Origin of the sequence: Corynebacterium minutissimum, from assembly GCF_016889765.1 — a bacterium.
GTDB lineage: Bacteria > Actinomycetota > Actinomycetes > Mycobacteriales > Mycobacteriaceae > Corynebacterium > Corynebacterium minutissimum_B.
Window position 1 is genome coordinate 576318 of the sequence record NZ_CP069533.1, and the last position, 57671, is coordinate 633988.

Here is a 57671-nt window from a genome sequence, read left to right on the forward strand (position 1 = left end):
TGAGCACCCCGTGCTTGCCCCGTTGGCCCGCGCGCTGGTGCATGATGTGGCGTACCTGCCGCATGCGCATTCCGCGGCCAACAATGCCGCGCGATTTACCGCCCTTATTCGTGAGGGCAAGCTGCGCCTGCACGAGGCTGCCCCACTGCTGCGCGCGGCCGATGCCGGCATTCATTCCGTGCGGCTCAACCAGGACCAGATTCCACGGCATGTCTTCTGCCAGATGCGCCCGGTCATTAATGCGTTGAGCAGTACCGACGGCGCTATCCTGCGCCCCGATGCTTTCCACAGCTACTCCGACGCCGAAATCGAATCCCTGCTCCATGCGATCATCGTCGAGCACAAAGGCGAGGCCGCACACTATTCGCTGAGCCTTACCGATGAATCCGGCGGCACGCAGACGTGGATGGCCACCGTGCCACTTGTTCTCGACGTCTTGCGCCGCGGCGGCATCCTGGTTGCTGACGAACTCGATTCCTACCTACGCCCAGCCCTGCTGGACTTCATCATCCAGGCCTTCCGCGAGCCCAGCATCAACGTCAACGGCGCCCAGCTCATCTTCGCTTCCCACACCTTCAGCGTGCTCGAGCGCGCCGCCGAGCTCGGACTTAATCCGGAAAGCTTCTGGTCCGTGGAGAAGACCGCCGCCGGCGAATCCGAGCTGCACAACCTTGCCGATGTCTCCCTCGACAACCCCGACACTACCCATCGCTTCCTCACGGAGCGCTACGGCACCGCCCCGCGTGAGGCCCTCGACGCTCTCAAGGAGCTCGTCACGGCTAGCGCGTGAGCAAGCTTAGGTTCCCGCGTACAATCGGCGGCCACACAGCCCGCAACATTCAAAGGAGTTACACATGACCGCTGCCTACACCACCGAAGCACTCTCCACTGGCGCTGGCCGCGATGGCCGCACCGTAGTCCAGGAATCTGACCTCGACTTCACCATGACCGCCCCGAAGGAAATGGGCGGCAGCGGCGAGGGCGTTAACCCCGAGCAGCTCTTCGCCGCCGGCTACGCCGCCTGCTTCCACTCCGCGCTCAAGGCCGTGGCCAAGGACAAGGACGTCGACGTCACCGACTCCGCCGTCGGCGCGCGCGTGACCCTCAACAATGGTTCCGAGGGCTTCTTCCTCAGCGCCGAGCTTGAGGTCACCATCCCCGGTGTGGAGCAGGAAGAAGCACAGGCGCTTGCCGACGCCGCCCACGAGATGTGCCCCTACTCCAAGGCCACCCGCGGCAACATCGATGTCACCGTCACCGTGGCCCAGGACTAAACACCTGAAGTTCGCTTGGGTCTGCCAATAATCGAGCTGCTGCTTCGTACACGTCAGGACAAGCTGAGGCGCGGAGCCGAATGATGTCGGCATGCGAAGCAGCCGCGGCCGCAAGGCCCGCGTAGTCTCCGCGAGCACGTCCTGCGACCCTGCCTAGGACTCCGAGAAAAAGCCCTGATTCTCTTCTTCGAACGCGCGCCACTCGTTGAAAGCACGCATACGCTCTTCCGCCCGCTTCCGCTTCAGGTCCAGCACGTTATCGCGCTTAAAACGGGTGTGCGTTCCACACTTGTGAGCCAATATCTTTCCCTCTTTAACCCATTTCATAAGGGTGGGACGAGAGACGCCCAACTCGGCTCCGGCGACGGCGCCGTCACCCACCTGAATATCGAGGTGCAGCACGCCCACCACCTGCTCTTCACCAAAGGTCGACTGCGCATTGTGCAGGAGCGAATTCCGTTTACGTACGCAAGTGTGGCGATCAATAGGGCACTAGAACCAACGTACCGGCAGCAGCTTCCCAACCGCGCAAGAAAAATGACCCTCACCTGCCAGTAGCCCCGGTGAGGGTCGAGCAGCTGTACGTGATGCAGGGCTGCTCCTGCCAAGAATTCTGCCCAACGAGCGCAGAGATAGTCAACACCTGCGTTGCATTTAAGATACGGCAAGCCGGGAAGGCCGCTGAAGACATATCAGTCTGGGATTGCCCATTCCTCGCTTCTCGACGCCAACTGAACACTGTCCTCTCAAAGTCTAGTGTTCAAGGGTGCTGTCAGAGCCGTGCTTGCCGACGCTCTCCTTTCTCAACCAATCCTTCCACGCAAACCCAGGACACAGCACTTTTCTAGGACTACAGTTTCGGCTATGCACAAACTCTCTTCTCTCACTCTCGCCGTCGCAACGGCACTCGCTCTCTCCGCCTGCAGCGACAATGACCCGATGACGTCCGAGACCCTAGCCCCCGTCGCCGAGGAAACATCAACGGCTAAAGAATCAACGACGCCGGAAAGGCCAAACAGCTCTTCAAACACCACCGAGGAAGACGAAGGCCCCTCCCCAACCCGAGCTGATAAGCAACAGGAGAAAGAATCCAACGAGCAGACCATCAGTGCCAGCCAAGTCGGCGGCGACTGCGGCGTGACGCCTGAGGGTGACACAATCTTGGCCGGCAGCGCAACCTCCTGTGAGTTCGCCGCAGCCATGTTTGAACCTGCCAAGAGGGCCTCCTACGCTCTCTACCAGGCCGATCCCACGGTTAATCCCCTCTACACTGCTAGCATCACTGCTAAGAGCCCCGTTACCGGCGAAAGCTACCAGCTCACCTGTCAGATTGGCAGTGATTTAGCCGGTCTGAGTTGCCGTAAGCCCGACGACAACAATGTATTCGCTATCTTCACCTCAGCCGCCCACGACTGGCCGCAGCGCCTAAACACTGTCGACTAGCCACCAAGCTATTCCAGAATCAACGATGCCGTCTTCTCCGGCGGTACGTCCCGCAACTGGCGGCGCTTAACGGACCACGATGCCAACCCCAACACTATCCAGACCACCAGCGCAATGAGCGGAGCTGTTCCCAGCATGCCAGGCGAGCCCGGGACAAAGAGCAGCGCCAAGAATCCGACGGAGAGAATGCACCCAGCAAGCGCGAAGTACTCGTAGAACTTATTGGGTGCAGTGGGCTTGGGCATCCCGGGGACGTGCCCGGTGCGCGCAATCTTCCATGCACAGAAGCACGTATAGAAATACGCCACCGTGATGCCAGCACTGGACATGTCGACGACCCACGTCAACGCCGCGCGCCCAAACCACGGGGTCACCAGGCACACCGCGCACACCAAGAGAATCGCATTGCGCGGTGCGCGCTCCTTGCCCTTCAGCTCACCCAAACGGCGCGGGACCAGGTTCGCCCGCCCCAATGTAAACAGCACACGGCTTGCCGCAGTGTAGAAACCATTGAGGCCTGTCAACACACCTGCGCTCACCGCAACGACCATGAGGACCAAGCCAGCTGGTCCCATCACCTCACTAATAGCTGCTGCTGGTGGCCATGCCTCCCCTTCGAAAGCATCGTGACGGGTTCCCACAGCGATGGAGGTTGACAGCATCATCGCCATATAGATAACCGTCGCGACAGTAATCCCCCACAACAGAAGCCCCAGCGCCTTCCGCGGAGAGAAATTAAACTCGCCCGCCAGCTGAGGAATGGAATCAAAGCCCACATAAGCCCACGGGGCAAAAGCGATGATGGTCGCCACCGCCGCAGCCGGCGGCACATCTACAGGAAAGGCGGGAGCAAGCTCCGGGCGCTCAGCGACGTAGTAGATCACCATCGACGCCACAATAACCACCACCGCCAAGATCATGAGCACAACAGCAAAGAACTGAAACCGGCCCGAGAGCGCAGCACCCTTGGAGTTCAGCCACGCGAACCCAATGATAAACAATGAGCAGATCGCTACTTCGGGGAGATAGATGGTCCACCCGGCGACGTCGTAAAGCGCGCCCCGCATGACCAATTCAGGGAAGGTGACTCGGAAGACAAGCGTGACTGCGGAGGCATTCAGCGCCACCACGCACGAATACCCCAGCGTCAGCGCCCATCCCGCGATAAACGCATGAGTCCGGCCGAGCGCGGCCATGGCAAACGCCACGCCACCACCGGTCAGCGGCAGCGCGCGAATGGTAAAGCCGTAGCTCAAACCGATAACCGCAATCATCAGACCACCGATGACAAAACCGATGAGCGTTCCAGCAAGCCCCGCCTTCTGCATCCAATCAAACGGCAAAATGTAGGCACCCCAGCCAATCGCCGCACCCAACGCCATGGCAAAGACCCACGAGGGCTTCATCGTTTTCCGCAGTGTCGTATTCTCCGACATCTAGTTTCACTCCAGACAATTCACCTTGAGCGCCAGGACCTTGCGGACGATCCCAGCGCGCGTTTCTGGCAAGTCTAGAGATTATTGATTAGGTGTGCTGCAGATCTAATGATTCGGGGATGCGATACCAATCTCTACCCCAAATGCGGCCGATACTTCTCCATAATCGCCTCGATATCTCGAAAGAGCGCCGGACCATACTTCGGGTGGCGCAAACCAAATTCAACGCTGGCCGGAATAAAGCCGGCCGGGTTACCCAAGTCATGGCGGATACCGTCGTGGACCACGACGTGAACAGGATGGCCTTCCGAGATAAGCAAATCAATTGCGTCAGTCAGTTGCAGCTCCCCGCCCTTGCCTGGTTCGATGCGGCGAAGAGCATCAAAAATCGCACGATCCAGCAGGTAGCGCCCTGTAGCCACCAAGTTTGACGGTGCGTCCTCAGCCGCGGGCTTTTCAACCATGCCCACGACTTTCTTCACGCCGTCCTCGTCGGTGTCCTCAATATCAAACACGCCATAGTTCGACACGTGCGCTGGGTCTACCTCCACAGCCAACAGCACCGAGCCACCATGCTCTTGGCGCACACGAATCATCTCGCTCATAGCTGCAGTGGGCTCGATGACGTCATCAGGAAGCATCACAGCAAAGTAGTCCTCGTCCTCGTCCAAGACGGACTCCGCCAAACCAACAGCGTGCCCTAGGCCCAAAGGCTTGTCCTGGACAACAGCAACGGGATCAATAATCTGCGCGGCACGCTCAACCTTCGATGCCTGCTCATCTTTTCCACGAGCACGCAGGATCTCCACCAGATCAGGAAACTCATCGAAATGGCGCATGACCTCGTCTTTGCTGGGCGAGGTCACAATAGCTAGCCGCGTTGCACCGGCACCCGCAGCTTCCTCGGCAATCATTTCAATGCCTGGAGTGTCCACGACAGGCAGAAGCTCCTTCGGGACAGTCTTAGTCGCAGGCAGGAAACGCGTACCCATACCCGCTGCGGGGACAACAACAGTGCGGACGGAAGTGGAATTAGCCATGGGCCAATCCTAATGCACTGGGAACCCCGCATAGGACCTCGGCCTACTAAAGACCGGAAGTTGTGGCGCACGCGCTTGTCGATGTCCACCCGTTCCCCTGCCTCACACGTCACCACAAACTAGACTTCGATTTGTCTCGTCCTCATGCACAAAGGAGTCTCACATGCGTCGACCGCCACGCACCGGTAAAGCACTCGTTGCTTTAGCCCTCACCGCCTCTCTGGTTACCGGACAGGAAACCACCCCAGCACCTGCAGAGGCACAACAATTCCCATCCTTCCAGATGCCTGCCCTTCCCCAGTTCAATGAGGAACAGGTCCGGCAGGCCGTTGCCACACTCGTAGCGCTTGCAGCAAGTGTCGGAGGTTTAGCGCTCGTCGCCGGCATACTGCCCGGAGTCGGTTCTTCCAACGGCTCCTCGTCGGCCCCAGCACCGAGCACCACCCCTGCAACAACTCCAAGCACTCCCACTTCCACGCCTGAGTCCACTCACCCTTCAACCTCCCCGGCACCTACTGAGGAACCCAGCTCCTCGCCGGAACCGACCACAAGCACAGCTCCTGCCCCCGTCACCTCCGTGGAGCCCTCCCCTGGTTTTGCGCAGCACGTTGCCGGCATCAAAGACCGGCTCGCCACCAGTGAAGATAAAGATCCATTGTGGGCGTGGACTGCCCCTCGTGGTCCACAGCTGAACCTCCCCACCCATGAAGGCAGCGGCCAAGCGACTCACCCCTCTGTTCTCTACTTTGAGAACGGATGGAATGGCTGGAAGTACTGGATGGCAATGACCCCGTACCCAGCCAGCGATGAAGGCGCTGAGGATCCCAATGTGCTCGTCTCCAACGACGGCTGGACCTGGCAGGTTCCAGAGGGACTATCTAACCCCATCGATGACCAGCTGGGCAAACCTAACCCGCACAATTCCGACACCCAGCTCGTCATGGCTCCTAGCGGCGAAATGTACCTGACTTGGCGCATGGTTGATCGCCCGAACGGGAAAACCAACCGTATCTACCTAGTGAAATCCGACGACGGAGTGCACTGGTCTGAGAAAGAAGAGATCTGGACCGGTGAACCTCAGTTCATGTCTCAAGCCCTCATCTGGACAGGAGAGAAGTGGCGCCTCTACGGTGTAGCCAACGGCGGTGGTGTGCCTAACCGCGTGGTCTTTTACGAAAGCTCGGATCTCAAAACCTGGTCTGAACCAACCACCGTCTCGTTTGACCCTGGCCTCACGTCTGGGCAGCGCCTGTGGCACATCGACGTCCAACTCTACGACGGTGAATACATCGGCCTCGTCCACATCATCCCAGGCACGGTCAAGCAAGGTAACCTCTATCTTCTGCGCTCTCAGGACGGTGTCACTTGGAAGCGCTCGGACACCCCGATCATCTCCCACGAGGAGTCCGGCTACCCCAACCTCTACAAGTCGGCCCTAGTCCCCCACGGCAGCGGGGACGACCTCACCTTCGAGCTGTACTACTCCGGCTTTAGCGAAGGCCGCGCTGACTGGCGCATCAACCGTACGGTGGCGGAACGCGTCAGCGCGGAGTAAGCCCACCGTCCGCGTACCCTCGTTCAACGGGTGCGGACAAAGCCCGCACCCGTTTGGACTTGACGTCGTAATCAAAGAGGAAGGTCTGGCTCCCACGAACGATGCGCAGTACGCGTTTGCCGGGCCCGTTCTCTTTGAAGGTGTACTCCACCTTGTCTTCCGGCTTGGCGACCACTACCGCGGTGAGCAACCCGAAGTCTCGGCTCGCACGTCCAAAGCCCACAGTCCACGTGTCCGTGGGTTGCTCGTTACGGAAGACAAGTCCACGCTGGCCCTCACGATCGCCTCGGGCGAGGTTCGCATCCGTAGGCTCGAAGTAGCGCGAGCCGTCGATACCGTAGCGGATGAACACCAACTGGGTTCCATCGACAACGGAGCGGAATCGAACTGTCTCGTACTGCGAGCCCACGTATTCGAACTCGGGGGCTACATTCCAACGTTGCTCCGCGTACTCCACAGTGCGCGTCGGTTCAAGGCTGTCTGAGACCACAAAGGGGCCGCAGTCAACAAAACACGCACTGCGATTCCAGTGAAGGCCTTCCCAAGCGGTGTCCTCAAGATCGAACGCCGACCACGGTTCCTCGATCTGGTGGTCGACCAGTCGTGAGGCTGCTTCAGCGTCATGTTCCTTTCCACGAACAGTAAGCACATTATGAGCTAGGCGGCTTTGAGCATAGGAACGCAACGAGCCCCTCACATAACCAGGGTGACCTGCATCAACGATGATGTTCCTTCCACGGTCCCAGTAAGTCAGTGACAGGTGGTCGAAATGCCCATGAATCTGACGCGGCGGGCCGAAGCGCAAGGTGTAATAGCTCTCCAAATCCTTAGGCCTGCGCTGACCAAACCCGGAGCGTCCAAATACATAACCCGAGTCATATATCTTCACGCGCGGTATCTCAGTCCCAGTTGCACCATTCGATAGCGCGAATTCCAGCGCCCCTCCGCGCGTCAACTCAGGACGCCGCGGCATTGAGTCACCAATTTCAACGAATGTGCCGCCTGGGGTCAGTGAATGCGCAATGAATTCTTCGAGCGGCTCCTTCTTCGCGCGCAGTACATCTGCACCCGGTGCCTCAAACAACTCAAATGCTTCAACAGTGGTTTGGCGCAGCCTTTCGATATAATTCGCGTACTCAGGTGCCTGCTCGTTGATGGCCCCTTCCCCATCAATCATGACCTCGAGGCAGGCTTTGGCACGATCAGCGCCGGCATCGAGCATTGACTCATCGCTCAGCCTGTCCCCCACCACCATCAACGCCAGTGCTTGGGAAAGCCCGTGGTTCCAGTAGCCATCAAAATGCTCCAGCAGCCACTTCCCGTGATACTCGATGGCCTCATGCAGCCATTCGTCTTCAGGGAGGATTTCACTAAGCGCGCTTAGCGATGCCGCTCTAATCGCCACCGCATGACCGCCCCAAACGTACTCATCGTCTTTCCACTCAGGCGTTACGTGGTTCATCTCCCACCAATTACACGCCACCGCCCAGACAAACTCTGCGCCGGCTGAAACTTCCTCAGTCCATTCCGTCTCAGGAAGCCCCGCTGCACGGTCCACAATGAAGTCTATCCAGTTCAGCGAGTGCAAGTAGAAACGCACTGTCGGGTGCAACCGCTGTGCCTCGATCTGGGGCCAGAACGCTTCTTCTGGATCAAAGAAAACTTCGGGATAAGAGTGGATCACAATCATCCCGCTTAACACGCGCGAAACCTTGTTGATACGCCCTAAGCCGCCAGAAATCACGATGGGGCGGCCGCGGTTGGGAGCGGAATAGAGGGACACAAGGATTCCTTTCGTACTTGCTCACAAAGTTTCTAAAGCTCATCCCACCAGCTCTATGTGCATCACGCCAACTCTATCAGCAACCACCACCCACAAGATTGAATAGGAAAGTTGGAAATGCTGTCATTTCTCGGCAGCAAGAATTATGGTGAAACCTATTAGCCACGACAACTTGACCCCTTGCTTCAACTTTACGGCCTAAGTGCCACAATTCCTCGGTTTTCTCAGAGTCAGGCTCCTAGTTTGGATGGAGAAACCCGGCATCGCGAATAGCAACCACTGGCGACGCTGACAAATTAGACAATCGACGGACGATGTCAACTAGCTTACTTTTTGGAATTGGCAGATGTCCGATTCCATCAAAGTCGAGGCGCTGGGAAATACGCAAATCGCTGGATCGAGCTTTTACAAATGGCTTATGGTTAGCCTCGTAGTATTGAGCGTCGCCAAGATTGTGGTACATCGCTGGGTAAAACTGCGAATATGCTGGTATGGAATCGACAAGGTCAACGCCATACTCACTGCTGACTCTGCTGTACGGAGTTCTTCCCTTGACCCGGTGACACTCTGACATGTACGTCGACCAATCGGTATCGTGACGGTTTGGAAACCCCAGCCGGGGATTAACTGTGAGGGCGATGGAGTTAGGGAACTCAGCGGCGTAATTCATGGCTGCATATCCTCCGCCTGAGTTTCCAAAAAAAATGAGTCGTTGAGAACCAAGAGCTACGATGGCTTCCTCAAGTATTGGGGTGAGGATCGGCTTCAGATGCCCTATTGCTCTATTCCCGAGGTACCAGCCGAGGCTGACTTTGTTGGACAAGCTAACGCTAGGATCAGCAATTGCAATGAGATTCACACCTACTTGACCTGTAAAACCTTCTCCTACGAGCGTCGGGTAAGCTGTCCGAACCGAGACACGGTGTTGAAATGCAACCACAGTAATGTCAGAGCCACGATCGCGAATTAAAATATCGAGGAACTGGTTTCCGAGCTGAATGGTGTGAAGGCCATCCGTCGCTTCAATACGTGACCAGAAGGAGGGTGATGGGTACGTTTTCCCAACACCCCATCTAGCGGTGTCTCTTCTTCTCATGGAACCAACACTACAATACACCCCACTTCATTAGGAGCCCGCTCCGAGACTGACTCCAGAGTGTAGACACGCCAGTGGCTAGGCACCTGTGGGCTGACCCAGACGGCAGTGCGCCACGGGGCGTCCGCCCTGACACACGGCAATGCCGAGGGCGCAGCCAAATGCATGTCTTCCCTGGTCCTGTCGGTGCCAGGATGTGAATGGTGGTCGGGGTATCCCGCCAGTTGGCTTCTGCGCTTCGTTTCAGCTAGCTAAAGTTTATGCCGCGTCACCGTAGAAGCACTATCCTGTGTAGTAACCGCCACTACTTTGCCAAGATAATTCAACGCCTTGACGTGGCATCCAACCCACGCCCGCATCTTCTCATTCGCCGCGACTGTGACATTCATCAGCCCGAGCACGGGATGACCACAGCAGACGCCGACATCGCGATAATCTGTCTGAAATTAGCCACAACGGCCGACCGCTTCCAAGGAGAAGTTGAGACAATACCCCATCGATTTACGGTGCCTCCAACATTAACTATGAAAGAAAACCCCAGCAGTACCGGATCCCCAGAGCCCCAGTACTAACTGCTCTAAATCGACGTGAAATACCTTTCACCATAAACATCGTTTATTTTTAATGCGATAACTAGACTTGTTCAGCTACGAAGCCACGGGATTCCCTATTTTGTGGCCGTGACACACCGAAAACTGTCGTTTGCCCGAAAGCTCGTCGTTCATCTTAGTTTCTACTAGCCTCCAGTGCTGAACAGGCGTCCTCAGCACGAAGATCGATCAAGAGGGCCTCGATATTCACACACCGATTCAACCCCGCACCGAAAACCAGTGGAGACGCCGACTATCCCAGCAAAATAGAGACCGGAGATGGGCCCGATCACAAGATCCGCTGTGCCATGTCCATTCTCCGACCAAAATTTCTTGCGCTGCGACCCCGCAATGATAACTCTCTCTTATGGATACGAAATCAAGCAAATTGGACTTTCAAGAAAGGAATGTAACCGCACAACTCAGACCTACGTTCACGTCGTTCATGCATCACGAAAGATAAATTTCTTTGCCTCGAACCCACGAGCTAAATCGCAATCCAGTAGACGAATCTTCGAGTACCAGTCGGGTACGCTCGGTCCAACCCGTAGGATCTACTTCGATCTCTGCGTTAACCGGCACATCGAGCTCATAACGGCCATCGGTATCTCCCCAATTTACCGTAGCTGTTAAGTGCGTAAGCGTTAAGTCGTATGCCTCAACCATCTCAGTGAGATTAAGTCGGATTCTCAGTCTCTTTTCGCCAAGGAGCTCAGCTCGAACCTCAAGAGTGGGGGGATCAATTCCGAAGTCAATCGGACGGCGTTCAAATTGTTGGTCGATCAACTCTGCAGTGCGAATTATCGAGTGGTCATCTCCAATATGCGTCATAGTCGAAGGCGAGTCTCGATAGTGCTCAAATTTCGTTGTAGCTGAAAGCCGTCCTGCACGCCGCACATACACCCAAAGAGGCCTATTATTGACTGCGAGGCATAAATCCACTCCAATGTGTCTAAAGCGCCTTTGCATATTACTGCTGAAAGACTCTGGCAAGCTCCAAGGATGACGGTCAACAATATGTTCCCAACCGTTACCAATGTGCACCTTAGAACCTGTCATGACCATCGCCATCCTCACGCAGTCAACGCGACCTAGCTCGCTGGGGTAATAAAGAAATTGATTTGGAAACCCCAGACTCTTTTTTGGACGACCACCTTTTGAAACAAGCGCACGCGCATTCAACGACATTTCTTGCATAGCCCAAGGAAGCCAAACATCATCGTCATCTAGCGCACACCTCATAAAGATACTCTTGTCAAAGAGAGTCTCGTCGCCCAAATTGCGGACCGCTTTTTCAAAGAGCAGTCTCGGCATTTTACCGAACCGAGAAGGAGTGAATTGGTAATCAATATGCCCATTCGGTGGTAAATCCCGCTTTTCAGGATGTTGGAACAGAACCAGACGCATTTCAGAAAATGCAGAGCTAGCATTCAGCCGATTTATTAGGCTGGACAAGACCAAAATTTCCCTAGTCTTCTCAACCGAAACGTAAGTGAAATGGATGTGACGTCCTGCGTAAACCTCACGTTGTTCTGCAATAGATCGAAGACTAAGACGGTAAAAATCTAGAAAATCTCTTAATTTTTGCCATCGTGTTTCAACATCCGCAAAAATTGTCTCTGAAAATATCACAAGGTCGTAGTCCTTACGCATAGATGATTGGTTACGAGAACCTTCAACCATGTGTCCGCAAGCTTTAATGATCTCAACCGCAGCTTGCTTTAGTTCATCTTCGATATTCGCAAGATCTACAGACAGTCGACAGGGCCGCTCCAAAGCAGTCTCTTTCGACCACCAGCGTAAGAACTCTTGCATTTCTCCAACTGCAGGTGCCACAACGACCTGCCATTCATTGAACATCAGTTAGACCTTTCGCCTTTCTTGAAGAGTTCATCTGCATTGAAGGTGCCCACTTCCGTACAACAAAGCATTCACACTCACGAGAGTCGAATGTCTTCTTGTCCCTAACTCTATGCATGAACTCTACCTTGTTTTCGGACCTTGGGAAAGACAAATCCTTCACCGAGAATCTTGTAGTCAAACGCTGACTTAATCTTTAGATTCCTTCTGAATACCGACGCCCACGCGGAAACGAGGATTCCCCGTTTCAGAAAACCACCTAATTCGCATAGCGATGGCGGTACTTGCTTACCATCGCCTCAATGCCTCGAAATAATGCCGGTCCATACTTCGGGTGGCGTCGGCCGAACTCCACGCTCGCAGGTACAAATCTTGCTGGGTTACCCAGGTCATGGCGGATCCCTTCATGCACAACAACGTGGAAGAGATGACCTTCGGAAATAAGCAAATCAATTGTGTCAGTCAACTGCAGTTCCCCGCCCTTGCCCGGGGTGATACGACAAAGCGCATCAAAAATCGCCCGGTCCAGTAGGTAACGTCCCCAAACGTTAGCGATAAGTGGTCAAAGCGACCATGAATGTCACGAGCCGGTCCAAAGCGCAGAGAATAAAAGGGCTCCAGTTCATTTGCTCGGCGATGACCAAACCTGAGCACCCGAACACGTATCCAGCGTTGTACATTTTGATGCGAGGAATTTCTGTACCAGTCACACCATTAGACAATGCAAACTCTAAGGAACCTCCGCGCACAAACTGCGGACGCCGTGGCATGGAATCCCCCAGCTCCACGAAGGCACCGCCCGGCGTCAAGGAACGCGAAGTAAATTCTTCCAATGGCTTCTGCTTCGCCCGGACCTCCTCAGCGCCCGCTCCACCGAGCATCTCAAGCGCGTCTGCGGTGGTCTGCCGCAATCGGCCAATATAGCCCGCATACTCCGGCGCCCGCTCATTAATAGCGCCTTCTTCATCGATCAGGGCCTGACCCCCGGAAAGTAGACACGTCGGGGGTTAGCTATGCTGCTTGGGTCAGTGTAGCTGATGTGAGTGCTTCGAAGTCATCGGGGGCTAGAAGGTTGCACCAGGAGTGTCGTCTGCGCGTGTTGTAGCGCATGCACCATCGGAAGACTTCTTGGCGGCAGGTAATGGATTGTCAAAGACTTTCCGATCACGTAGGACTTCACGCTTTAAGCGTGGCGTTAAACGATTCTGCTAGGGCATTATCGGCACTCGTTCCCACTGCTCCCTTGGATTGGCGCACACCAAGCTGGGCGCAGTGGTCCCTAAATGCTTGTGAGGTGTACACACTGCCATGATCAGAATGGAAAATTGCCCCGTTAAGGCTTCCACGGACTTTCCTGGCATGAGGTAAAGCTTCGATAACCAGCGATACCCGCATGTGATCGGCTAGCGCATGGCCAACGAGTTTGCGCGAGTAGACGTCGATGACCGTGGCCAGGTACATGTTCTTGCCTCCCATACACGGCAGGTAGGTGATATCGCCTACATAGACCTGGTTCGGCCTGTCAGCTGTGAATCTGCGGCCTACTAAATCTGGCATGACTCGGCGGCCAGGCTTGCGCCTGGTGGTGATGCATCGACGCCGTTTAGTAAAGCCTTTTAGCCCCATGGATTTCATGATGCGTGCGACCTTCTTGTGATTGATCGGAGGAAAGTCCGTATCGTCGTTGAGGCTTGCAGCGATGCGTTTAGCACCATAAAGCCCGTGCTCATCATCGAAGATGGTTTTGATTCGTACACCAATAAGAGCATCGGAACACGTCTTTAACCTGCGTTTTTCGCGGGTGTTGAGCCATTTGTAGAACGAGGAGCGATTGAGCTTTAACACGTGGCACATCCGTGTGAGCCGAGTATTCGGTTCGGTGGTCATAGACAAACTGGAAGCGGATTACCAGCGTGTCTCTTTAAGCAAAATTTTTCGCGGCCTTGCGCAAGATATCGCGTTCTTCGCGCAGCTTTGCGTTCTCTTTTTCTAGCTGACGGATTCGTTCAGAATCAGTCGTCGCCTGGGCCTTGTCGCGCATGGTCTTCGTGCGAGCACGCTTGCCGGTGCCGTACTGCTTAAGCCAGGAGAAAAGTGAGGAGCGATTGATTCCTAGCTCTGCTGAGGCCGCGTGAAGTGAAAGGTCCTCATTGTTTTCGTAGAGGGCCACAGCATCACGTTTGAACTGTTCGGAGTACCTAGGCATGGTGGTAGATTACCTTTCTTCCCAACCCAACCGGGCTGGATATCAGGTGTCTACCAAACAGGGGTCAGGTCCCAATACTTCAAGACAAGCTTTTGCGCGCTTTGCACCTGTGGCTAGCATGGACTCATCGTTCAGCCTATCGCCCACCACAAGCAACGCCAACGCTTGAGAAAGTCCATGGTTCCAGTAGCCATCAAAGTGCTTCAACAGCCACTGGCCGTGATATTCGATGGCTTCATATAGCCATTAGTCTTCAGGGAAGATTTCACTGAGCATGCAGAGCGACGCCGCCCTAATCGCGACTGCATTTCCGCCCCAGACGTGTTCATCGTGTTTCCACTCTGGGGAAACACTGTTCATCTCCCACCAGTTCCCCGCGACTGCCCACGCAAACTCTGCGCCAGTAGAAATCTCCTCTGTCCAATCCAACTCAGGAAGCTCTGCTGCACGGTCGACGATAAAGTCAATCCAGTTCAACGAATGCTTATAAAAGCGCACGGTGGATGCAAGTTTTGAGACTCAACCTGAGGTCAAAACGGTTCCTCTGGCTCAAACGCATTGCTGGGTAAGAGTGAATCTGTATTTCCCGCTCAAGATCCGAGCACTCGAGTTGGGGCGCCCAAACCTCCAGAAATTACGACAGACCGACCTCGCCTCGAAGAATAGAAGAGACAAAAGTTTCCTTTCGATACCGCCGCTTCCCATTACAGGAAACAGAAAGTGTCTTTGGTGAAAATAGTTGCGTCCAAATCCCTATTCACGCAAACAGACCGACCCTTGGAAAGCTTTCCACTTCAATGCACAAACAAGACTGAGGAATATTCAGGTAAACGCTCTTTTCGGGCGCACACCTCCCCGCGATAGAATCGTATCTAACACGCAGTGTCTACACCATTCTAAGAACTCGTAGGCGCACGATTGCTTCATCCCAAACAACGAATAAATCCCGAATCGACCAACCGCACGGTGCACGTTCGCCAGACAGATCGACACAGGTGATAGAAATGATATGAATCTTCGGCCCTCAGCGCCCCAAGTGTCTCCGCAAAGCCATTCGCGTCCAGAAAACCAACTACATCTCGGGAGCACACCTCGAGCCAGAACCTATTTCAATAGAATCGGATGTAAACCGAAAGCCAAGACTCAGATGAGGTTACCCTCGTTTTGCGGCAATTGGATAGATTAAGCGAGGCTGAACTTCATGCTGAGAACGCTCGCCTGCGCCGGGAGCGATCTTAACCATCTCCTTCGGGACGACCAGCGCTCTCATATGACTTTGTTCACGAGCCAAAGGCCTCTTAGACCTATACCCCGCGCATTATGCAAGCTGAGGGGTAGGTCGGCCTAAGTTTATAGGAATCGAGTGTTCAAGTGCTTTGGCAACACAGAATTCCAGGACGCTAATATCGATCACTATGGTAAAATCCTGCTGACTAGGACTCCTCAACAAAAGGAAAAGTAATGCAGTTTAGGCGGAAGCTACCATCTGGAAAAACTTTAAGTACAGTAGCAATCCTATCCGGTTTATGCTTCTGCATTGCTATTTATGGTGCCAAAGTCCCAGTTTTGAGATATTTTTTCATCGCCGGAGTAGCTGGAGCAATTCTATGCTCTATTGGCACTCTCTGGTGGATGAAAGTCTCATATAGCTCACTAAAAGAGCTTATTAAACAAGCACACTTTGACTCACAACAAGCCATCAAAGCATCTAACGATTATTTGCTACAGCTAGAAGCTAAACAGAATGAGCAGAACAACCTCACTAACTCACTGCGCCACTTTAGAAAACAAGTCAATTCAAGCCTGTCAACCCTCACCGACGACTTAAAGGCAACCGATTCAAATATTTCCGCTGTACAAGACAGCCTAAGGTCCAAACTAGATCAGATCCAAGACTTACAACGGCAGCAGCATTTACGGGATTTAGAGCGGGACCGCGAACAAGCCCTAGCTAAGCCGACCAATTTCTTCGCCCCCAATCAGATACCACCGGTCGAAATTATAGCTAAACCAGATGCATTCACCGCCGGCCGACAGGCCGCTAATCAAACAATGGCGGGTGGAGCCGAGACATCACTACAGTCCATTCTCAACGGCACAAGCGAAGAATATGAACGTCATCTAACCGGTATCATTACCCCTGCGTTATTAACTGCTTTGCAGGACGTAGGGCGGTTTTCCCCTATTTACCCCGGTCAAGGCCAAGGCGAGATCAGTGCTGACACTTGCTACTTCATCATCGAAGAAAAGGCACTGAAAACGCTCCCTTGGCGAGGTGTGCTCGATACATCAAACACGAACTTGTTCCTGCGATTGGTTGAGTTGATCAAGCAAGCACAACGACAGCATGCTGTCGTTGCATTCATTAAAGATGAAACCCCAACTGCTTTTACCGGCACTATCCAGCACAATTCAGATCTTGTAATTTCGAAGGACTCTTCCGATTTCAAATGGGAGCGTGACTGCGACCTTCCGGTTGTCGGATTACTGCGTGACTACGCTGAAGGGAAATAAACTTCATGAGCAAAGCCATACTCTACGGCGATATCAGCCCCAATGTGATCGATGGGTCATCAATCTGGCTCGTCTCAATGGCCGAACTACTCGCGGGGATTTTCGACGAGGTTCACTTCCAGCTAAAGCAGCCTGTTAAAGACGACAAGCTGATGTCCTCACTGGCTGAGTTGGTGAATGTAACGATCTATGAACCTCAAGTTGACGAATTAGATCCGGAGTCAGCTGCATTGGCTTGCGAAGCTCTCGTCAAACAGCTACAGCCCACCGCCGTTGTATGCCGGGGGATTAACGCATGCAATGCGTTCTGCCTGCGCAATGCCATTGCACCACTTTTGTGGTCGTATGTTACCGAGCTCCCATTCCCACCGGAGAGAATCTCGCCCAATAATCGAAACCGCCTATCAAGGATCGCACAACGGAGTAGGAGACTGTTCGCGCAGACCGAATCTGCTCGCAGCTACCTAGAGGCAATTGCACCACCAGCAGCCGGGAAAGTAGTTTTACTGAACCCGATGATCCCGGACTCTTACTTCTCGAAGTCAAAAGAGATGCCTTGGCCACCCAACGGTGAGTTAAGGATTGTTTATTCTGGAAAGTTCGCTCGGGATTGGAAGACCTTAGAGATGCTAGAACTTCCGCGAGCCTTGCGGAAACTAGGCGTACCTGCATCGTTGACGGTGGTTGGGGACAAATTCAACAGAGACCTAAATGACCCTACCTGGCTAGCGCGCATGCAAGAAGCTTTGTCTAGCGCACATAATGACCCTGAGAGCGGAGTTAGATGGCTAGGCGGTCTCCCCCGCTCCGAATCAATGAACGAAATAGCAGCCGCAGACCTAGGGTTAGGCTGGCGTACCCCTCAACTAGACGGTGGCCTCGAGATTTCTACGAAAGCTCTAGAATACGGTGCCTGCCGCACTATTCCCATCATCAACCAAACTCATTCAAACGAGGAGCACTTCGGTTCCGACTACCCGTTTTTCGTGACATCTGATGCCACCGTCGACGACTTAGCCGAGACTATCGTGAATGCTCTGCCCAGCGGCCTGTCCGCATCAGCACGAGCATTTGCTGCTTCCGCTGCTTACAGCATGGAGCAAACCCGGATCCGGATCGCTCGTGCCTTTGAACGCTCAGGAGCACTAGCAAGCTTTAATTCAAATGATTCTTCTGTTACAAAAGTGGTAATCGCTTCGCATGATCTCAAGTTCATGGGCGAGCTTATGGACCATTTGCAAAGATCGCCGAAATTTGAAGTCCAGGTCGATCGCTGGTCCACCCTTCATGAACATGACGAACAAGAGAGCCTTCGACTGCTTGCGTGGGCCGACACGATCTTTTGTGAATGGGCTGGCCCATCCTTGGCTTGGTACTCGAAGCAAAACCTTGGCAATACCAGGCTAGTTTCTCGGCTGCATCGGTTTGAACTTGACGGTCCATGGATGAGCGATGTGAATTGGGATACAGTAAGCGGCATGATCTTTGTCTCTGAGCTATACCGAAGAATGGCCTTGGAGAAACTGCCGATACAATATGAGCAAACTTCTGTTATTCCTAATGCTGTGGATCTTGATGACTTCGATAGGCCAAAGAATGCAGATGCGCGTTTCACGCTTGGATTTGTCGGGATGGTCCCGATTCACAAGAGACCAGATCGAGCCTTAACGCTTCTTGAGAGGCTGTTGGCAGTCGACGATCGTTACATTCTGCGATTCAAAGGCCGAATGCCTTGGGAGTATCCATACGAATGGAAAAACCCTATCCAGAAGCAAATGTATCTGGAGTTTTTCAACCGAATTGGCTCAGACCCCATTTTACGTCGCCATATTATTTTTGATGATTTTAGCGCGGACGTCGCTTCTTGGCAGCGGAATATTGGTTTCATTCTCTCACCAAGCGAGGTAGAGAGTTTTCACATGGCCCCTGCGGAAGGAATGGCGGCTCGAAGTGTTCCAATTTTTTGGAAACGCCCAGGGGTCGATGAAATTTTTGGCAAAGAATTTTTGCTTAACAGCTTAGAGGAAGCCGTTACGCTAATCCTCGACTGCCGAGATGAAGCCACCTTCGTTAGCAAAGGGGAATATGCGCGCTCAACCGTGGCTCGCTGGGATCCATCTGTTCTGCTACCGCTGTGGGAAGACATGCTTGGTAGTCGACGCTAAGCTAACCTTGCTAACCGCTCCAGAACGATGGAGGTGCTTGAAGCTCTCCTGTCGTGTTCTTTCCCGCGCCTATGAATGCTCAATCATCACCAATTTGGTTCTTCATCAAAAGAACGGATCGCTGCTTTCGCCCTCGTCTCGGTAACGATTGATTAAAGCGTGAAGTCCTGCGTAATCGGAAAGTCTTTGACAATCCATTACCTGCCGCCAAGAAGTCTTTCGATGATGCATGCGCTACAACACGCGCAGACGACACTCCTGGTGCAACCTTCTAGCCCCCGATACCTTCGAAGCACTCACATCCGCTACACTGACCCAAGCAGCATAGCTAACGCCCGACGTGTCTACTTTCCGGGGGGTCAGGCACGAAAGAAAACCCCATGCAGTACCGGGTACGCGGAACTCCGGTACCAACTACGCAGACTCGCGGTACCAACTACCCCAAATCGACAGTGCGTTTGATGCTGTAGTTTGCCTTGCTCTGGCTGCATTAGTTCGAACTTCTCTGCTCGTGTTGCCTCAAAGCGAAGAAGACTGTCAGTATTGACAAAACTCGTTATCCATCTTGGCTTCAGCCAACTCACGGCGCAGACGAGTATTCTCAGCACGAAGAGCAGCCTCACCCATCCCATCCGAGGCTCCTCGGCGCTCACGCTCGAGTTTGACCCGCCGGCCTAAAAGCCCGGCGGAAACACCAGTCTCCTTAGCCACATGAGCAATAGGTCGCTCCGACTCGATTACCAGGTTCACGGCTTCACACCGGTACTCCGGCGTGTACTTCTTGCACTGTTGACTCACAATGAACATCCTCTCCCACGGACACAAGATCCGTGTCCGCTAAAGGAGTGGTAACCCATAGAGCGCTTCGTTCATTGACCAGTCAAGACTGTCTATCTACGTTTTCTTTTCGTTTTATCACTACTTTTAGCCAGTCCTAAGAAGAGCTCACGCCACGCAGGCAATACCGTTGACACATCCCACTGACTAGCGAATGTCTTGGACCGAATCATCGCTTGATTAAAGCTCTGGGCCCCTCTAAGCTCTAGCACCTTGGAAAGTCTCTCATTATGGCCCGTATGCACAGCGTAGCTTCCAAATACTTCCCGAGCCCCGTCTCGTTTCCACAACAGTGGTATCGCGCCTGCCGCCATCCCCTCAGCTGGCGCAAGGTGGAAACTCTCCAACTCACTACACGACAGAATGAAACCAATGCTTCGGAACCAAGACGCAACATCTGCACTAAAGCCGTCAAAAACCACATGTTCTTGCAACACACTGTTAGTGGAAACCCGCTCGAAGAAGTCGAGGTAAAGTTGCTTTTCAACACTGTCGGACCATACGTGAGGGTATTCCCAAGGCATGCGCCCTTTAATTCTTAGTATATAGCGATCATCAACTTCGAGTAGTTGTTCTAAAAAGTCTAGTGCGCGATCGGGACGCTTTAGAAACGGGACCATACCAACTAGGCCTAAGGTGAATTGTGCATTCCCGACCTTTGGGCGATTGAAGTCATAGGTGTCAACAGAATTGGGGATAACTGCAGTCCCAACGTCAGAGAGAGGAAATCTCTGAATAGCTTGCCTTCTTATCCAATCAGAGACAAAAACAACTCGGTCGACGTTTTCCCATTTGACTTGGCGCATCCAAGGGCCATTAAGTTCAAACCTGTGTAAGCGCGCAACCAAGGCCACCCCGTGAGGTAAATTTTGGGAGTACCAAGAAAGAGACGGACCGGCCCATTCACAAAAGACAACATCCGCCCACCCAGCTAAAGCTTCGCTTGCGGATACATCATGCTCGTGGAGGGTAGCCCATCTGTCAATGCGAACCTCAAACTCAGGACTAGTTTCCAAATAATCCATAAGTTCTCCCATAAACTTTAAATCATGAGAGGCAACGACGAGCCGAACGGGCTTCGAAGATCTCGCACGGGGTTTTTGCCCCAATAGCCCCGCGCGCTTGAAAGATTCGCTCAATCGCTTTTGCGCATTCTCCATAGAAAAATACTCTGCCACTGAACGCACTCCCGCTTGAGATTCTTTCAACTTTGGTAATCCCGCGATGATCGTGTCTGCAATCTCCTCCACTGTGGCCTCTGCACTCACAAAGAAAGGGTAGGTGGCACCAAAAAGGGATTTATGGTCCTCAGTGAGATTAACAACAGGAGCTGTTCCCGTCGAAGCGTACTCAAGTGCTTTTGTCGATAGTTCTAAACTAGAATCGAGCTCTCTAGAACGCCATCCTAGACCGATGTCTGCCCTTTTGATCCTAGAAACTGATTCATGGCGAGGTAGTCCTCCAAGCCAAGAGACGCCGCTTGAAGAATCCCGGTCAGCTTCTTCTAGCGCTGCTCTCATCCTGCTCACCCATGTAGGGTCGTTACGAGCTCTATTAAACTTCGTTCCCACCACTTCAAGCGTTGCGTTCACTCCACGTTTACGGAGCACACGAGGGAGCTCTAGCATCTCTAAGGTTCGCCACTCCTTGGCTAGTTTTCCTGCATAAATGAGCCGTAAATCGTGTTGCCTACGTTCGTCTTCTTCGACCTTCCCATACGCATACCAAGGAATCATCGGTGGAATGAGAATTACTTTCCCAGCTGCTTGCGGGACGAGCCCTTCCCAGTAGGAGCGGGCCGCTTCGGTTTGCGCGAATACCCTCTTAGAGTGCGCAGCAATGTGATGTAGTCGATTCAGATTTGTGTCAGAAAGTTTAGAAGGAGGAAAGGGAAGATCTGTGACGTAAGCCCAAACAATTGGACTAAGCTTTTCCTTTGACGTGAATTCAAATGCGGCCTCCAATCCTCGTACGACAACAGCTTCAGCGCCAGTTTTCGCCACTAGTTCTTGGGCGAGTTCTGCTGCGGATTCTGCGTCCAGTACCCCATCCTCGGCCACGACTGAAGGGGCATGCACCTCAATATTCGCGATGGGACGGATGGCTTGAAGGAGTGTATCGTTTTCAGGAACCGCTTTTAGCAGCAAATGGACCTCGTCGAAAACACCTGAAAGTACTTCACTTACCGACATCAGCCATACTGATGAACCATCGATAATGTTGGCGTTAGTATCCCCATAAACCACTACGGCACTCATCTTAGTTTTCTCCCTTTGCAAAGCTGTGGCGTGCTGGGGCCGCATCCATAGTCTTCAATGCCTCAAGTACTGGTGATTTTAAATCTTCCGACCACGCCCAGTTAGGCGATAAAGTATTAAGAACGATATTGGCTCGCTCCCGCAAGTCATTTGTAAAATGGCTCGTCAAATTACTTGCGCGAACTATTACGACTATCCCTTGGTTCTGAGCATCAGCAATGTGCTCGACAAGTCTTAAATAGAGTCCAGTTTTTTGTGCTGATAACAAACCTTCCCAAGGCCCCTTCCAGAATTCTTGCTCATCAATGATGAGGTAGCTTGTCCCCTGCTTTGTGCTTCCCAATAGGTAAGGCCCCGCAAGCCGGTGAACTCGTCCAACCTCACTGAGAGCAGCTTCCAAATCAACAGGTCCAATAAGACTGATTTCCCGAGTCCACAACTCGGCCTCAGCGGTCATCATCGCGCTGAGCGCTACAAAGCCATCTCGTTCCATTACTTGCTCAGCAGCAAGCCGTCCTGCAGAGTGTGCGGTGGGGCGTGCGAGTATTCGCGTGGCGGGGATAGTGTTTGGCGCAAAGATATTAGGCCTATTAAAAGCGCCTTCACCAGCTCCAGCGTTCGTAGTGTCACCGAGCTCCTGGAGAGAAGCTGTCTTCTTTTCTCGCGTTTGATTCTCAAAATGAGCTTCCAGTATGGAGAGCTTTTCTTCAATCTTTACAGCACGGCGCCGTGCATCTTTTGAAATGCCCTCGGCTTTCTTTTGTGAAGAGATAAAAGCTGCTGAAAATACAATCCCTATTGTGACAGCCCCAATCAAAAGAGCTCGCCCGACAAGACTGCTGCCAACAGCAATGCTCGCTATTAAGAACAACGCACCAATCGCAGCGATAGTAGCCAGGGATCTGCCCCGCTGAAAGGAATCGAGTTTCATCGATACTGTTCCCCTTGAATAGAGTTCTTTCTTGCTACAGTTTCAACTTCAAATACTGCGGACACCGCCCCGCTACTCATCTACGGGTAGATCCAAAATAACCATCGGTTCGCTGTATTCTTTCTTAATTTCGGCAAGATATTGGTCCGCAGGCCCTTTGTCCTCCTTTCCCATAAGCCGCGCCCATTCATGATAATGCGGTGCTACAACATCAGTCGGACCATCAGCGATAATTCGACCCTTAGAGATCCAAATAGTCCGAACGCAATTTTTTTCTATTTCTCTAATCGAATGTGAAACAAGAAACAGATTACCGGCACGCTCAAGTAACTCCCGCATTCGTCCGCTGGCTTTGGATCCAAATGCGGCGTCACCAGTAGAAAGCGCCTCATCAATCATGAGAATATCCGGCCGCACTGCGGTAGAAATAGCAAAAGATAGGCGGGCTGACATACCTGAAGAGTACGTTTTCATCGGGCGCTTTATAGCATCACCGAGTTCCGTCCACTGAGCTATCTCATTGATCTGCGCCTTTGCATCCGTTCGGCTCATACCCAACGCAAGGCATCCGAGGTAGATGTTGTGTTCACCCGACAGATCTGGCTGAAGGGCTGGCGAGACTCCCATAAGTGTAGGTTGTGAGCGGGTTAAAATGCGCCCCGCAGTCGGAGCTATACCACCGGCAATCATGCTAAGAAGTGTCGATTTACCAGATCCGTTAAGCCCAATAATTCCGATCGACTCACCTGGCAAAGCGATCAGGGAGGCGCCGACTACCGCGTCAACCACTGTTTTCCCACGCCCTACCCGCGTCATACTGGCATCAGAGGAACGCCCCTGGCTTATCACGTATCGCTTAGACACGTTGTCAACAATGACATTTGCCCGTTCGACATAGTTGATATCAGATTCATTTTCCGTTGCTTCAAACGGTCTGGATACTTCCTGCGTTGGTGCTTCTTCTAACATCTTCTTCGATGCGGGATGCCCTCCGGATTTGGCCAGTTTTTTAGACGAGTCGAACATACTTGTCCTCCGCTCTCCAGAAGAAGATAAAGCCAACCACGAAAGCGCCTATGCTCCACGCTACGAGCTCACCCCAAGTCGCAAGGCTGGGTACAGTGCGGTATATGGAGCAATCTCGGACAGCAGTAAGAAAAATGTAGCACGGGTTAGCCGACATGATCTGGTGAATAACCGAGTGCTCGGCAAACCTATCGATTGAAAACATCACACCTGACAAGAAAAACAGAGCACGAGTCAACAATCCTAGAATAACCTTAGCTTCGGGAACCTGTGCGGTGAGCCTCGCGGTAATCATCATTAGTCCGCAGCCAAAAACATGGATTAGAAGGAATAACGGTATTACAAATATGAGCGTCCACGATGGCCACGTTCCCCACTGAAAAAGAAAAGCCGCTACGAGTGCCACACACGCTGGCAATACGTTATCTATTAGTGAACGCAACGTGGTTGAGAAAGGAATTGACGCCCTCGGGAATTGGAACGCGCGAATCATTGAGCGCGAGGACTGCATTAGGCTAATTCCTGAATTCATGAGGCCCATGATCATCCCGATAAAAATGATTCCGATAAAAAGAAACCCGATAAAGTTCTCAATACCACGAGAGGTCCTGAGGAGAAGGCCAAAAAGAAAACCATAGAGCGCAACATCAAACAGTGGGTTTAGCACCAGCCAAAGTTGCCATAGACGATAGTCCCGTGTTGTGCGCAGTGCCTTGGCGCGTGCATCTGCGGCGATAAAATGCCGACGGGCCACCAATTGCGAAATGTACTCTCCAAGGGTGGGGCGGGTAGCCAGCGGATGGAGACCTTCAGGATTGACTATCTGTACGCGACCTTCATGCCGCGCTACCTGGGCATTGAGCTCTTCGACTCCTCGCTGTGAAGTCTTGGAACCGCGCCATTTGTGGCGTGCCAATATGAATCAGCCCTTCCAGATCTATTGTGTTCGAACGTCCATATAAGTCACAAGCTTCGATGAGAACGTCGAGAATTGCTACAGGGAATTGTACTCAGTCTGTCTAAGAAGTTCGCCGAGAACACCACGGGCTTGTTCAACGTCACCCGCCTGCGAAGTGAAGTCAAGTGGAAGCCTTGACAGAGGCGAGCCCTCTACGATGACTCCCCACACAGCTGCCCCACTACCAACGTAGTCAGCATACTTCGAGGGAAGGAATGGGTTAAGGCTCAACGCTGTCCCCGCTGTGTTGGTGTCATTGACAACGAGAGCGTCGAACCGAGTGGAAACGTTAAGGAATTCGAGGTACGGCATATACCCGTTGATGCAGAGGCATTCCGCTGCGGGATGATTCCACAGTTGACGACGAAGCTGTTCGGGCGCCGCGGTGAAGATATGAAGGCGGAACTGGTTACGCACCGGATGGTCTTGGAGCGCGGTGAGAACGTCACCGATTCCGCGGTTGGCATAGAAGTTGCCAAAGTAACCGATATTGATGCGATCTGCATCGAGGGCATAGTTTTCCTCCACGAGCTGATACATCTCTTTTGTCGGCTCTGCATGGTGCCGAATCGTCGACTTAGCGCGCACGAACTCTTGGAGGTTGGTGGGATAACGCTCCAGCATGACTTGTCGCTGGTTGGAATTAGTGAAGATGACTTCGTCAGCGTACAGCAGTGTTACTAATTCAGTCAGCTCAAAGTGAGTGGTATACGAGATGTTTGACCATTCAGATCGCGTGACCATCGTCTTAAGCTTGTGAGTGGTCACTCCCCTAGTGAGCTTTCCTGGCCGAGGCTGTCCGTCTACGCCAATGCAGAGTGGGTCAGAGAATTCCGCCTCCCATCGTGTCTCAGGGTGGTTATCTTTAAAAAGAGCCGCAGCCACATGAGAACCAGACCAAAGAGCGCGCGAATACATCGTTTTATAGGGACCGTTGGCCTTCGCGCGCTTGGCGGCTTTCTTCGCGGCTTGTCGTGCATAAGAACAGATAGCACCCCAGTGTGCAAAAGAAGCGACGACATCGAGCTCTTCAGCGTGAACAAGATAGGGATCTACGATGAGCTGTGTCGAATCATCGCGACCGCGCACGCGCCCCATATTGGCATAGAAGACGTCAACAAGCTCAGCATCATTCCGAATCACTTTTGCTGTCACGTTGGCCGAAGTGTCCGCGAAAGGAGGGAAACAGTAGGAGAACACAAGTCGACTCGCTTTTTCGGTACGCAAACCGCCCCAGCTCAACCCAGGAACACCAGTATCTACGGCAGTGTCGATGGCCTGCTGAACATCTGTGGGATGGGCGCGTAGGTAAGCCTCGATGAATCCGAATTGGGCATCCTCAAGCTTCTGAAGGGCCTGCTGCTTTGAGTCGACCTCACGAATCTCTCGGAGCTGCGCAATACATTCGAGGCGCTGCGTTACGTTGAAATCAAAGCTCTCGGCTTGGCGCGACACAGAATCCTGTCGGATGGTTCTTAAATAAGACGAGTCACCTGGCGTTGCTGGAACGTTGAACACGAGTCCTGATTCTTCAAGGAAGTGTGCAAAGTAGGCGACGTCCTCACCCGAACGCAGCGATTCCTCATAGCGATAGTGTTGGGCCAGCTCCGTGGGGAATACCTTGCAGGCGTTAAAGCCGAGTGCCCACGGCGCTCTCGCTACTGGAACGGTGGTTCCGCGAAGTGTTGATATACGCGCGTTGAGCGAATTCTCTTGAAGGGACCCATCTTGCCCCTTATCGAAGATCGGCAGAAGCACACAAACGCCATTGCGAGCATGCTTTAACCCCGTCTCAAGGAATCGAGGTTGAAGTGCGTCATCATCATCGAGAAAAGTAACGAAATGGCGACCAGCACTTGCAATACCAAGGTTGCGGGCGCGGCCGACGCCGGGTGATGCGGTCCGAAGTACTCGTAGATCGAGCTGCGAGAATTGATCTTCCAGATCTAGTTCTATGTCTAGTGCCGCTGGCCCGTTGAAGACGACTAAGACCTCGAAGAGATCGGTGCTTAAGGTTTGATTCGAAAGCGAAGCGAGCGCCGCAGTGAGGCCAGAGCTTGCATCGTTGGTTGAATCATGCGCATAAGAGGGAATGATGACACTGATTCCTGGAAGATTGGCGCTCATCTTATCTTCTCCAACATCTTGTACAGCGACACCACCGCAGAGCTTGGTAGATATTGCTTAACTGGCTTAGCCAAGGTCGCAACGCGTGAAATCACTAGTGTTCGGAGCGTCGGGGCATCGGGGGCTGGACCCTGGTCGCGCGGACCGACATTGGACGCCGAAAGAGGCGCGGAAAGTCCCCGAAGAAAATCATCGGGGGGCCGAGACGTACCGGCTGATTCCTCTACTCTGAGATGAATCCACCTTTCGGAAATGTGCAATCCTGCGACGCCTAGATCTTCGCTCACTATGTCATCGCTATCAACTAGGTCATAGAGGTTGTCCGCCGCTGAGCGCGGCGCCCAGTATTCGACTACTTCCCTATCCCGGATGAGCCGAGCGAGAATAGGAGTTGCTTGGGCAGCGGGAACGTCGGCAAGCACCGCCGGCATATTAACCGCGTGATCGAGTTCCTCCTCGCTGAAACAAAACACCACTGTCCCATGGCTAGCGGGTAAGGGCTGGAGCTGCTCTGAAGAGCACAGGAGCACTGCATAGTCGGTCTCGGCGGGCTTGTAATCATCAAGCGATCCAATTCTCATCGGCACGTTGTCCTTGCCTAGCTAGTTCTTTTCCGAAACAACGCTCGTTACGATCTCCCGAATGACGTGCGGAACGGCTTCATCACGTTGTTTGGCAACCCATTCACGTCCACGCGCGGATACGTGAAGCCTCGAGCGGTCCTCTATGAGGCTTATCCACATATTTGCCAGAGCTTCTGGATTATCAGGTTCCACAACATGCCCAGCCTCAAGTTTCTCAACCAATGCGGCTGCTTCTCCTTGCACTACACCACTAATGTGGAGGCCAACCGACATCAACTCATAGGTCTTTGAAGGCACCGTGCGCGTTAGAGGCTCCCATGAAGTGAGATGGACTAAGGCCGTGTCTGCCCAGTCATAAAACTCTTCCAATCCCTCCGCAGGATAGCGGTGCTCGATCGTGGCGTCAGCCCCTGTTTTGTGAATCAAGTCCCTAACAGCAAGCCACGCAGCGCCGTCGCCGACGATGCGTAACCGCACCTTATAGCCCCGATCCTGAGCAATTTTTGCCGCTCTGACTGCATTATCGATTCGCTGAGCACGCCCCACTGTGCCGGCGTAGAGGACATGAAGCTCATCTCGCTGTATCCGGCTCATATCCGCGGCCAGATACTTAGTCTTTGGCGGAAACACATTACGGACGGTGCGAATAACACGTTTACGGCCGTCCCGCTTCGCAGGCAATGTGGCACCCAAATCCGTTGCTAGGTCCTTGGAGGTCGTGATGATTCCATTGGCATGGGTTAACGCGCGCATCATGGCCGTCTCAGTAAGAGCCGTCAAAACTTGGAAAGGGCCTTTGCTCAAGACCACCTCGCGGATCGAGCGTCTGCCCGTTCCGGAGTTCCAGTCATCTTTCACACGTAGAAGCTCCGGCCATGCGTCGCGAAGATCCACGATGTAGGGAGCTCCAAGATGCTGTGCGACCAGCATGGTGACCACCGAAGTTGGGAGAGCAGGGACGGTGCCGATAATTAGATCGGGAGAAATCTCCTGAATTTGCTTCCGATGCGTCACTTGCATTGCCAGCATCGAAGTTGCGACTGAGGCTTGGTTTAATATTCGGCGAGTTAACGTAGAACCAGCAGGGAAAAACCCTGAGCGGAAGATCCTCTCACCCGAGTTTCCTAGCTCAGCTCGGCGGCAGCCAAGGATGGCGTCTTTAGACAGCCACTGCTTCAAACGGATTTGACGTTGGTAGTGAGGTGGAGGCGCAATCACAACCACCTCATGCCCAGCCTCGACAAGGATCTTTGTCAGCCACGACCACCGTCGCTGCGGCACGCCGTTCTCTGGGGCCCAGTACTGGGAGAGGACTAGAATCCGCATTCTACGCCGTTCTTCCTAAGTGTCGACATCCTGCGCGGCCCTACAATTAGACCGCGCGGATGTTTCTTTAGCGCCAAATACCCTTGGTATCAATAACAGTCTTGCCTTCTAGCACAGACTGATCGAGGTTAACGAACTCCTTGTGGTTAACAAGGAGGAGAACTACGTCAGCAGCCGCAATAGCTTCCTTCGTGTCCTGCTTTGTAAGGTTGGAAATGTTCGAAAGCACAGCGGGAAGCTCATCGACATTCGGCTCAACGACCCGGATATCGAGCTCTGGGTTATCCACACCGAGACGCTTCACGATTTCCAAGGAAGGCGATTCACGCAGATCATCAATGTCGTTCTTAAAAGCAATACCAAGAGCCGCCACGACTGGCTTCTCCTTACCTTCAAGAGCCTTAACTACTTGTTCGATAACCCATTCCGGCTTGCCATCGTTGACATCACGTGCCAGCTTAATGAGCTTGGCCTCTTCTGGTGCTGCCGACACAATGAACCACGGGTCAACCGCGATGCAGTGGCCGCCAACGCCTGGCCCCGGCTGCAGGATGTTAACGCGTGGGTGATGGTTCGCCAGCTCGATGAGCTCCCAGACATCTATTCCCAGGCGGTCGCAAATTAGGGAAAGCTCATTAGCGAACGCAATGTTGACGTCACGGAAGGAGTTTTCCGTAAGCTTTGCCATTTCTGCGGTCGTGGCGTTGGTCATAAGAAGTTCTGCCGTACAGAAGGTTGCGTACAGCTCTCGGGCAAGCTCGGTGCCCTTGGGGGTCAGACCACCGATAACGCGATCATTATTCTCCATTTCTTCCATGATCTGGCCCGGAAGAACCCGCTCTGGGCAGTGAGCTACGAAAATGGCGTTGTCATCTTCATCGTTAAGGGACAGATCCGGTCGAAGCTCAATGAGGTGATTCGCCATGTCCTCAGTAGTGCCCGGAGGGGAGGTCGACTCCAGAACGACCAGCGCGCCAGGGCGAAGGTGCGGGGCAAGCGCCTCAGAAGCAGCACGAATGTACTTGGTATCTGCCTTGTGATCGTCCTGGAAAGGTGTCGGCACGCATACAATGTAAGCGTCAGCTTCGACCTGCTCAGCCTGCGCGACAAGGTTTCCTTCTCCCACCACCTTGGCCAGAAGGTCTTCAAAACCCGGCTCAAAGAAGGGCACTTTTCCTTCATTAATAAGCTTGACGAAACGTTCATTTACGTCAACGCCGACGACTTTGACGCCCTTTGAGGCGATAAAAGCCGCCGTAGGTAGACCGATGTATCCGAGGCCTACAACGCAAACTTTGTCAAAGCTATTGGCAGCATTTTCCTGAGGCGTCATTTTCTACCTTTCTCGCTACTGTGCTCAGTCAACGGTAGCACGCGAAGCCATTCCACAAACGCGACAGTCTCACTAATAGAAAAATCTATTGCCGGTTTAGCGTTCCCCGCTTTTAGTTTCCTTCGGATCCTATATCCACTGCCCACAGAAATCCCGTTTTACCGCCTCTTCACGATAAGCTGACGGACTATGTCACTGAGGAGAAACTACGCGCGCTATGGCGCTTCAACTACTTTTTTCGATTCTGTAGAGGAATTTCTCAACTCAGCCGTGCCAGGTAACTCTTCCGAGGAGGCTGAGGCAATTTCAATTCGCTATGGTGCTGCCTTCATGGATGTGCTCGTTGAAGATCGCGGCGCCGATACGACTATCGTGTTGTTTCACGCGGCCATTGACCCAGACAAGACCACTCTCCCAGTCTTCATTGGACGGCACATGGTCGAAGGTGTTGATGCCAACCTGGTGTATGTTTCCGATCCCTCGCTTGATCGGGGCGCAAGTATTGGGTGGTTCACGGGAGATGAGTCGCGCCCATTTCAGGAAGACTTCACTTCGTGCCTGACTCATATTTTCGCTAACTTTTACCCTGATGTGCCTGTCGAGGACTTGGGGAAGAAGGCTATCTTCTTTGGGGCATCAGCTGGTGGATTTGCCACGCTGTATTTCTCGCGCCGCTTCCCCGGTTCATTAGCCGTAGTGTCGAACCCTCAAACCCATATCGGACGCTACCTTGAGCCGCAGGTAAAGGCGTACCGCAAGAAGTGTTGGAGTAGCCGGAAGCTCTCCGAGACGACCATGACCTTCGACTTGGTCACTGAGTACGGTAAAGGTTTCGATAACTACGTGGCCTACCTTCAAAACCGGGAAGATGAGCTGCATTACACCCAGCATTATCTTCCATGGTCCCAAGCAGTGGCTAAGCATCCACAACAGTGGAAGCTTCTCCTCGGGGATTGGGGCGAAGGCCATGCCCCTGCTCCACAGATACTCCTCACCGGAATTCTCGGCTACGCAGCATCACTAGCTGGCGATTGGGAGCGACTCTTCGAAGACGAGATGTTTGCCAGTTCAGACTAGGGCCGCCCTTAGTTGCGTAGCTTCTTGTTCAGCTGGTCCAAGCGTGCGATGACCTTGTTAGCGCGATCCTCCCCAAGAACGCTGCGCACGTTAGCCACGATGCTCGTCCGATTCTGATAAACGCTGTCGATCGCTTGGTCAACTAGCCCACGCACGCCTCGGCTTCGCGCTAAATTCCAGTTCTCCTGACTGACGAAGCGCGCCTTCCCGCCTCGCTGCTGCATGACGATCTTTGCGACCCGAACTCCCTCGGCTCGCTCGCTTTGTGCCAGAATACGGAAGCCACGAAGGATGTGGCCATGCTCCAAATGAAGGCTCACCAATGTTCGAAAGGTTCCGTCCTCCGTAGGAACGTACGCAAAGTGCCCGATACTCGGGTTATTGGAGGCAGCAAACCCCTCGACTGTCTTGTAGGAAGGAACGCATCGCCCACGGGAATCCTCAATCCACAGGCTCACGAGGAGCTCATTATCGAGTTCGCACTCTGACTCTCCGTAGATGGCGAAGCTGACATCTCCGCTAGCAGGCTGAAGAATGTAGTGCTGACCGCCGCCAACGGTGTCATCAATATTTAGCGAGGTGCTCGTGCTCTGCATCTGCTTGAACACCGTGGGAAAGGCAGCCTCAAGGGCAGCGACATCCGTAAAAGGTGGGAAGGCCGCCATGTTCTCCATGAGGCGTCCCATCACTACGCTTGGATCATGGCGCATGGCGTTGTCTTGCCCCGCGTGGATAGCACGCAAGTAGCCCACCTGAGAGGCATCCAAAATCACTGGCGCATACCGATCTGATTTATCGTGCGGCCCGCTTTGAGGCTCCACGACGGTGCCGTCTCCCTGCACGGAGCAGATGGATATCAAGCCCATCGAGTTCATCGGCGTGTGGGCTTCACGCAGGTGGAAGAACTGGCCATCTGCATAGACCGCCTCAATGCCAAGCGGCATGCTGACGAGCATGCCTTCAAACTCCGGTTTGATATAGGGCGCGGTGACTCGGAAGTAGTGAGCGGACAAAACGTCGTCGTCGTCTAGGCGGTAGCGCCCAAACGTTCCCTTAAACCCAATTTCTTGAACGTAGCGACGCACCGCTGTCCACCCGCTATCACCATCAGGAAGCTCGTCGAGGCGCAAAACTTCGAATTTGTCTGCCGCCTCTTGCAGCTGCGCCCTGAACTTCTGCGGCAAGGACTCAGAGAAAGAGACAACGTGCTTCACATCGAAACCATCGGCGGCCTTCGCAAGTGTTGGCACCGTGTGGTTGAGAAAAATGTCCGTGCGTAGCGACAGGCGTGCATCATCGTAGAGGTAGTCGCGGTATTCGTCTTCCGAGAACCCGGTCTGCTCTTTGCTCGCACGCCACGCCGCCGAATCGGGGACGAAGAGACTAAAGCGAGTATGTCCGACGAACATGAAGAAACCTCTACCTCTTCCCTGCGAGTGATATCTGACGGACAGTCTAGCCTTGTTTAGGGGTGGGCTTAAAAGATGCCACACTGGGCCGTTTGAAAAAGCGTGCTGTGCTGGCGATTTGTAATCATCATCGCAAACCTTATATAGTTACATCTCGTTGCACCGAGCGAGGTTACTTGCTCAGCAGCATACGCATAATCCTCCATAGCTCAGTTGGCAGAGCATTCGACTGTTAATCGAAGGGTCACTGGTTCGAGCCCAGTTGGAGGAGCAGATAACGCGCTCGTTGACTATAACAGTAGTCAGCGAGTTTTTCTGCTTTTAGGTTCAAGGGCGCTTTCGCGCTCAATGCTGGCCTAGCTCAAAACCAAAGCATATTTAACCTCTCAGAAACTCTGACGAAAGGTTCCTGTTCTACGGTGTCTATGTCTCATCACCGACTACCTCTCGAAGGAGCTTTTTCTCATGCGTATTCGTGCTATCGCACTTGCGACTGCTGTTGCTTGTGCTGTTTCCTCAGCTCCAGCTTTAGCTGCTAATGCTTCGACCTACTACTCCACTAAGCAGCACTATGAGCCGCAAGGTTCTGTCTACGCTGAGGCACCCGCAGGCTTTCACCAGATCTACACGTCAACCGTAAACCGCCACGGTTCCCGTGGCTTGTCCAGCTTCAAGTACGACGACCTAGCACAGCAGATGCTGGAGTACGCCAAGGAACACGACCAGCTCACTGAGTTGGGCGAAAAGCTCATCCCACAGGTTGAAGCCATGATCAGCGTGAACAAAGAACTTGCAGGAGGTACCGGTCAGGAGGCCGGCTATGGCAACCTCACTGTCGTGGGACGTGAGGAGCTGGAGGGCATCGGTCAGCGCAATGCTCAGCGCAACTCCGCATTGATGGACCGCATCGAGAATGATGACCTCAAGGTCAAGTACATTTCTTCCGGCGAAGACCGTGCCAACGACTCCGGTTGGAACTTCGGTAACGCTTGGCTTTCGGAAAATCCTAAACTGTCAGACAATCTTGTCGATGGTATGGAGGACGGCCACGTGACCATTGAGGCTCGGACCGATCTCATGTACGCGCACAAGGATAAGAACGCTCCCTCCTACGAAAAGTACTCGCAGTGGAAAGACTCCGAAACGCTCGACAGTAAGGTTAAAGAGGCTTATGCCAAGCCAGCATCACAGACTGCTGCGCGTAACCTACTGAACAAGATCTTTGCCGACGACTTCATTACAGCCCTAGAAGACGGCTCCATCAGTTTTGTGGGCCGAGAAAAGGACGACAAGACAGTCGAGGGCATTGTGGACGCCGCCCTGCAGTTTTACAACCTGTACATCATTGCCCCCGCTCTTGCCCATGAGGAGAAGACTCCCGCAGAGGGTTGGATCTTTGACCAGTATATGGATGAGGCGAGCGGCCCCACCTTTGCCTACCTCCTCGACGTTGAGGATTACTACCAAAAGGGCCCAGCTATCGAAGGCCAGACGGTGGCCTACGACAACTACGAGCCACTTCTCAAGGAAATGATCCAAGGCGTCAAGGACCGCGCCGAGGGCGGCGACATCGCGGCTGAGTATCGCTTTGGTCATGCGGAAACCATTATCCCTCTGGCAGCTTTGCTGAAGCTCCCTGGTTCGGAGAAGGGCATCCCAGCCGATGAGCTCTACTCGTGGGAAAACTCTGACTGGCGCGGCGACAAGGTTGCGCCGATGGGTGCCAATATTCAGTGGGATGCTTTCCAAACGAGCACGGAGAGACGCTCGTGCGCATGCTGTACAACGAGAAGGAAATCGCCTTCCACGACGGTTGTGAGCCCATTGCTGAGGGGTCGACGTTCTACACCATCGATGAGCTTTCCGAGTGTCTGCCACTTGGCTCAACGTCGGATCACTCCAAGGCCCGTCTCAAGGATGATAAGAATCATGACAACCCGCAGCCGTCACCGTCTGGTGCCGTGTCCTCCAAGGCCGAGGTGTGGGGTGTTGTCGCTGCGGTCATTGGCGCACTGGCAATCGCTGTCGGTACCGCTGCTGCTAACACAGAGCAGATTAAGAGCATCCTCAATAAATATGGAATCCACTTGCCCTTTTAAACTGCGAACCTAGGAGCAACAGAACAAGCTAGGCCCATTAATCCTTTCGGATTTAAGGGCTCGGCTTGTGTCTTGTGGCTAGCGCTTCACCACGTGCACATCCACCCCACCAAAGAGACTGAAGCAGTTCACCACCACTTCTGGGGCGCTGGCGGGTAGGTCGGCGGGGTCGGTGGCTCCTCGCTCAACCTTGATGTCGTGGCCACCGAAAAGGCCTACGCCGCTGACGCGAACACGGAAGCCTTCAGGAACCCGGACATCGACGCCGCCGAATACTCCGACTGCGTTGATTGTGGTGAGGTTTTCCTGAAGTTCTGCTCCGCGTAGGTCCACCTCAGTGCCGCCGAAGATGCCCATGGTGGTGTGATGGGAAGCAATGGGTGTGTTACGGACTGTGGAGCCACCAAAGATGCCTAGGGACATGTTCTTCGCGCCGTGAACAGCCGGCTTAACTTGGGCTAGGGCCCGCTTCACAACTGGGGATCGCTCATGATCGGCGCTAGCAGTGTGGAGTTCGTGGGCGCTGCGCTGCGCGACCTCGTGGCCGCCAAACAGTACGTGTCCGGGGTCTTCGAGGAGGTCTGACACAAGGTCGAGCAATTCGCCACGAGTTGTTGCTTCCGCACAGGCGTCGGAGCGTTCCTCAAATTCGGTGACGCTGAGTTGGCCCACTGCCATCGCATCGGCCAAGATTTGAGAAGTTGTGGTGCGCTGGGGGTTTGTGCACTTAATGTCGCGTGATTCCATACCTTCATGTTACGTGGCGTCACGCATGACTGTGCGGGAAAGAACGGTGGTCTCCCCCGCGCAGTCTCAGGTTAGGCCTCGATATCGGGTGCGAAATCAGGAAGGCGCTCGCCCACGCCGAGAAGTTCCGCAATGGCTGCCACGGCACGCTCAGCGCCCTTGCCATCGCCGTACGGGTTGACGGCGTTGGCCATAGCGTCGTAGGCAGCGGAGTCATCAAGAAGCAGCTTGGCTTCCGCCACGATAAGGCTACGGTTAGTGCCCACCAGCTTCACAGTGCCGGCGACAACGGCTTCGGGGCGCTCAGTGTTCTGGCGCATGACCAGAACGGGCTTGCCCAACGCCGGGGCTTCCTCCTGGACTCCGCCGGAGTCTGTCAAAATGATGGTGGCGCGGTCAAGCAGCTTGGTGAACTGGTCATACGGCAGCGGGTCCGTGATGATGACGTTAGGTAGGGACTCAACCTCCGGAAGCACGGCCTCACGGACTTTGGGGTTGAGGTGCAGTGGCAGAACGAAGTTGATGTCCGGGTAAGTCTCTGCCAAGTCCTTGACAGCGCCGCCGATTTCCTTCATAGCCTCGAGGTTCTCGCGACGGTGGGTGGTAACAACGACGAGGCGCTTGTCGGATGCTGCGGCTTCCTGGAGTGCTGCATCTTCAAACTCAGTGTTCCAGCTAGCGGCCTCTAGCAGAGCATCAATGACGGTGTTACCGGTGACCGCAATGTCCTTAGAGCGAACATTCTCGCGACGTAGGTTTTCCATCGACCCTGCCGTGGGTGCGAGGTGCAGCTCAGCTACCTGGCCAATGAGTTTGCGGTTAGCCTCCTCCGGGAAGGGCGAGTGAATGTCACCGGTACGCAGACCAGCTTCCAGGTGCACGATCTTTACACCACGGTGGAAACCCGCAAGCGCAGCGGTCATTGCCGTGGAAGTATCACCTTGAGAGATAATGACGTCCGGCTGTTCGGCATCGATAACCTCATCCAGCCCCATAAGAGCGCGGGAGACAATCTCATTCAGGCTCTGCCCGGGCTTCATCAGCTGCAGGTCCAGCTTTGGCTCAATACCAAACATGGTGTTGACCTGCTCCAGCATCTCACGGTGCTGGCCCGTAGAAACAGCTACCGATTCGAAACGCTCGTCCTTCTCCAGAGCCTTAATGACCGGCGCCACCTTGATTGCCTCCGGGCGGGTTCCATACACGGTCATGATCTTCGGCTTAGACATAAACTTCCTTCATTCTTACCGGGAGAGACTTTCTTTAAAAGTCTACAGTGCTTCTGCTACGTGGACATTTCCATCTTCGTCCACAGCCACCTGCGCGCCCAACGCCTTCACCAGGTTGATGCGCTGCCACGAACCGCTTGCGCCCTGCCAATCCAGTGGGGTTCCGGGCGCGGTGGCGGTTTGACGGAGGACGTCGGCGCGCTGTTCGTAGTTGAGGTTGGGGTGGGCTGCCTCAAGGAGAACGGGCGCAGCTTTCGGGACAATCATGGGCGCGTCCGGGTGGTAGATGGTGCTCAGGCCGTAGTCAGCCATGGGCGCATAGCGCTCGGCGGCCTGGGTGGCGGTGGCGTAGGTGGTGCCAGCGGCGTTCTGCTCGTTCACGAGGGTGGCAATGTCCTTGCCGGTGCGCCACTGGATCTCAGCACGGATTTCGGCCTCGGCTTGGTGCAGGGCATCGCGCATGCGGGGATCGTTGAGGCGGTCGGCGGCAGCAGCCAGGCCGGTCATGCGGCCACCGATGACGTCGAGCGGCGAATGCACACCCATGACCACGCGGTGATTACCTGCCTCAGCGCCACGCAGGGCCAGCTGGGGACCAACCTCCGGGAGCATGGTGGCCAATAGCGTGGTGACCCACACCGCTTGGTTGGTATGGCCGGAGGGGAAGGCTGGGGAATCCAGGTAGTAGTTCTTGGTGCCGTCGTTGTAGCGCTTGATGCGGTCCGGAGCCTGCTGGAAAGGTCGCGCTGCTTTGAAGTAGTGCTTTTCGGCAAAGGTAGAGCTGGCCAACCCACCCGCGCGGGCAAGGTAGCCATTGCCCAGAAGGTACTCAGTTTTAGGCAGACGGTGCTCCGCCAAAGCATCACGGAAGGCTTGGCCCAGTTCCGGCCCCATAGCATCGGAGACCGCGGCCATGACGCCATCGGTGTCCGCGGCGGCGTCGCGTTGGGCGCGGGCGATGAGGGTGGCGTCACCAGCCGCGGCGTTGTTGATGGCCACGGCTTTATCGAGGTCCTCAGCCATGGTGGTGGGGTTGGTCTTGATGTCGTCGTAAAGCCGCACCACTTCCCAGTACACGCCGTACTGATAGGACGAGACATCGGAGGGAAAACCCACGAGGTAGTCCGGGGTAAAGGGCTGGGGTGTGGGTGCGCCGGGGTGCTGTACTGGTGCTTCACCGGTGCTTGAGCCCGTCATGGGATCTGCGAGCGCGGGGATGGTGAAGGGAAGGTCGGCCGCCAAGGCTGCGGGCGGGGCGGAGGTGACCACCAGCACGGCGGCAATCGGGGCCGCCAGCGCGCGGGAAAATGTAGGCATAAGGGATTTCTTACACCCTGCAGGTGTCCGCGACGTGACGGGAAGGTAAACGGCGATGGTGCGCCACTAGTCTTCCGCGGCGCTGACCTCGCGAATTTCCTCCGGGCAGGCAGCGCGGGTTTCTGCAGGGTTCAGGCTGGCGGTAAGAAGTGCCGCCATCGCCACGGCTGCCGACGCCGCATGCGTTCTCTTCGAATTCTCCACACATTTAACCTAACGTGAGGTGGGCCGCAGGGGAAGTCCTCAGCGGAAAACTATTCTCCACTCCCCACATAGCCTTACTTTGCGGGCTCGCAGCAGGTAGGCTGTGCCTCAGACGTGTACGTGCCAGCACAGCCGCCTGCGCGCGTACTGTGAACGCTGATGTGAACGCCACCGCTGGTACTCGTTGCCGGCTGAAGAAGGGGATGACTAGTTTCCAATGATCCAATTTGTTGTGGGCGCTGCCGCCGGATATGTCTTTGGAACCAAGGCTGGGCGCAAGCGCTACCACCAAATTAAGGGCGCTTATGAAAAGGCCGTGAACTCCCCTGTCACCAAATCCGCGGTGCGTTCGGCACGCAAGGCTGTGGCCAACCGCTTGGATCCGGACCCGCGCATGCGCGAGCTGAAGGACTACAACAAAGGGAAGCGCGGTAAGCGTGGCGCCAGCGGCACCGCGGATGGAATGACGGCGGACCGGATTTACGAGCCGGACGAGGATTAACGCGCTGATTAGCGCACGCCGCGGAAGGCGCGGTCATTGAGCTCGCGGCGAGCTTGCTCGAGGGCGACGAGGTCCGCGAAGAGTGAGTTATAGGACTCTTCGTCGTCCGAGGGGCGCATGCGGCCTAGTTGTGCCTTGAGCTGGGCCACTTGGTCGCCCACCCGGGCTTCCTGAAGTCGCGAGAGCACGGAATCGGCGTAGGCCTCCAGATCGGTATCGGGGTTGCCGGTCTCGCCCAGCTTGATGGGTTCCACGGCGAGCTCAGAGACGAAGTTGCGGGCCATAAGATCCGGCATCTCCCCGGCCACGGCGGCGAGCCACTCCACGCCGGGCTGTTCAGCACCGGCGGTCACGCCACCGAGGGTGGAGATGGCTTGGCGCACGGTGCGGTAAGCCTCGTTGGAATAGGCATCCTCCGTGATGCCATCGAAGTAGCTGCCGGCAATCTGCGGGTACTGCAGGGCCAGCTTGAGGGCCTCGCGCTGTGGCCACAGGTGGGGCTCACGGGGGCCGGGGATGTGCATGACGGGGGCAGCGGACTGCGCGGGTGCTGAGGACGTTTCCTCCAGACTGGCAAAACGCGGGCGCTCCTGTTTTTTAGGTTTGCGGGCCTCCTGGCGTACTTGGTGGAGGACTTCCTCCGGGTCCGGCCAGCCTACCCACCCGGCGAGGCGGCGGGCGTACTCGCGCTGCAGAGGTTGGTCCCGGATCTGGGCCACGACTGGCACGGCGCGGCGCAGGGCTTGGAGGCGGCCTTCGGCCGAGTCGATGCTGAAGTCTGAAATGACCGAACGGATGACGAACTCAAACATTGGGATGCGGTCCGCCACGAGGTCGCGCACGGCGGCATCGCCGCGCTCAAGGCGAAGGTCGCACGGGTCCATGCCGTCGGGAGCAACGGAGACAAAGGACTGGCCGGTGAACTTCTGCTCACCCTCGAAGGCGCGCATGGCGGCCTTCTGGCCGGCCTCATCACCATCGAAGGTGTAAATGAGCTCGCCGTGGAAGTAGGAATCATCGAGCATGAGCCGGCGCAGCACCTGGAGGTGATCGCCGCCGAAGGCGGTGCCGCAGGAGGCCACGGCCGTCTTCACGCCGGCGGCATACATGGCCATGACATCCGTGTAGCCCTCCACCACCACGGCTTGGTGCTGCTCCGCGATGTTGCGCTTGGCCAAATCCAGGCCGAAGAGCACCTTGGACTTGCGGTAAAGCATGGTTTCGGGCGTGTTCATGTACTTGCCCAGCTTGTCATCGTCGAAAAGCTTGCGGGCGCCAAAGCCGATGACATTGCCGGAGAGATCCTTAATGGGCCACAGCAGGCGGCGGTGGAAGCGGTCAATCGGGCCGCGCTTGCCCATTTTCGAGATTCCGGCGGCCTCCAGCTCTTCGAAGGAAAATCCCATGCGCAGCAAGTGCTTGGTGGCGGTATCCCAGCCCTCAGGCGCATATCCACATTCAAAGTCATAGATGATGTCCTTGGAAAAGCCTCGGTCCAGCAGGAACTCACGGCCGGTTGCCGCCTGCGGGGTTTCTAACTGTTGGCGGTAGAACTCATGCGCGGCCTTGTTGGCGGCGATAAGCCTCTGGCGGGTTCCGGGCTTTTCATCACGAGCACCGGTGGAGCCGCCTTGATAGTTGATGTGGTAGCCGATTTTTTGGGCTACCGCCTCCACGGCTTCCGGGAAGGTGACCTGTTCCATCTCCATGAGGAAGCTAAAAACATCGCCGCCTTTGCCCGTGGAAAAGCAGTGATAATAGCCGCGCTGCGGGCGCACGTGGAAGGACGGAGTCTTCTCATCTTTGAAGGGGCTCAGCCCCTTCAAAGAGTCGTAGCCAGCGGGTTTGAGCTGGACGTATTCGCCCACGATTTCTTCAATAGGCGCGCGTTCACGGATAGCTTGGATGTCGCTGTCCGGAATTCTGCCTCGTGCCATGCGTACAGAGTACCCCGCGCGGTGGCGGCGGAGCCATCGATGGCCATGAAGCCGTCCGCGCGGCTTACAGTACGCGCGGACGGGATTTCAGTTTCGGCCCTATAGCTGCAATGATGGGAGGCATGTCCCAGTCCTCCCCCTCCAGGAAATCACTGCCTGCTCTCATCGGTGGTGCAGTGCTCGTGCTCGTTGCGGGTTATTTTGGCATCGACCTCGGGAGCAGCAACGGCGGCCAGACGGAGCAGGCCTCGGAGAAGGGGGATAAGGGGGACGTCGCCAAGCATGGCTCCGAGGAGGATGACCTGCCCACCTGCGCTATGGACTCCCTGCCCGAGCAGGCGGAGGAGACCGCACAGGACATTCTGGCCGGCGGGCCCTATGACTATCCGGACAATGACAACGTGCGCTTTGGCAATTATGAGGGCGTGCTGCCGCAGCAGGATAAGAATTATTATCGCGAATACACGGTGGATACCCCGGGCATCGGGCACCGCGGCGCTAAGCGCATCGTCACTGGTGGTGGCAGCGAGACGGACCCGGACGTGTGGTACTACACCGATGACCACTACGAGAGCTTCTGCACGATTCCGGACGCCGAATAGTGCGTAAGAACTGAAGGATTTTTAACAAGCATGGACCGCATTCTCATTACGGAGGCTATCCGCAGCCGCGAGGATTTCTATGGTGCGCTGGGCCGTCTGCGCAGCAATGCGGCGGGGGCGCCGCACAACCTCGATGACCTCGCGGATTTCTTGCGGGAGCAGCACATTCAGGCGATTATCGCCGCCGACTTTGACCTAGAGCAGGATGACTTGTCGCGGATTTCCTCGGTGTTGGAGGATCAGGGCGTAGCGCTCGTGCGTTAGCTAAGGAATCCGAAGAGCTCGGCGCTGCGCTGGGCTAGTCGCTCGAGGCGGGATTCTGTCATGGAGGCGATCTGGTCGATGATGGCGCGGTCGCGCCCCAGATCGGTCTCGGCCTGGTTCCACCACAGGGCAAAGGTGGCGTCCAGCGAGCCGGGGGCGCCGGCGACGAGGTAGTCGTAGACGCGGTAGATGCGCTCGCGCTGGCGGTCTTGGCGGGCAAGGTGGGCAGGTTCGTCCATGACGTAGAGGACGGCGATGGTCTTGAGCAAGGTGACCTCCGCGACCGCTCCTGGCGGGACGTGGAGGTCACCATTCATGCGGCCGAGCGGACCGTCATTGGCTTCTAGTGTGGCGGAGACGGTAGCGCCTACGTAGCGGCCGACGAGCTCGGAGGTCATCTTCTTTAAGTTGGTATAGGAGCGCAGGGAATAGTCGAAGTTGCCGATGGCATTGATGATGTCCAGTTGGCGCAGGCGGTCAGCGGCCTCGAGGAGCTCGTCGGCGGTGCCGCCGAAGGCCTTGGCGCCCTTGTCCGCCAGCTGTGCGAGTTCCACAAGGTCCCACAAAACGCCCAGTGAGATGCGGCGGGAGATGATGCCGTCTTCGACGTCGTGGACGGAATAAGCGATGTCATCTGACCAATCCATCACCTGGGCTTCCATGGACTTGCGCTGGTCAGTGTGGCCCTGGCGGAGCCACTGCAGTACGTCCGCGTCCTCGTCATAAGCGCCGTATTTGCGGTTGAGTGTGCCGTCGGGGTTGGTCTTGGTCCAGGGGTATTTGCAGGCGGCATCGAGCGAGGCGCGGGTGAGGTTGAGGCCATAGCTGCTCAGGCCTTGAGGTGTCTCGAGGACGACTTTGGGTTCCAGCTTGGTGAGGATGCGCAGGGTTTGGGCGTTGCCTTCGAAGCCGCCGAGAGCTACCTCGTTGAGGGCGTTCTCACCGTTGTGGCCGTAGGGCGGGTGGCCGATGTCATGGGTCAGACCGGCCATATCGCACAGATCGGGGTCTAGGCCCAAGCCAGCGCCGATGCTGCGCGCAATCTGACTGACCTCTAAGGAGTGGGTCAGGCGGGTACGCGGGGTATCGCCGTCGCGGGGGCCAACGACTTGCGTCTTATCCGCCAGGCGGCGCAGGGCCGCCGAGTGCAGGACGCGGGCGCGGTCCCGGGAGAAGGCGCCGCGGTGCTCCTCGGTGGAACTTAGGGCTGAGCCTTTGGGGCTCTCGGCGGCCAAGCGGGCGACGTCATCGGCGGAATAGTTGTAGCTCACGGGGCTTTAGTTTAGGCGCTGTCCCTATCTTGCTGGGGCTGCCTCGCGCCAATGACGCGGTGGCGCAGAGCCTGGTTGGGGCGGATGATGCGCTCGATGCGGTAGAAGGCCGTGCGCAATCCGGCGGAGCGCTCCTCCCCTACGACGGTGCGCAGGCCCAAATAGATAAGCCCGCCGACCTCGTGGGCTAGATAGCGCCACCACGGGATGGAAAAACGCGGCGAGGGGTAATAAGGCGTGCCGAGGACGGTGGCCGTGATTCCTTCCTGGCGGGCGATGAGGAAGGTGCGCAGGCGATGGAGCGGATCGGTGACGATGACGGCCTCGCGCACGTTGAGCTTCTCACGCGCGGCAACCAGCGAGCTGCGGGTGTCGAGGCCTTCGGTGAGGGCGGTGACGTTAAGGGGGACGTCGGCAAGCATGGCTCGTGCTACCCCCGCCTCCGTGAACCTATCTCCGGGCAAGTTCCCTCCCACGGTGATGATGGGGAGATTGTGCGCGGTGGCATACTCGGCGGCGTAGCGCACGCGACCGGCCAGGATGCGGGAGGGGCGGCCGTCGTACTGCGCGGCGCCTAAGACAATGACGTATTTCACTGTCTTACTACCTTAGCGCCGGGAAGGTATCGTGGTGCGCATGACTACTGCTGCTCGTATTGGCCGCGCTGCCCTCGCCGCCCTCGTGTTGGGGTGCGCGACGGCTGGGCCTGCTCTGGCCACAGAATTCGTTATTGCCGCACCTGAGGCCGCCTCGCTCAAGGACAAGGTGACGGATGAGGCTGGGGTGCTCTCGAGCTCGGAGAAGTCCGAGTTGGAGGACAAGATTGTCAAGCTGCAGCAGGAACACCACGTGGTGGTTTTCGTTGTCTTCGCCTCCTCCTTGCCGGAAGGTGCGGAGGCCTACGCGGGTGAGATTGTGAAGGCCAAGGGCCCGAATTCTGCTGCCTATGTGGTGGGCGTGGAGGATTCCACGATGGGCGTGCAGACCGGTAAAGAGTGGCCGCGCGGGCGTCTGGATGCGATGTATGACGCGGCGTACGGCAAGCTTGCGGGTGGCCGCGAGTATGGGGCGTCGGCGCTGGCGCTTGTCGACGCTGCCTCGTCCGGCTCTTCCGGCTCCTCTGGTTCTGCTGGCTCCTCCGACGGCTCCGGTGGCAATGGTGGGCTGTGGCTGGCTGGTGGCGCCGGTGCCTTGGTGGTGGCTGGTGGCGGCATTGCGGCGGCTAGCCGGCGCAAAACCAAAAAGGACTCGGCAGCCGCGTTGGAATCCGCGCGCCAGATTGAGCCGGGGAATACCTCGCAGCTCGACCGCCTGGATCTGGCCACTCTGTCTCAGCTGGCACAAGAGGAGTTGGTCTCTACCGACGAGTCCATCCGCCGTGGCAAGGAAGAGCTCGATATCGCGGTATCCGAATTCGGCCCGGAGCGAACCCGCCCGTTCACGCGCGCGATGAACCACTCCACGCTGACTTTGCAAAAGGCCTTCCAGTTGCAGCAGCAGCTCAATGACAACCTGCCGAAAACTGAGGGTGAGCGCCGCCAGATGCTGGTGGAGATTATTTCCTCTTGTGGCCAGGCTGACGATGCCCTCGACGCGCAGGCAGCGGACTTCGCCCAGATGCGTGACCTGCTGATTAACGCCGGCTCGAAACTCGATGAACTCACGCGCCGCACGGTGGATCTGCGTGGCCGCTTGCCTCAGGCTCGTACCACCTTGTCCACCCTTGGCGGTTCCTATTCCGAGGAGGCATTGTCCTCCATCGCGGATAATCCGGAGATGGCGGAGGTCTCGCTCTCCGAGGCCGAGAAGTTACTCGAGCGCGGCCGTTCGCTCCAGTCCCAGCCTGCCGGCCAGCAGGGGCCGCTCGTGGGTATTATTCGCGATGCCGAACATGCCCTTGAGGTCTCTGACCGGTTGCTCACCGGTGTGGAGAACGCCGAGAACTCCATCGCTTCTGCCAAGGACAACCTGCCGGCGCTCATCGATGAAGTCGAGGGCGAAATCGCCGAAGCCCAGCAGCTGGAACAGCAGGGCAAGGCCCAGGGCTCGCCTGCCGATTGGTCCGCGCTGGAGGACTTGCTCTCCACGGCGCGGGCCGCCGTGGACCAGGCGCACAACAACGGCCAGGCTGACCCGTTGGGCCAGTACACCGCGCTGACGGCTATCGATACCAAGCTCGACGAGCAACTCGACACCGTCCGCGAAACCAATTCCACTCGTGAGCGCCAGATCGCGCTCTACCGTCAACAAATCGCCGCGGCGGAATCCGCCATCCAGGCAGCCGAGGACCTGCTCTCCTCCCGTGGCCGCGTGGTGGGTCCCGATGCGCGTGTGGCTCTTGCCGATGCCACCCGCCTCTACGCTCAAGCCCAGAATTCCGCATCCAAGGACCTGCGTGCGGCGCTCAACTTCTCCCGCGATGCGGCTGCGGCTGCCCAGACCTCGCTGAGGCGCGCCAAGGCGGACCTGGAGGCGTATCGCCGCCAGGAGCAGCGCCGCCAAGCCACCGATGCTGCGGGCAATATCCTCACCGGCATGGTGCTGGGCCAGGTCCTCGGCGGCGGCAGCTCTCGCGGCCACAGCGGTGGTTTCGGCGGCGGCTTCGGCGGTGGTGGCTTCGGCGGTGGTTTCTCCGGTGGTGGCGGTGGCGGTTTCCGCGGCGGCTCCTTCTAGCCGCGCCTTGCGATTTCTACTCAGCTCCTTCCAGCCGCCCCGCATTCACCCGGCGGCTCGGACTTGGTATGGGTCCCAGCCCCGCCTCTGGGTCTGGATCTGGGGGTTGGGGGACACAGTGCACGGGCGGCATGCCGCACAAGGCATCTGCTAGAAGGCGTTTTCACAGCTGAAAACGCCTTTTACTGCCTCTACATGGCATTTTCACGCCCAAAGATGCCTTTTGGCGGATGCCCTTTGCCACTTGCCTTCTACCAAGTGCCTTGAGCCAGGTGCCTTGCGCCAGCGAAGCTGCGAGTGGGGATTTAGGTGCGTAAGGGGCGGGTGGAGCCGTCGAGAAGCAGGCAGCAGTAGCTGGTGAAGGCGGCGTCCGTGAGAGGTAGTGTGCCCACCGCAACCTCGAGGTCTCGGCCCCGCGGGGTGGTGCGGGCAACCTCGGTGGCGGTGCCAGACACAGCGAGGATGCGGCGTTCGCGGCGGAAAGGGTTCGTGCGCTCGAGCAGGTACTCGCGCCCCTGACAGACCGCGCGTAGCTTTTTCACCGTGAAGGAAACTTGCTCCGCCGAAAAGTCGGGTCCGCGCACGCTAAAGCTGCGCGCGTCCGGGACGTGCTCAAAGGTGATGGTGGTGCCCGATCCGGGCAGCAGCAGGCCCGTCGGATTCACGCGGCCGATGACCTCGCCAGCGCCATCGACCAACGCCCCGTCGCACCACACCCAGCGCTGCATTAGATCAGCACCGTGATGATGGCGACGATGGACAACAGCACCAGCGTTGCGATGATGGGAATCGCGGTGCGCTGCGTGCGCGCTTCCAAGATGATGCGCGTAAACCAGCTCAAACCTGCGATTTCCCCGTCATCGAGGTCACCGGAGTCGGAGCTGTTCTCGCCCTCGAATTCGAGGATGGCCTTGCGCACACCGGAGTTCTTGGAGGAGAACTGGGCCACCTTGACTCCTGAGCTGTCCTCGACAATCCAGTCGCCGCCGGCCTCGTTGATGAAGGCGAAGGTACGCCCATCGAGCGAGGCCTCTAGGCGCTTGTCACGCTTAACGTTGCCGGCGAGGCGGTAGACGCGGTCATCCTCCAAGGTAATGGAAGCACCCAAATCATCGAGGGCCAAGCGCCAGTGGTCACCGTCCACGTCGGCCGAGCGTTCCTGGAATACACCCAGCGATGCTGGCCCCTCCTCCACGAGGAGGACGGGGTTCTGGCGATCACTGCGGTCCCAGCTGGTGTAGTGCATTAGCAGCCAATCAGGCGGGCTGCCAGGTAAGCCTCAAGCTCATCGAGCTTGACGCGCTCCTGCTCCATGGAGTCACGTTCGCGCACGGTGACCGCGTTGTCCTCGAGAGTGTCGAAGTCAAAGGTCACGCAGAAGGGTGTGCCGATTTCGTCCTGGCGGCGGTAGCGGCGGCCAATAGCACCAGAAACATCGAACTCAACGTTCCAATGTGCGCGCAGCTTGTTGGCCAGCTCGCGAGCCGGGGTGGACAGCTCTTCCTTCTTCGACAGCGGAAGCACGGCCACCTTAACCGGAGCCAGACGGCGGTCCAGGCGCAGAACCACGCGCTTATCGGTGCCGCCCTTGGCGTTCGGGGCTTCCTCTTCATCGTAGGCATCGATGAGGAAGGCCATCATGGCGCGGCCCAGGCCAGCGGCCGGCTCGATGACGTACGGGGTCCAGCGCTCGCCGGCCTCCTGGTCAAAGTAGGACAGGTCCTCACCGGAGCCCTTCGCATGCACGGACAGGTCGTAGTCCGTACGGTTGGCCACGCCTTCCAGCTCGCCCCACTTGGACCCCTTGAAGTTGTAGGCGTACTCCACGTCCACAGTGCGCTTGGAGTAGTGGGAGAGCTTCTCCTGCGGGTGCTCGTAGAGGCGCAGGTTCTCCTTCTTAATACCGAGGTCGATGTACCAGTTGAAGCGGTCATCAATCCAGTACTGGTGCCATTCTTCGTCCTCGCCCGGCTTGACGAAGAACTCCATCTCCATCTGCTCGAACTCGCGAGTACGGAAGATGAAGTTACCCGGAGTGATCTCGTTGCGGAAGGACTTACCGATGTTCGCGATGCCAAACGGCGGCTTCATACGCGACGACGTCATGACGTTCTTGAAGTTGACGAAGATACCCTGCGCGGTCTCCGGGCGCAGATAGTGCAGGCCCTGCTCATCGTCGACCGGGCCCAGGAAGGTCTTGAGCAGGCCAGAGAAGGCCTTCGGCTCCGTCCAGTCACCCGGCTGGCCGGTCTCCGGGTCATTGATGTCCGCCAAGCCGTTTGCCGGCTCGTGGCCGTGCTTTTCCTCGTAGGCCTCAATGAGGTGGTCAGCGCGGTAGCGCTTACCGGTGTGCTTGGACTCCACCAGTGGGTCGGTGAAGACCTCGACGTGGCCGGAGGACACCCAGACTTGGCGCGGCTGGATGACGGAGGTGTCTACACCCACGACGTCATCGCGGGACTGCACCATGTGGCGCCACCACTGACGCTTGATGTTTTCCTTCAGCTCGACACCCAGCGGGCCATAGTCCCACGCAGAGCGGGAACCGCCATAAATTTCACCTGCCTGGTAGACCAAGCCGCGGCGCTTACACAGGCTGACAACAGTATCAATGACGGATGCCATGGTTAGTGGGACTCCTCTGGTAGGGGACAGTCTTTTACAATGCGAACTAGTCTAGCGTGCGCCAACCTGCTCCGCGCCCTCACCCCACAAGTGTGGTGTATTCTATACACGTTTTCGCATTCTTCGGCTATAGTATATATATCTCTACCTCTATAGAAACGATCGAAAGTGAACGGCGTGAATACCACTCCTGAAGCCCCTCTCTCCTTTGATATCGATGCCGCCACGACGGTCATCAGTGCTTTAGATTCACCTTTGCGTATCGATATCATTCAGCGCCTAGCTGAGCGCGATCACTATGTGCACGAGCTCGTTGCCGCAACGGGTAAGTCGCAGCCACTTATAAGCCAACACCTGCGCGTTCTCAAACGCGCGAACATTGTGGATAGCGAACGTTTGGGTCGCGAGGTGCGCTACAGCTTGGCGGCTCCTAAGGTGTTGCCGCTGCTTGCCGACGCTGCCCTGGCCACCACCTAATACCCTTATTGAAAGTGTATTGATAGGCTAAGCAGCATGGCCATCCACGACAGCATCCCGAAGCTCGGCGCGCGCAATACCCGTCAGCGCACCGCTGTGGTCGAGGTCCTTCGGAAGCTCGACAAGTTCGCGTCCGCCAAGGACATTCACCAGGCGCTTATCGACGACCACCAGAAGGTCGGCCTCACCACCGTCTACCGCACGCTGCAATCACTCTCTGAGATCGATGCGGTTGATGCGCTCCATATGCCTTCCGGCGAGACGCTGTACCGACATTGCGACACCGATGCCCATCACCACCATTTGGTGTGTACCAGGTGTGGCCGCACCGAAGAAATCGACGGCGGCCCCATCGAGCAGTGGGCCTCCTCGGTAGCCAAGGAACACGGCTTTGAGCTCACCGGGCACGATGCCGAGATCTTCGGCACGTGTGCCGAGTGCTCCGCAGCATCCTAAGCACACCTTCTTAACAGAGAACCTTCCACCTCAGCCCGCCCTATCGTTGTGGCGGAGCTGAGGTTTTTCTTTGCCCTTTACCTGCGGCAACTCCATTTCCTCCATCAAATAAAGTAAAGCACCCTTTACAGTAAAGCGTGCTTGACATATGATGTGCGTAAAGCACGCTTTACAGCCGTCACTGATAGGAGGAACTTTATGCCCACTTCTCGCTTTGGCCGCCCCAAGTGGGGCGGTACCCAAACCACACTCATCGCCCTATCCCTGGCCGCGGGCCTCGTTCTCGCCACGGTTGCCGGAGCTGCCATTGCGGCCTTCGTGCACCAGGAAGCACCGTGGCTAGCTTTTATGGTCTACGCTTTGTGCCTTCTCCCCGTAACCACTGTAGCTAGCTGGGCTTTCATGGTGGATCGTTCCACTATTCGGGGTGCTACCCCAGACCCGGAGAATTCTATCGAGTCTCACTGGTATTCACAGGCTTCCGAAAACACCCTGCATGCCATGCTCTTTGCCATCGGTGGACTCGGCATCGTCTCGTCCATCTGGGAATTCAGCGTCTCCGGTCCCCTGCTCACGATCATTCTGGGCGCCTTCGTTACTGGTACCTTTGGCATTAGCTATCTCGCTCACAAGCAGGCGGCGAGCTAAGCCGTGGATAACCGCCTCAAAGAGATACGCGAACAACGCGGGCTCTCGCAACAAGGCCTCGCCACCGAATTGGGAGTCTCGCGCCAAACCATCATCAGCATTGAAAAGGGGCGCTACGATCCTTCGCTTCCCCTCGCCTTTCAGATTGCGCGCCACTTTTCCTGCCGCATCGAGGACATCTTTATCCCAGATGTCTAGGCGGGCTATTTGACACCGCCGAAGCGACGGTCACGCCGCGCGTACTCTTCCACCGCAGCGAACAGGTCTTGCGGAGTGAAGTCTGGGAAGAGCTTGTCTTGATAAATCATCTCTGCGTAGGCCGACTGCCAGAGCAGGAAATTGGAGGTGCGCTTCTCGCCGGAAGGGCGCAGGAACAAATCCACGTCCGGCATATCGGGGTCATACATCACCGAGCTCACCGTCTTCTCGTTGATGGAGCGTGGGTCGAGCTCGCCGCGGGAGACCTGCTCGGCGAGGGTACGGATGCCGTCGACAAGCTCGGCGCGCCCTCCGTAATTCACGCACATCACCAGGGTCATCTTGGTGTTGTCCTTGGTGAGCTCCTCGGCGGCCTCGAGCTCCTTGATAACTGAGCGCCACAGACGCGGGCGGCGGCCTGCCCACACCACGCGCACTCCCCTCTCGTTGAGCCAGTGGCGCTGGCGGCGCAGCACGTCGCGGTTAAAGCCCATGAGGAAGCGGACCTCCTCGGCACTGCGGCGCCAGTTCTCCGTGGAGAAAGCATAGGCCGAGAGGTAGGGAATGCCGAGGGCGAGGCAGGCATCGACGACGTCGAGAAGCACTGCTTCTCCCCTACGATGGCCCTCGGTGCGCTTCATTCCGCGCTCCTCTGCCCAGCGGCCATTTCCGTCCATGACCAGCGCGATGTGGCGCGGCAGGAACTCCTGCGGGATAGCGGGCGGGTGGAGCACTCGGTTCGGGTCAGGCGTAATCACGCATTACAGTCTACTGTTCCATGATTCCCAACGCGCCAACGCTTCGCTCAAGATGCCATTGCAGGTGGGCGCGGGTCAGGCGGTGGGCTTCCTGCGCCTGGGCGTGGGTGGGCTGGCTAGGGTGACCGTGGGCGATGAGCCACATGTGGTGCAGGGTTTCCGGGTCCACCTCGGCGGCTCCCGGCGGGCGGCATTGGTGGCAAGCAGCCCCGCCCACGGCCGGGTGGAAGGCGTGGTGGGGGCCGGGCCTTTGGCACTGGGCGCAATCGAACAGGCTGGGCGCCCAGCCGGCGTGGGACATGGATTTGAGGAGGAAGGCGTCGAGAAGCAAGAGCGGATCTCCGTGCTGGAGTTGGTTGAGGACGTCAACACACGCCTCGTAGAGGTAGGGATCCCCAGGGGCGTCGGCGGCGGCGAGGCGCTCAGCGGACTCGAGGGCGGCGCAGGCGGCGGTATAGCGCTCATAGTCCTCGATGATGCGCGCTCCGAAATAGTCCACCGTGTCTGCCTGCGCGATGGTGTAGAGGTTGCGGCCGGGGTAAAGCTGCACGTCGAGGTTGACGAAGAGCTGCAGGCGCGAGCCGAAGCGCGACTTCGCGCGGCGCACCCCCTTCGCCACGCCGCGCACGAGACCGTGATTGCGTGTCAGCAGCACGATGATGCGGTCCGCCTCCCCGAAATCGTAGGTGCGGATGACGAGGGCGCGGTCGCGGAAATTCTCGCGCATCTAGAAGCCCAAGCGGCCCAGCGCCTTCGGGTCCGACTGCCAGTTCTTCAGCACCTTAATGCGCAGGTCAAGGTAGACGTTCTGGCCGAGGAGCTGGATGATTTCCTTGCGGGCGGTGCCCACAATACGGCGGAAGCGGCGGCCGTCTTTGCCTTCGATGATGCGCTTTTGGCCGGGGCGTTCGAGGTAGAGCACGGCGTGGACGTTGAGGACGTCGGGGCGCTCCTGGTCAGGTAGCATTTCATCGACTTCCACGGCCACGGAGTGCGGGAGCTCGTGCTTCAGGCCAGCCAGGGCGGCCTCGCGGATGAGCTCAGCGATGCGCTCGGCCTGGTCTTCGTCGGTGACGTGGTCATCCGGGTAAAACTTCGGGCCTTCCGGCAGGTGGTCGACGATGACCTGCGTGAGCTCCTCCAGCTGCACGCGCTCGGTAGCGGAGACGGGGATGACGACGGCGTCAGGGTTGTCCTCGCTGAGAAGCGCATGCAGTGCGAGCAGCTGCGCGCCGACTTGGTCTTTGGAGGCTTTGTCCAGCTTGGTCACGATGCCGATGATCGGGGTCTTCGGCGCGACTTTGCGCACGTTCTCCAGAATCCAGCGGTCACCGGGGCCAATCTTTTCATCCGCGGGAATGGTCAAGCCGATGACGTCGACGTCGGCATACGTGTCTTTGACGACCTCGTTGAGGCGCTCACCCAGCAAGGTGCGCGGGCGGTGCAGACCAGGCGTATCGACGACAACAATCTGCGCATCTTCGCGGTGCACGAGTCCGCGGATGGGGTGGCGGGTGGTTTCGGGCTGGTCGGCTGTGATGGCGATCTTCTCGCCCACCAGCGCGTTGGTGAGCGTGGACTTGCCGGTGTTGGGGCGGCCCACGAAGGACACGAAGCCAGAGCGGAAGCCCTCTGGCGTGTTGGTGTACTGCGAATAGTCCGCGGCGGTGGCCTCGCCTTCTTCAGGCAGGCCCGCGAAGGCGGCGTCGAAATCGGTGCTCATATTGTTTTTCATCATAGCTCACGATTTCTGAATTCCCGCTCCCGCTGCGTGCAGGACGGAAGGTCCTTTTAGTTTGGCCCCTCTACTCTGGTCTCTTTACAGTGCAAAGGGACCTTCTGGAGCCGGTCTTCGCTCTGTACATGGTCCCTTGTCAGTGAAAAGGGACCAGACTAAAGGGACCTGTTAATCGGTCGCAGGTGGTGAGTGGTTTGGTCGTAGGTGGCGGGTGGTTTGGTCGCCGGTGGCGGGTGTTTCGTAAAGGGCATCCGCTAAAAGGCATCTTCCGGGGTGAAAACGCCCTTTAGACAACGCAAAAGGCGTTTTCAGCCGTGAAAACGCCTTTTGGCTAATGCCTCATGCACGATGCCCTGTGGCAGATGCCTTCTGCTCGCGGTACATCTGCTGGTGAAGCCTGCGGAGCCGCAGAGGCCAGATAGAGGCGAGGAAGATGCTAGGTAGAGGCCGGGTATGGGCCGGGTGGAAGCTAGATAGAGGCCGGAAGCTAGAGTTCTTCGACGTGGAACTGCAGGCGCGGGTTGGCAAAGACGTCCTGGGACTCAATGAGCTGCAGCTCTCGGGCGTCGGCCTCGTAGGTGTTGTGCAGCAAATCGTAGACCGAGGAGGCGGTGCGCTTGAGCGCTTCCTTCGCGTCGTGGGTTTCCACGTAGTGGCCGGTGAACAGCGCCGCGGTGACATCGCCCGATCCATTGCGCTTAAAAGGCAGCTTCGGGGTGGCCCCGAGGTAGACGCGCTCACCATCTACGGCGAGCATCTCAATCTCGTCCTCATCGGTTTCAGGGCGCTGAACCGAGGTGACCAGCACGGTCTTTGGGCCGATGTCCTGGGCCTTCTTCACCGCGGCGAGGGTTTCCTCGAGGGTGTTCACGGAAGAGTCAGTAAGGTAGCCCAGCTCAAACTGATTCGGGGTGATGATGTCAGCGACCGGTACGACCTTATCGCGCAGCAGCGGCGGGATTTCATCAGAGACGAAGCAGCCGGACTTGGCATTGCCCATGACCGGGTCGCAGGCATAGAGGGCCTTCGGGTTCACAGCCTTGATGCGGTTGACGGTCTCCACGATGGCACCGGCGATGTCCGGTCCGCCCTGGTAACCGGAGAGGATTGCGTCGATGCGCGGGAAGGCGCCGCGCTTCTCAATACCGTCCACGATGGCGGTGACATCACTGGCCGGAATCATCGGTCCACCCCAGTCACCGTAGCCGGTGTGGTTGGAGAAGTTCACCGTGTGAATAGGCCACACTTCGTGGCCAGCACGCTGAAGCGGGAAGACGGCGGCGGAGTTGCCAACGTGACCGTAGGCAACATGGGACTGGATGGAGAGGATGTTCATAACCCTCCATTGTGCTACGCCCCTGAAAGCACCTCAACGTTGGGCCGGGTTTAGATTCCGCCGCCGGGAACTTCCTTGTCCAGCTCGGCGCGCTCGGCCGCGTCCGGGAAGGCCTTCGGCCCAGAGGGCTTGGGCTGGTAGGAAACACCGCGGGAGTCTAAGTCCTCGTACCAGTCAGCCAGCAGCTCGTTCTGCAGGCCGAACATTTCCTTTTCCTCCGCGGCAGTGGTGTGGTCATAGCCCAGCAGGTGCAGGCAACCATGAATGGTAAGCAAAGCCAGTTCGTGGCCTAGGGAGTGACCGGCGGCGTTGGCTTGGCGCTGGGCGAACTCGGGGCAGAGCACGATATCGCCCAACATGGCGGGGCCTGGCTCAGGCGCGTCAGGCCGCCCGCCGGTTGCGCCCGGGGTGAGCTCGTCCATGGGGAAGCTCATGACATCGGTGGGGCCTTCGAGGTCCATCCAGCGCACGTGCAGGTCCGCGATGGTCTGCAGGTCCACAGCCGTAATGGTGCACTCAGCATCCGGGTTCACGTCAAGGCGGCCGAGGGCATAGGAGCAGACGTCGATGAGCATCTCCTCGTTCACGCCATCAAAGCCGGATTCATTGATGAATTCGATGCTCATTTCTTCTCCTCGTGCTCAGCAAAGTTATCGTAAGCGTCCACGATACGGCCCACCAGCTGATGGCGCACCACATCGGCAGAGCCCAGCTCCGCAAAGTGAATATCCGGCACGCCCTTTAAAATGCGACGCACCAGACGCAGGCCGGAGACCTGGCCGCCAGGCAGGTCCACCTGGGAGATATCGCCGGTCACCACGATGGTGGAACCAAAGCCCAGACGGGTCAAGAACATCTTCATCTGCGCAGGCGTGGTGTTCTGGGCCTCGTCGAGGATGACGAAAGCGTCATTCAGCGTGCGGCCACGCATATAGGCCAAGGGAGCGACCTCGATGATGCCGGCTTCCATGAGCTTCGGAATCATCTCGGGGTCAATCATGTCCCGCAGGGCGTCATAGAGCGGGCGCAGGTAGGGGTCAATCTTGTCGTTGAGAGTGCCAGGCAAGAAGCCCAGCTTCTCCCCTGCCTCCACCGCGGGACGGGTCAGAATAATACGGCTGACCTGCTTGGCACGCAGGGCCTGCACCGCCTTGGCCACCGCCAAGTAGGTCTTACCGGTACCAGCCGGGCCGATGCCAAAGACGATGGTGTTCTCATCAATGGCCTGCACGTAGCGCGATTGCCCCAACGTCTTTGGCCGCACCGACTTGCCACGGCGGGAGACAATGTCCGCCGCGAGGGCCTCAGAAACGGACTCGGGGGCATCGACTGCGACGAGGTCGAGCGTGTGCTTGACCGTGTCGGTGCTGACCGGGTGGCCGCGGCGCGCAATCGCCTCGAGCTCCTCCAAAACCTTGCGCGCGCGGGCCACGTCATAGTCGGGACCCGCGGCAGTCACAGTGGTGCCGCGGGCAAAAAGGTCCACGCCAACGAGGTTGCCCAGAACGCGCAGATTATCGTCCGCCGGGCCAAGCACGGTGGCCAGGTAGGCGGAATCGAGATCAAACTTGGTGGTGATAATAGGCACGCCCAAAAGGCTACCAGCGCGAGGTCAGCGTGCCGATGCTAGCCAGCGCCACCATGCTTGCCGACGCCGTCCTCAACACCTCCGGCCCCAGTTTGATCGCCGTCGCACCGGCCGCGGTGAGCCGGGCGAGTTCCTCCTCGCCGATTCCCCCCTCAGGCCCCACGAGCAGGTAGATCGTCTCAGCGGTATCGAGGTCATCCAGGTCTTTGAGGCGCAAAGTGGCGTCCTCGTGAAGCACCAGTGCACCCGTACCGGAAATCTCCTCGCACAGCTGACGGGTGGTCACGGGCCCGCGCACGGCCGGGATTCGGGTACGGCGCGATTGCTTCGCCGCCGCCACGGCCGCCGATTCCCACTTGCTCAGAGCCTTCGGTGCCTTCTTCGCATCCCACTTGGACACGCAGCGATCGGCCTGCCACGCGATGATCTCATCCGCGCCGGCCTGTGTGGCCAGGTCGACGGCGAGTTCGGCGCGCTCCGACTTGGGAATGGCCTGGACCACGATGACGCGTGGGGACGGTTCGGAGGAGGTGGCGATGTCGTCGACACGCGCGGCGAGGGTGTCCTTGCCCTGCACGTCGGTGATGGTGGCGGTGATGCGGAGCCCGGACCCATCGATCAGGACCAGGTGCTCTCCTGGTCCCATGCGCTTGACGGTGACCGCATGGCGGCCTTCCGCGCCGTCGAGGCCCACGGGCTGGCCGACCTCCGCGAGGGAAAGATCCGGATGCAGGAAGACAGGCAAAGACATTAGCGGCGGAACTTATCGCGGAAGCGGCTAAAGAGGGACTCGCCCTGGTTGTCCCCGGCGTGGTGGACCTCGGTGCCGCTGTGGCCAGCGGCGCGGACCTTCTCGAGGGCCTCGCGGGTCTTCTTATCCAGGTCAGTCGGGATAACGACGTCCACGTGGGCGTGGAGATTGCCAAAACCATCGGTACGCAGGCGCGGCATGCCCTTGCCTTGGAGGGTGATGGACTCGCCCGGCTGGGTACCCGGCGCGATGTCGAGGGTGAGCTCTTCGCCATCGAGCTGCTCGACGGTGCAGGACGCGCCGAGGGCGGCATCCACCATAGGAACGCGAACGGTCAAGTGCAGGTCATCGGCATTGCGTTCAAAGACTGGATGCGGTTCGGTGTGGACCTCGACGTAGAGATCGCCGGCGGGGCCGCCGCCGTGGCCGACCTCGCCCTGAGAGGCCATGCGGATGCGCATGCCATCGCCGATACCCGCCGGGATGGTCACGGTGATATCGCGGCGCTTGCGCACGCGGCCATCGCCGCCACAGTGGCCGCAGGGATCGGTGACGACCTCACCAAAGCCGTAGCACTTCGGGCACTCGCGGGTAGTCATCATGTTGCCCAGCATGCTGCGCTGGACCTCCTGGACCTGGCCCATGCCGCCACAGTGATCACAGGTAACCGGCTTCGCCTTGGACTCGGAACCGGTTCCCTCGCAGCGGTCACAGAGCACGGCGGTATCGACCTTGACCTGCTGCTTGACGCCACTGTAGGCCTCTTCGAGGGTAATAGTGGTGCGCAGCAGGGCATCATCACCCGGCTGGACGCGGGAACGCGGGCCGCGGGAGGCGGCCCCGCCGCCAAAGAACTCGGCAAAGAGGTCGCCCAAACCGCCGCCGCCAAAGCCGCCGAAACCACCGCCGCCCTGTGCGGCGCGGTCCTCCATGGGATCTCCGCCCATGTCGACTACCTGGCGCTTTTGTGGATCCAGAAGAACCTCCTGGGCAAGGGAAGCCTCGCGGAACTTCTCCGCAGCCTCATCATCGCCCGGGTTAACGTCCGGGTGGTACTTGCGCGCCAGCTTGCGATAGGCCTTTTTAATCTCGGCGTCAGACGCCGACTTTTCTACACCAAGAATGCCGTAGTAGTCACGAGCCACGTACTGTCATCCTTCTATATCTCGTTGATGCTAAATCTAATCCGACGGGCCAGCTTACTCGCCCGCCAAAATTTCACTCACATAGCGTGCAACGGCAGAGACCTTGGAGATTGTTCCCGAATAATCCATATACGTCGGCCCCACCACACCGAGCCCGCCAAGTGCTGCAGCCTCCGAGCCAGTACCGAAGCCATAACGCGTGGCCACTACGGAGGTTTGGCGCAGCTCATCGGCTTCGTTTTCCTCACCGATGGAGACTGAAACATTGCCTAGGTCTG

General features: G+C 56.9%; 52 protein-coding genes, 1 tRNA gene and 2 pseudogenes (2 of these 55 cut by a window edge). 17 read left to right on the top strand and 38 right to left on the bottom strand.

The features are described 5' to 3' along the window. On the top strand, positions 1–790 hold the 3' portion of the coding sequence (locus tag I6J26_RS02660; RefSeq protein WP_115023047.1) for an AAA family ATPase. The gene continues 539 nt to the left of window position 1, outside the view; 790 of the gene's 1329 nt are visible here — the last part of the coding sequence; its start codon lies beyond the left edge, outside the window; the stop codon is at positions 788–790. Positions 791–854: 64 nt separating this feature from the next. Then, complete coding sequence (locus I6J26_RS02665) at positions 855–1274, top strand: organic hydroperoxide resistance protein (RefSeq protein ID WP_115023050.1); 420 nt, start codon at positions 855–857, stop codon at positions 1272–1274. Between the two features lie 153 nt (positions 1275–1427). Here I6J26_RS02665 and I6J26_RS02670 read toward each other — a convergent pair whose 3' ends face one another. Further along, on the bottom strand, positions 1428–1676 hold the full coding sequence (locus tag I6J26_RS02670; RefSeq protein WP_239121814.1) for a helix-turn-helix domain-containing protein: 249 nt from the start codon (positions 1674–1676) through the stop codon (positions 1428–1430). Positions 1677–2138: 462 nt separating this feature from the next. Between I6J26_RS02670 and I6J26_RS02675 the strand changes: the two genes are divergently transcribed. Further along, complete coding sequence (locus I6J26_RS02675) at positions 2139–2717, top strand: hypothetical protein (protein WP_115023052.1); 579 nt, start codon at positions 2139–2141, stop codon at positions 2715–2717. Between the two features lie 8 nt (positions 2718–2725). Here I6J26_RS02675 and I6J26_RS02680 read toward each other — a convergent pair whose 3' ends face one another. Further along, positions 2726–4123, bottom strand: a complete 1398-nt coding sequence (locus I6J26_RS02680) for an APC family permease (RefSeq protein ID WP_239121815.1) — start codon at positions 4121–4123, stop codon at positions 2726–2728. Positions 4124–4287: 164 nt separating this feature from the next. Further along, the gene (locus I6J26_RS02685) at positions 4288–5193 is read right to left on the bottom strand and encodes a UTP--glucose-1-phosphate uridylyltransferase (protein WP_115023057.1); all 906 of its coding nucleotides are present in this window, start codon (positions 5191–5193) and stop codon (positions 4288–4290) included. Between the two features lie 163 nt (positions 5194–5356). Between I6J26_RS02685 and I6J26_RS02690 the strand changes: the two genes are divergently transcribed. Continuing rightward, complete coding sequence (locus I6J26_RS02690; protein WP_115023059.1) at positions 5357–6748, top strand: sialidase family protein; 1392 nt, start codon at positions 5357–5359, stop codon at positions 6746–6748. Here I6J26_RS02690 and I6J26_RS02695 read toward each other — a convergent pair. The 7 genes and pseudogenes from I6J26_RS02695 to I6J26_RS02720 all read right to left on the bottom strand — a co-directional run bounded on the left by I6J26_RS02695 (position 6735) and on the right by I6J26_RS02720 (position 14781). Continuing rightward, on the bottom strand, positions 6735–8531 hold the full coding sequence (locus I6J26_RS02695; protein ID WP_115023061.1) for a heparinase II/III domain-containing protein: 1797 nt from the start codon (positions 8529–8531) through the stop codon (positions 6735–6737). The two genes, I6J26_RS02690 and I6J26_RS02695, sit on opposite strands and share 14 nt — an antisense overlap. A 238-nt stretch (positions 8532–8769) precedes the next feature. After that, on the bottom strand, positions 8770–9627 hold the full coding sequence (locus tag I6J26_RS02700) for an alpha/beta fold hydrolase (protein WP_147279341.1): 858 nt from the start codon (positions 9625–9627) through the stop codon (positions 8770–8772). A 1040-nt stretch (positions 9628–10667) separates the two neighbouring features. After that, complete coding sequence (locus I6J26_RS02705) at positions 10668–12077, bottom strand: hypothetical protein (RefSeq protein WP_115023065.1); 1410 nt, start codon at positions 12075–12077, stop codon at positions 10668–10670. A 259-nt stretch (positions 12078–12336) separates the two neighbouring features. Beyond that, positions 12337–12618: pseudogene (locus I6J26_RS12875) on the bottom strand (UTP--glucose-1-phosphate uridylyltransferase); the annotation flags it as partial. 7 nt (positions 12619–12625) lie between these two features. After that, the gene (locus I6J26_RS02710) at positions 12626–12988 is read right to left on the bottom strand and encodes a hypothetical protein (protein ID WP_147279342.1); all 363 of its coding nucleotides are present in this window, start codon (positions 12986–12988) and stop codon (positions 12626–12628) included. A 100-nt stretch (positions 12989–13088) separates the two neighbouring features. Beyond that, a pseudogene (locus I6J26_RS02715) lies at positions 13089–14283 on the bottom strand (IS3 family transposase). 246 nt (positions 14284–14529) lie between these two features. Beyond that, entirely contained in the window at positions 14530–14781 is a 252-nt protein-coding gene (locus tag I6J26_RS02720) for a hypothetical protein (RefSeq protein ID WP_115023069.1), read from the bottom strand. Between the two features lie 963 nt (positions 14782–15744). Between I6J26_RS02720 and I6J26_RS02725 the strand changes: the two genes are divergently transcribed. Then, positions 15745–16797 (top strand): hypothetical protein, encoded by a 1053-nt coding sequence (locus I6J26_RS02725; RefSeq protein ID WP_115023071.1) that lies wholly within the window; start codon positions 15745–15747, stop codon positions 16795–16797. 5 nt (positions 16798–16802) lie between these two features. Then, positions 16803–18962, top strand: coding sequence for a glycosyl transferase (locus I6J26_RS02730; RefSeq protein WP_115023073.1), 2160 nt, complete (start codon positions 16803–16805; stop codon positions 18960–18962). Positions 18963–19499: 537 nt separating this feature from the next. Here I6J26_RS02730 and I6J26_RS02735 read toward each other — a convergent pair. From I6J26_RS02735 to wecC, 8 genes are all read right to left on the bottom strand, one after another. Then, positions 19500–19760: a transposase gene (locus I6J26_RS02735; RefSeq protein WP_239121816.1), complete on the bottom strand. Its 261-nt coding sequence runs from the start codon at positions 19758–19760 to the stop codon at positions 19500–19502. A gap of 92 nt (positions 19761–19852) precedes the next feature. Further along, positions 19853–22057 carry a glycosyltransferase gene (locus I6J26_RS02740; RefSeq protein WP_181815386.1) on the bottom strand — a complete coding sequence of 735 codons (2205 nt, stop codon included), beginning with the start codon at positions 22055–22057 and terminating at the stop codon, positions 19853–19855. Position 22058: 1 nt separating this feature from the next. Further along, positions 22059–22988, bottom strand: a complete 930-nt coding sequence (locus I6J26_RS02745; RefSeq protein WP_115023077.1) for a hypothetical protein — start codon at positions 22986–22988, stop codon at positions 22059–22061. Positions 22989–23060: 72 nt separating this feature from the next. Further along, positions 23061–24014, bottom strand: a complete 954-nt coding sequence (locus I6J26_RS02750) for an ABC transporter ATP-binding protein (RefSeq protein ID WP_239121817.1) — start codon at positions 24012–24014, stop codon at positions 23061–23063. After that, entirely contained in the window at positions 23998–24930 is a 933-nt protein-coding gene (locus I6J26_RS02755) for an ABC transporter permease (protein ID WP_115023079.1), read from the bottom strand. The genes I6J26_RS02750 and I6J26_RS02755 overlap by 17 nt, the downstream gene beginning before the upstream one ends. Positions 24931–25008: 78 nt before the next feature. Further along, entirely contained in the window at positions 25009–27099 is a 2091-nt protein-coding gene (locus I6J26_RS02760) for a glycosyltransferase (RefSeq protein WP_115023081.1), read from the bottom strand. A 602-nt stretch (positions 27100–27701) separates the two neighbouring features. Further along, positions 27702–29009, bottom strand: a complete 1308-nt coding sequence (locus tag I6J26_RS02765) for a glycosyltransferase family 4 protein (RefSeq protein ID WP_115023084.1) — start codon at positions 29007–29009, stop codon at positions 27702–27704. A gap of 67 nt (positions 29010–29076) precedes the next feature. Next, a complete protein-coding gene (gene wecC, locus I6J26_RS02770) occupies positions 29077–30342 on the bottom strand; it encodes a UDP-N-acetyl-D-mannosamine dehydrogenase (RefSeq protein ID WP_115023086.1) in 1266 nt (421 codons plus the stop codon). A gap of 189 nt (positions 30343–30531) precedes the next feature. Between wecC and I6J26_RS02775 the strand changes: the two genes are divergently transcribed. Then, complete coding sequence (locus tag I6J26_RS02775) at positions 30532–31419, top strand: hypothetical protein (protein WP_147279343.1); 888 nt, start codon at positions 30532–30534, stop codon at positions 31417–31419. Positions 31420–31427: 8 nt separating this feature from the next. Here the strand turns inward: I6J26_RS02775 and I6J26_RS02780 are convergent, their stop codons facing one another. After that, complete coding sequence (locus tag I6J26_RS02780; protein WP_115023090.1) at positions 31428–32828, bottom strand: glycosyltransferase; 1401 nt, start codon at positions 32826–32828, stop codon at positions 31428–31430. A 198-nt stretch (positions 32829–33026) separates the two neighbouring features. On the opposite strand from I6J26_RS02780, the gene I6J26_RS02785 reads away from it, so the two are divergent. Together I6J26_RS02785 and I6J26_RS02790 are read left to right on the top strand one after the other, a co-directional pair. Then, positions 33027–33099, top strand: a tRNA-Asn gene (locus tag I6J26_RS02785). Positions 33100–33293: 194 nt separating this feature from the next. Continuing rightward, a complete protein-coding gene (locus I6J26_RS02790) occupies positions 33294–34940 on the top strand; it encodes a histidine-type phosphatase (protein WP_115023092.1) in 1647 nt (548 codons plus the stop codon). A gap of 65 nt (positions 34941–35005) precedes the next feature. Here I6J26_RS02790 and I6J26_RS02795 read toward each other — a convergent pair whose 3' ends face one another. The 4 genes from I6J26_RS02795 to I6J26_RS02810 form a co-directional block, all read right to left on the bottom strand. Then, complete coding sequence (locus I6J26_RS02795) at positions 35006–35674, bottom strand: DUF1707 SHOCT-like domain-containing protein (RefSeq protein ID WP_115023094.1); 669 nt, start codon at positions 35672–35674, stop codon at positions 35006–35008. A gap of 71 nt (positions 35675–35745) precedes the next feature. Next, on the bottom strand, positions 35746–36903 hold the full coding sequence (wecB, locus tag I6J26_RS02800; RefSeq protein WP_115023096.1) for a non-hydrolyzing UDP-N-acetylglucosamine 2-epimerase: 1158 nt from the start codon (positions 36901–36903) through the stop codon (positions 35746–35748). A 42-nt stretch (positions 36904–36945) separates the two neighbouring features. Beyond that, positions 36946–38220 (bottom strand): phosphatase PAP2 family protein, encoded by a 1275-nt coding sequence (locus I6J26_RS02805; protein WP_115023098.1) that lies wholly within the window; start codon positions 38218–38220, stop codon positions 36946–36948. Positions 38221–38286: 66 nt separating this feature from the next. Then, positions 38287–38424: a hypothetical protein gene (locus tag I6J26_RS02810; RefSeq protein WP_181815387.1), complete on the bottom strand. Its 138-nt coding sequence runs from the start codon at positions 38422–38424 to the stop codon at positions 38287–38289. A 217-nt stretch (positions 38425–38641) separates the two neighbouring features. On the opposite strand from I6J26_RS02810, the gene I6J26_RS02815 reads away from it, so the two are divergent. Then, the gene (locus tag I6J26_RS02815; RefSeq protein WP_049157298.1) at positions 38642–38926 is read left to right on the top strand and encodes a hypothetical protein; all 285 of its coding nucleotides are present in this window, start codon (positions 38642–38644) and stop codon (positions 38924–38926) included. Positions 38927–38934: 8 nt separating this feature from the next. Here I6J26_RS02815 and dnaG read toward each other — a convergent pair whose 3' ends face one another. After that, positions 38935–40863, bottom strand: coding sequence for a DNA primase (dnaG, locus tag I6J26_RS02820; protein ID WP_115023100.1), 1929 nt, complete (start codon positions 40861–40863; stop codon positions 38935–38937). Positions 40864–40985: 122 nt separating this feature from the next. Here dnaG and I6J26_RS02825 point away from each other — a divergent pair, with 122 nt between their 5' ends. Then, positions 40986–41465 carry a ribonuclease domain-containing protein gene (locus I6J26_RS02825; protein WP_115023102.1) on the top strand — a complete coding sequence of 160 codons (480 nt, stop codon included), beginning with the start codon at positions 40986–40988 and terminating at the stop codon, positions 41463–41465. Positions 41466–41495: 30 nt separating this feature from the next. Next, positions 41496–41729, top strand: a complete 234-nt coding sequence (locus I6J26_RS02830) for a hypothetical protein (protein ID WP_039676338.1) — start codon at positions 41496–41498, stop codon at positions 41727–41729. Here the strand turns inward: I6J26_RS02830 and I6J26_RS02835 are convergent. Continuing rightward, positions 41726–43000 (bottom strand): deoxyguanosinetriphosphate triphosphohydrolase, encoded by a 1275-nt coding sequence (locus I6J26_RS02835; RefSeq protein ID WP_115023104.1) that lies wholly within the window; start codon positions 42998–43000, stop codon positions 41726–41728. The two genes, I6J26_RS02830 and I6J26_RS02835, sit on opposite strands and share 4 nt — an antisense overlap. An 11-nt stretch (positions 43001–43011) precedes the next feature. Further along, a complete protein-coding gene (locus I6J26_RS02840; RefSeq protein WP_115023106.1) occupies positions 43012–43596 on the bottom strand; it encodes a YdcF family protein in 585 nt (194 codons plus the stop codon). 40 nt (positions 43597–43636) lie between these two features. On the opposite strand from I6J26_RS02840, the gene I6J26_RS02845 reads away from it, so the two are divergent. Then, positions 43637–45673, top strand: a complete 2037-nt coding sequence (locus I6J26_RS02845) for a TPM domain-containing protein (RefSeq protein ID WP_115023108.1) — start codon at positions 43637–43639, stop codon at positions 45671–45673. A 305-nt stretch (positions 45674–45978) separates the two neighbouring features. On the opposite strand, the gene I6J26_RS02850 is transcribed toward I6J26_RS02845, so the two are convergent. From I6J26_RS02850 to I6J26_RS02860, 3 genes are read right to left on the bottom strand one after another with little or no spacing between them, the layout of a single operon-like run. Then, positions 45979–46401 (bottom strand): hypothetical protein, encoded by a 423-nt coding sequence (locus tag I6J26_RS02850; protein ID WP_115023110.1) that lies wholly within the window; start codon positions 46399–46401, stop codon positions 45979–45981. After that, on the bottom strand, positions 46401–46919 hold the full coding sequence (locus tag I6J26_RS02855) for a hypothetical protein (protein ID WP_115023112.1): 519 nt from the start codon (positions 46917–46919) through the stop codon (positions 46401–46403). Before I6J26_RS02855 ends, I6J26_RS02850 begins: the two co-directional genes overlap by 1 nt. Then, a complete protein-coding gene (locus I6J26_RS02860; protein ID WP_115023114.1) occupies positions 46919–48298 on the bottom strand; it encodes a glycine--tRNA ligase in 1380 nt (459 codons plus the stop codon). The genes I6J26_RS02855 and I6J26_RS02860 overlap by 1 nt, the downstream gene beginning before the upstream one ends. A gap of 177 nt (positions 48299–48475) precedes the next feature. Here I6J26_RS02860 and I6J26_RS02865 point away from each other — a divergent pair, with 177 nt between their 5' ends. The 4 genes from I6J26_RS02865 to I6J26_RS02880 all read left to right on the top strand — a co-directional run bounded on the left by I6J26_RS02865 (position 48476) and on the right by I6J26_RS02880 (position 50077). Beyond that, a complete protein-coding gene (locus I6J26_RS02865) occupies positions 48476–48775 on the top strand; it encodes an ArsR/SmtB family transcription factor (RefSeq protein ID WP_115024418.1) in 300 nt (99 codons plus the stop codon). Between the two features lie 36 nt (positions 48776–48811). Beyond that, positions 48812–49231, top strand: coding sequence for a Fur family transcriptional regulator (locus tag I6J26_RS02870; RefSeq protein ID WP_115023117.1), 420 nt, complete (start codon positions 48812–48814; stop codon positions 49229–49231). Positions 49232–49429: 198 nt separating this feature from the next. Continuing rightward, complete coding sequence (locus I6J26_RS02875; RefSeq protein WP_115023119.1) at positions 49430–49879, top strand: hypothetical protein; 450 nt, start codon at positions 49430–49432, stop codon at positions 49877–49879. A gap of 3 nt (positions 49880–49882) precedes the next feature. After that, entirely contained in the window at positions 49883–50077 is a 195-nt protein-coding gene (locus I6J26_RS02880) for a helix-turn-helix transcriptional regulator (RefSeq protein WP_070686508.1), read from the top strand. A 5-nt stretch (positions 50078–50082) separates the two neighbouring features. On the opposite strand, the gene I6J26_RS02885 is transcribed toward I6J26_RS02880, so the two are convergent. From I6J26_RS02885 to hrcA, 9 genes are all read right to left on the bottom strand, one after another. Next, positions 50083–50835, bottom strand: coding sequence for an isoprenyl transferase (locus I6J26_RS02885; RefSeq protein WP_052319757.1), 753 nt, complete (start codon positions 50833–50835; stop codon positions 50083–50085). A gap of 10 nt (positions 50836–50845) precedes the next feature. Further along, positions 50846–51562 carry a DNA repair protein RecO gene (gene recO / locus I6J26_RS02890; RefSeq protein ID WP_115023121.1) on the bottom strand — a complete coding sequence of 239 codons (717 nt, stop codon included), beginning with the start codon at positions 51560–51562 and terminating at the stop codon, positions 50846–50848. Next, positions 51563–52558, bottom strand: a complete 996-nt coding sequence (gene era, locus I6J26_RS02895; protein ID WP_395858305.1) for a GTPase Era — start codon at positions 52556–52558, stop codon at positions 51563–51565. 502 nt (positions 52559–53060) lie between these two features. Continuing rightward, positions 53061–53909: a pyridoxal kinase PdxY gene (pdxY, locus tag I6J26_RS02900; protein WP_115023123.1), complete on the bottom strand. Its 849-nt coding sequence runs from the start codon at positions 53907–53909 to the stop codon at positions 53061–53063. Positions 53910–53959: 50 nt separating this feature from the next. Next, entirely contained in the window at positions 53960–54535 is a 576-nt protein-coding gene (ybeY, locus tag I6J26_RS02905) for an rRNA maturation RNase YbeY (RefSeq protein WP_115023125.1), read from the bottom strand. After that, positions 54532–55497: a PhoH family protein gene (locus tag I6J26_RS02910; RefSeq protein WP_115023127.1), complete on the bottom strand. Its 966-nt coding sequence runs from the start codon at positions 55495–55497 to the stop codon at positions 54532–54534. Before I6J26_RS02910 ends, ybeY begins: the two co-directional genes overlap by 4 nt. Positions 55498–55507: 10 nt before the next feature. Further along, positions 55508–56248, bottom strand: coding sequence for a 16S rRNA (uracil(1498)-N(3))-methyltransferase (locus tag I6J26_RS02915; RefSeq protein ID WP_115023129.1), 741 nt, complete (start codon positions 56246–56248; stop codon positions 55508–55510). Beyond that, entirely contained in the window at positions 56248–57393 is a 1146-nt protein-coding gene (gene dnaJ / locus I6J26_RS02920) for a molecular chaperone DnaJ (RefSeq protein ID WP_115023131.1), read from the bottom strand. Before dnaJ ends, I6J26_RS02915 begins: the two co-directional genes overlap by 1 nt. 54 nt (positions 57394–57447) lie before the next feature. Continuing rightward, positions 57448–57671, bottom strand: the 3' portion of a protein-coding gene (hrcA, locus tag I6J26_RS02925) for a heat-inducible transcriptional repressor HrcA (protein WP_115023132.1). It continues 811 nt past the right edge of the window; 224 of the gene's 1035 nt are visible here — the last part of the coding sequence; the start codon falls outside the window, past its right edge — the gene reads right to left on this strand; it ends in the stop codon at positions 57448–57450.

Coding starts and splice junctions, on each gene's coding strand:
- I6J26_RS02795 (WP_115023094.1), bottom strand. CDS start 35,674: ATGGAATCACGCGACATTAAGTGCACAAACCCCCAGCGCACCACAACT.
- I6J26_RS02680 (WP_239121815.1), bottom strand. CDS start 4,123: ATGAAGCCCTCGTGGGTCTTTGCCATGGCGTTGGGTGCGGCGATTGGC.
- I6J26_RS02815 (WP_049157298.1), top strand. CDS start 38,642: ATGATCCAATTTGTTGTGGGCGCTGCCGCCGGATATGTCTTTGGAACC.
- era (WP_395858305.1), bottom strand. CDS start 52,558: ATGAGCACCGATTTCGACGCCGCCTTCGCGGGCCTGCCTGAAGAAGGC.
- I6J26_RS02870 (WP_115023117.1), top strand. CDS start 48,812: ATGGCCATCCACGACAGCATCCCGAAGCTCGGCGCGCGCAATACCCGT.
- I6J26_RS02790 (WP_115023092.1), top strand. CDS start 33,294: ATGCGTATTCGTGCTATCGCACTTGCGACTGCTGTTGCTTGTGCTGTT.
- I6J26_RS02805 (WP_115023098.1), bottom strand. CDS start 38,220: ATGCCTACATTTTCCCGCGCGCTGGCGGCCCCGATTGCCGCCGTGCTG.
- I6J26_RS02740 (WP_181815386.1), bottom strand. CDS start 22,057: ATGAGTGCCGTAGTGGTTTATGGGGATACTAACGCCAACATTATCGAT.
- I6J26_RS02705 (WP_115023065.1), bottom strand. CDS start 12,077: ATGTTCAATGAATGGCAGGTCGTTGTGGCACCTGCAGTTGGAGAAATG.
- I6J26_RS02775 (WP_147279343.1), top strand. CDS start 30,532: ATGTCACTGAGGAGAAACTACGCGCGCTATGGCGCTTCAACTACTTTT.
- I6J26_RS02690 (WP_115023059.1), top strand. CDS start 5,357: ATGCGTCGACCGCCACGCACCGGTAAAGCACTCGTTGCTTTAGCCCTC.
- I6J26_RS02780 (WP_115023090.1), bottom strand. CDS start 32,828: ATGTTCGTCGGACATACTCGCTTTAGTCTCTTCGTCCCCGATTCGGCG.
- I6J26_RS02830 (WP_039676338.1), top strand. CDS start 41,496: ATGGACCGCATTCTCATTACGGAGGCTATCCGCAGCCGCGAGGATTTC.
- I6J26_RS02760 (WP_115023081.1), bottom strand. CDS start 27,099: ATGAGCGCCAATCTTCCAGGAATCAGTGTCATCATTCCCTCTTATGCG.
- I6J26_RS02875 (WP_115023119.1), top strand. CDS start 49,430: ATGCCCACTTCTCGCTTTGGCCGCCCCAAGTGGGGCGGTACCCAAACC.
- wecB (WP_115023096.1), bottom strand. CDS start 36,903: ATGTCTAAGCCGAAGATCATGACCGTGTATGGAACCCGCCCGGAGGCA.
- I6J26_RS02765 (WP_115023084.1), bottom strand. CDS start 29,009: ATGCGGATTCTAGTCCTCTCCCAGTACTGGGCCCCAGAGAACGGCGTG.
- I6J26_RS02685 (WP_115023057.1), bottom strand. CDS start 5,193: ATGGCTAATTCCACTTCCGTCCGCACTGTTGTTGTCCCCGCAGCGGGT.
- I6J26_RS02665 (WP_115023050.1), top strand. CDS start 855: ATGACCGCTGCCTACACCACCGAAGCACTCTCCACTGGCGCTGGCCGC.
- I6J26_RS02730 (WP_115023073.1), top strand. CDS start 16,803: ATGAGCAAAGCCATACTCTACGGCGATATCAGCCCCAATGTGATCGAT.
- I6J26_RS02845 (WP_115023108.1), top strand. CDS start 43,637: ATGACTACTGCTGCTCGTATTGGCCGCGCTGCCCTCGCCGCCCTCGTG.
- ybeY (WP_115023125.1), bottom strand. CDS start 54,535: ATGAGCATCGAATTCATCAATGAATCCGGCTTTGATGGCGTGAACGAG.
- dnaG (WP_115023100.1), bottom strand. CDS start 40,863: ATGGCACGAGGCAGAATTCCGGACAGCGACATCCAAGCTATCCGTGAA.
- I6J26_RS02850 (WP_115023110.1), bottom strand. CDS start 46,401: ATGCAGCGCTGGGTGTGGTGCGACGGGGCGTTGGTCGATGGCGCTGGC.
- I6J26_RS02700 (WP_147279341.1), bottom strand. CDS start 9,627: ATGAGAAGAAGAGACACCGCTAGATGGGGTGTTGGGAAAACGTACCCA.
- I6J26_RS02915 (WP_115023129.1), bottom strand. CDS start 56,248: ATGTCTTTGCCTGTCTTCCTGCATCCGGATCTTTCCCTCGCGGAGGTC.
- I6J26_RS02860 (WP_115023114.1), bottom strand. CDS start 48,298: ATGGCATCCGTCATTGATACTGTTGTCAGCCTGTGTAAGCGCCGCGGC.
- I6J26_RS02855 (WP_115023112.1), bottom strand. CDS start 46,919: ATGCACTACACCAGCTGGGACCGCAGTGATCGCCAGAACCCCGTCCTC.
- wecC (WP_115023086.1), bottom strand. CDS start 30,342: ATGACGCCTCAGGAAAATGCTGCCAATAGCTTTGACAAAGTTTGCGTT.
- I6J26_RS02745 (WP_115023077.1), bottom strand. CDS start 22,988: ATGAAACTCGATTCCTTTCAGCGGGGCAGATCCCTGGCTACTATCGCT.
- I6J26_RS02725 (WP_115023071.1), top strand. CDS start 15,745: ATGCAGTTTAGGCGGAAGCTACCATCTGGAAAAACTTTAAGTACAGTA.
- I6J26_RS02675 (WP_115023052.1), top strand. CDS start 2,139: ATGCACAAACTCTCTTCTCTCACTCTCGCCGTCGCAACGGCACTCGCT.
- recO (WP_115023121.1), bottom strand. CDS start 51,562: ATGCGCGAGAATTTCCGCGACCGCGCCCTCGTCATCCGCACCTACGAT.
- I6J26_RS02825 (WP_115023102.1), top strand. CDS start 40,986: ATGTCCCAGTCCTCCCCCTCCAGGAAATCACTGCCTGCTCTCATCGGT.
- pdxY (WP_115023123.1), bottom strand. CDS start 53,909: ATGAACATCCTCTCCATCCAGTCCCATGTTGCCTACGGTCACGTTGGC.
- I6J26_RS02750 (WP_239121817.1), bottom strand. CDS start 24,014: ATGTTCGACTCGTCTAAAAAACTGGCCAAATCCGGAGGGCATCCCGCA.